We start from the raw sequence: 57,671 nt of genomic DNA, 5'->3' as shown, positions 1-57,671 counted from the left end.
GCTATGACGGCGCAGGTATATATTGGTTCGCAATATGAACACCAATCCATCAAAAATATTATCCAATTGGTCGATCAAGGTACTCGTTATGGTATGCCAACCATGGCGGTGACGGGAGTCGGTAAGGATATGGCACGCGATCAGCGTTATTTCTCCTTAGCAAGCCGTATCGCAGCAGAAATGGGCGCACATATTATCAAAACCTATTATGTCGATACCGGTTTTGAGCGTGTTACTGCAGGCTGTCCGGTGCCAATAGTAATTGCCGGTGGCAAAAAATTGCCGGAGCAAGAGGCTTTGGATATGTGTTATAAAGCCATTGACCAAGGCGCATCCGGCGTGGATATGGGACGTAATATCTTCCAATCCGAAGCACCGATTGCCATGTTAAAAGCGGTTCATGCCATTGTTCATGGCGGAGAAAATACAGAAAAGGCCTATCAGCTGTATCTGCACGAAAAAAACGCATAGTTTAATCAGATTCCTCCCTATTCGGAGGGAGGACATCTTTTACTTTTCATTCTTTTGCAATTAAGGAGTTTATTATGTTTGCAATGTTGGTGGAAATTAATATTAAGGAAGGAAAAGAACAGGAGTTTTTAGAAGTATTTAAACGAAATCATCTGGGAACGCGACAAGAACCAGGGAATTTGCGTTTTGACGTATTGCGTGATCCCGATGTAAGAACCCGTTTTTACGCTTATGAAGTGTATATGAACGAAGCAGCATTGGAAGAACACCGCAAAACAGTTCATTATCATCGTTGTGTTACCGAACTTGAACCGTTGATGACCGCTAATCGAAGTAAAAAAATCTTTGAATGGGTCTTTCCGGAAACCGTTAATGGGGAATAATGTCAAAGTGCAGTCATTTTATCAAATGTTTTTTAATACAAAAAAGGCTTAGAATATTCTAAGCCTTTTATTATTTCTTCTTGATCGTACTTATTCAACAACAAGAACGCGGCATGTATTGGAAGTGCCTTGAACGGATTCGGCACCTTGGGTGAGCAATACAACATCGCCAGCTATTAAGAAGCCTTTATCTTTCAATAAAGCGATAGCTTTTTGGGCTCCTTCCATTGTACGGCTGACATCATTGTAGAACACTGGTGTTACGCCACGATATAACGCACAAAGATTTAATGTATTTGGGTTACGGGATAGAGCGAAAATTGGTAAACCGGAACTAATACGGGACATTAATAGAGGAGTGCGACCACTGCTAGTCATAGCAATAATGGCGCTTACGCCTTTCATGTGGTTGGCAGCAAACATCGTTGACATCGCGATAGTTTCTTCGATGTTGTCAAATTCAATGTCCATGCGGTGGTGAGATACGCTTGCTCCCGGCATTTTTTCTGCGCCCAAGCACACTTTTGCCATGGAAGCTACGGTTTCAGCTGGGTATTGACCGGCAGCAGTTTCAGCAGAAAGCATAACTGCGTCGGTACCGTCTAATACCGCGTTAGCTACGTCCATTACTTCTGCACGGGTTGGCATTGGGTTGCTGATCATGGATTCCATCATTTGGGTTGCAGTGATAACAACACGGTTCAATTTACGGGAGCGACGGATTAATTTCTTTTGTACCGCTACTAATTCTGGATCACCGATTTCAACACCCAAGTCACCACGGGCAACCATGATAACGTCAGAGGCTAAAATGATATCGTCCATCGCTTCATCAGTAGCAACTGCTTCAGCACGTTCGACTTTTGCAACGATTTTCGCGTTTAAACCGGCTTCTTTAGCTAATCGACGGGCATAGTTTAAGTCTTCACCGGAACGAGGGAAAGACACGGCTAAATAATCAACGCCGATACGAGCCGCAGTAATAATGTCCGCTTTATCTTTATCAGTCAACGCGTCAGCAGATAAACCACCACCTAACTTATTGATACCTTTATTGTTGGATAATGGACCGCCAACAGTCACTTCAGTGAATACTTTTGCGCCTTCGGTAGATAACACTTTTAATTGCACACGGCCATCATCTAATAACAAGATATCGCCGGGTACCACGTCTTGAGGGAGAGTTTTATAGTCTAAGCCAACAGCTTCTTGCGTACCTTCACCTTTTGGTAACTCAGCATCTAAAACAAATTTATCACCGACGTTTAAGAAAATTTTGCCATCTTTAAATGTGGATACGCGAATTTTAGGACCTTGTAAGTCACCTAAGATTGCTACGGTTTTGCCTAATTTTTTAGCAATTTCACGTACTTTTTCTGCGCGTCCGATATGGTCTTCCGGTGTACCGTGTGAGAAGTTCATCCGTACAACATTAGCACCTGCAGCGATGATTTTTTCTAAATTGTTACCACGGTCAGTTGACGGACCCATAGTACATACAATCTTTGTTCTTCTTAGTCTTCTAGACATTAAAAATTCTCCGTAAATGGTTGTATTGTAGAAACTTTCTATTAACGAGCAATTTTTCATCAATTACCCATAAAAAACTGGGCGGTATTATACGCTGAAAATAAAATTAGATCGAGATCACATTTTAGAAAAAACACCTTGCAAAAAGGAAAAGAGATTTGTTATTGCACATATTCAATAGAATGGTATGAAGCAAAAAGTGCGGTTAAAAATTCATTTATTTTTTTGACCGCACTTTTCGTTTACTTTAGAACAAATCCTCCGCTGTGATTTGTTTCATTTTTTTGCTGTAATCGGTGGAGCGTTTATTGAAAAAGTCGGTTTCTTTGGTAGACAGAATTTCGATATCAAACCATTCCGTTTCTTTTAATTGTTCCGGATTAATGTTGTAAGCCGGTTCCAACCCTAACGCCTGTAAAGAATTGTTATATCGGTTAGCAATATAATTTTTCACGGTGGCTTTGCTTAGAAAATCCAATTCACCGTCTTCAAAAATCCAGTTCAAAATTTCTTTTTCGGCCATAAAAGCTTGGTCGGCAAGTTCTTTGAGCTCGGTGAAGAAAGCATCGGTGAATAATTCAGGTTGCTCTTCACGCAAGATGCCATAAAGGGTAATACCGAAACGACCGTGGATTTCCTCTTCTTTAGAGGTAGCCTCTACGGCGTTGGAAATGCCTTTGAATAGATTTTTATGTTTATTGAAACTCATCATGATGACAAATTGGCTGAATAATGAAATGTGTTCCACAAATAGGGAGAACATGATTAACGACAAAACGAAGTCTTGTTGGCTAACGTCTTTTCTACGCATAAAGGCTTCCATATATTCAATACGCGCCATGATAGCTTTGTATTGGCGCACATTAAGGAACATTTCATTAAGACCTAATTTTTCTAACAAGAACGAGTAAGCGTCTTTATGACGAATTTCTGATTCAAGAAAACTGCCGCCCACATCTTCAATTTCCGGCTTTGGGAAGTAGTTATATAAATTGCCCCAGAAACGTTTGACGCTCACTTCAATTTGTGAAATCGCCAACATGGTTTTGGTGATAACGGCGCGTTCCACATCGCTGATATGTGTACGGAAATCCTGAATATCTCCGGTGAAATTAAATTCCGTGTGTAACCAATAAGAGTGGCGAATGGCGTCTTTAAATTCTAAAAGTTCCGGATATTCGTAAGGTTTAATTTCAAAGCGTGGAATAAACAAGCTGCGTTTTTGGGTGGCATTCATTTTGTAATCCTCGTGATTTATATATTATTAACGGCAGGCTACCAATCTGTTTTATAAAATTTGGCACGAACCAGAAAGTCGCGCCATCGTTGTTTTAATAGGATGAAAAGTGCGGTGAAATTTTTCAGCGTTTTTTAACCTTCACAGCTACTGCAATTCAATAGGTTTCGATTGAACACTTGCGCCGCACTCATGCTGTATTGATAATAAATGGATTTTAAACCCAGTTCTTCAGCAGTGAGGTAAAGCTGATTTAGGTCTTTTGCCGGCGTTGCGGGATGCACCATAATATTCACGCTTTGCCCTTGGTCGATATATTTCTGACGTTGCGCAGCTTGTTGAATCACGGAAAGCTGGCTGATTTCCGAGAAAGTTTTGAAGACTTCTTTCTCATTTTCCGTTAATTCCGTTAAATGTTGCACCGAGCCATCGTTAAGCAAAATACTTTCCCAAATGTCATCGCGATCCAGCCCTTTACGTTTAAGCAAGGCTTCCAAGAAGGGATTTTTATAAACCACTTTAATTTTGGACAAATCTTTCACGTAATAATTGGATTTAAATGGCTCAATGGATGGCGAAACGCTGCCTAAAATAAAGCTACTGGATTTTGTCGGTGCCACGCTCATAAGTGTGGTGTTGCGGCGTCCGTAACCTTTCAGAATTTCGGGCTCACCGAAACGCTGCGCCAGTTCCTTAGAGGCTTTTAAGGTTTTTTCTTGTAACAATTTAAAAATCATATTGTTGTGCTGCATGGCTTCAAAACTGTCAAAAGCCATGTTTTTTGATTGCAAATAACTATGCCAACCCAACACCCCCAAGCCCAAAGCGCGGTGACGACGGGCGAATTTATTGGCTCTGTCCATAAATTGAATATTGGCGCTTTGCGCGATAAATTCACTCATGACTATGTCCAAGAAATAAGTCAGCACTTCCGGTGCATCGGTGTCTTTCCATTCGTCAAAATAGAGTAGATTCATGGAAGACAAACAGCACACGAAACTTTCATCTTCGCTGGATGGCAGAGCGATTTCGCTACATAAATTAGATGCGTGAATCATCATATTGCGATCTTTATACACGTCCGGGCGTCCCGCATTGGCGTTGTCTTTAAAGAAAATATATGGAATGCCCGTTTCTGTCTTACGTTGTAACAATTTTGCCCAAATTTGGCGTTTGTACGGATCGCCGGCTTTCATGCTTTCCAACCATTCATGACTGACACAGACGCCGTAATACATGAGTTGGATCGGGTTGCCCTCGGTGTGAATATCTAACCATTCTTCAATATCACCATGATCGATATCGATATAACCGGCGAACATGCCTTTACGGCTGGTGCCTTGGCTGATGGTGTCGATGGTCGCCTCAAACAGTTTGGTGAAAGCAAAGGAACCATTGGATTTACCGTTATTGGTAATGTTGGAGCCGCGCGGACGAATGTCACCAAAATAGCCTGATGTGCCCCCGCCGAGCTTACTCATCACGCCGATTTCTGCCACGGTAGACATAATGGCATTAATAGAATCGCCGATGTAAGAACCGAAGCAGCTAATACTTAGCCCGCGATCCAAACCGAAATTCGACCAAATTGGTGAAGAAAGCGAGTAATAGCCGCGCGCCATGTAGTGATAAAATTTTTCTGCATAACCTTCAATGCCCAATTTTTGTTCGGCATACTCGGCAATAAAGCGAATACGCTCTAGAGCAGAAGTGCCTTCCAATAGATAACCACGCTGCAAAAACAGTTTGCTGTCTTCATTAAGCCAAGCAAAATCCGGTCGGTTAGGATCGGTGATTGGCAAAATAACCTGAGTTTCGTTCATAAAAATCCCTTAATTTTTATAATGTTATCGATAATGATAATAAATCCTATTTATAATAACATCTAAAAATAGAATTCTCACGATCAAAAAAGGTGAAAAAATTGAACCGCACTTGTTTTATGAATAAGCTCAATGAGTTAATAAATTGTAAAGAAAAAGGCTGAATTGACATCAGCCTTTGGTAAGGGAAAGGAAAAGTACGGTGACTTTTTACGTTATTTTGTTGCCGCTTTCATATTGCGAACAAACTCGCCAAGTTCGCTCAGACACTGAGCATGATTATCTAAGTTTCGCTCAATAATTTTTACTGTCGCCGAACCGGAAATCGCGCCGGCTGCACCGAGTTGAAGCGCTTCTTTTACTTGCAACGGTTGGGCAATGCCGAAACCTTGTAGGATAGGCGGGGCATGGTGAGCTTTGAGTTGCTCTACAAGGGTATCTAAGTTAGTCGCATGACTTTGATTTTCTGCGCTGGTAACGCCCGCACGAGAAACCAAATAAGTATAGCCCTCGCTATTTTCAGCCACACCTTGCACCGTTTTGGCATCCGCATTCGGCGGGCAAATAAAGACAGGTTGAACACCGTGTTTTTTGGCTGCTTGGACATAGTCTTCTTTTGCCAATAATGGAATGTCCGCCACTAAAACGGCATCCACACCGACCTCCGCACAACGTTGATAAAAATTATCCAAGCCTTTGGCAAAAATTAAATTAGCGCAAAGCAACAGACTAATTGGAATCTCCGGGTATTTTGACCGCACTTTGGCAAGCAATTTAAAGCTGTCTTCCGTGCTATGGCCCGCATTGAGCGCACGATTATTGGCTGCCTGAATAACAGGACCGTCTAATAACGGATCAGAAAACGGAAAGCCCAATTCCAATGCGTCCGCGCCGTTATCGACGAGGGTACAAATAATTTCAAAAGAACGATCAAAGGTCGGGTCGCATAAGGTAACGAAAGGAACGAATGCGCCTTCATTTTTCGCGCTTAATTGGGCAAATGTGGTTTCAAAACGGCTCATAATTGCATTCCTTTTTCGTTTAAAATTTTATCTACGGTGAAAATGTCTTTATCGCCACGACCGGATAAATTCACCACCAAAATTTGTTCTTTATTCGGCTCCTGATGAATCATTTTTAACGCCTGCGCCAACGCGTGAGAGCTTTCTAATGCAGGAATAATGCCTTCATGTTTTGCCAGTGCTTGGAACGCATTTAGGGCTTCGTTATCGGTAATGCTTGGGTATTCCGCGCGCCCAATGCTTTGCAAATAGGCGTGTTGCGGGCCGACAGAAGGGAAGTCCAATCCCGCAGAAATCGAGTAGGATTCTTCCACTTGGCCGTCTTCCGTTTGCATTAACGGCGATTTCATGCCGAAATAAATCCCCACTTTCGCATGGCCTAACGGCGCGCCGTGTTCACCGCTTTCAATGCCGTGACCGCCAGGTTCTACGCCAATTAGACGCACATTCGGTTCATCAATGAAATCCGTAAACATACCGATAGCGTTTGAGCCGCCACCTACCGCAGCAATCACGGCATCCGGTAAACGACCTTCTTTTTCTAAAATTTGACGTTTGGTTTCTTCGCCAATCATTTTTTGGAATTCACGCACAATGGTTGGGAATGGGTGAGGGCCTGCCGCCGTACCTAGCAGATAATGAGTGTTTTCATAATTTGCCGACCAATCACGCATAGCTTCACAGCAGGCATCTTTTAAGGAACAAGAGCCTTTTTGTACCGGAACCACTTCAGCGCCCATTAAACGCATACGGAATACGTTTGGAGATTGACGTTCTACGTCTTTCGCGCCCATATAAATACGACAAGGCATCCCCAACATCGCACAGGCAAGGGCTGTCGCCACACCGTGTTGACCGGCACCGGTTTCTGCAATAATACGCGTTTTTCCCATGCGTTTAGCAAGCAGAATTTGACCTAATACTTGGTTGGTTTTATGGGCGCCACCGTGAAGCAAATCTTCACGTTTTAAATAAATTTTCGCTTTTGTGCCTTTGGTTAAATTACGGCAAAGGGTAAGTGCGGTCGGTCTGCCGGCATAATTTTTCAATAAATCCTGAAATTCACGTTGGAATTCCGGATCATCTTTAGCTTCAACAAACGCTTTTTCTAATTCTTGTAGCACCGGTACGAGAATCTCCGGCACATACATACCGCCAAACTCACCGAAATAAGGGTTTAAAATTGTCTCTGACATTCTGTTTCCTTTATTTATCTATTAATTTCTTGCAACATTTAGTGGTGCGAAAGTTTGTGCCGTTGGCATCACTTCAATGCGGTTAATGTTAACGTGTTCCGGCTGTTGGTTGAGCCACAACACAATATTAGCGATGTCTTGTGGCGTCACATATTGCACGTTTTCATACAACTTATCTGCACGGGCGTCATCGCCTTTAAAGCGCACATTGGAAAATTCTGTACCGCCGCAAAGCCCAGGTTCTACATTCGAAACACGAATATTGGTACCGGCCAAATCAGCGCGTAGGTTTAAACTGAATTGTTTAACAAAAGCTTTAGTGCCGCCATAAACGTTGCCGCCGGGATAAGCATAACTTCCTGCGATAGAGCCTAAATTGATGATGTGGCCTTGGTTACGCGCTACCATTTGCGGCAATACTAAACGTGTCATGGTCACTAAGCCTTTCACGTTGGTGTTAATCATTTTTTCCCAATCGTCTAAGTTTACTTTGTCGGCAGATTCCATTCCAAGAGCAAGCCCTGCATTATTCACTAATAAATCGATGGCTTGCCATTCTGGAGGAAGCGATTTCAGGGCTGCTTCTGTGGCGTTACGATCAGAAATGTCAAAAGCGAGGGGAAGGAAATGCTGGCCGTATTCCTGTTTCAGTTGTGCTAAGCGTTCGTGTCTTCTTCCGGTACCGATGACCAAATAACCGGCGTTTAATAAGGTACGACAAATAGCGTTGCCAAACCCGGCTGTCGCTCCGGTAACCAATGCAATTCTTGTCATTATTATCTCTCCTTATTCTATTAAATCCGTGCGTTGTGAAATTCAGTTAGAAAAACAACCGCACTTTTGCATGAATGTGAAATATACTACTACACTAGTACAAAAAAAATATAGAACTTTTATCAAGAAATTTGCAAGAGGAGAGCCGATCAAAGTGCGGTTGTTTTTTGAGATGGATGTTAACTGAAATAAAAAGGCACTCGTTGGGAAATTAAACTATGACGAAAGCATCAGCACACTTGTGCCGATATTCAGCATGCTTAGCAAATAAAAAAGGCACAAGCGAAATACGCTTGCGCCATGATTTGATTTAAAAAGTGCGGTGGGTTTTCGCAACATTTTTTAACGTTACATCAACGTACCGACATATTTTAACATGACACCTGCAGCAATTGCCGAGCCGATAACGCCGGCCACGTTCGGCCCCATGGCGTGCATGAGCAGGAAGTTTTGGTGATCCGCTTCCAAACCGACTTTATTGGATACGCGCGCCGCCATTGGCACGGCAGACACTCCGGCAGAACCAATGAGCGGATTGATTTTGTTCTTACTGAACTTGTTCATCAATTTCGCCATTAATACGCCGCTGCCGGTACCGATTCCGAAAGCAATCACGCCAAGAATTAAAATTCCCAGAGTTTGCGGTTGCAAGAATTTATCGGCAATCAGTTTGGAGCCTACAGACAAGCCAAGCACGATGGTCACAATGTTAATCAAGGCGTTTTGTGTAGTGTCGCTTAAACGTTCTACTACGCCACTGACGCGCATGAGATTACCGAAACAGAACATCCCGAGCAATGGTGCGGCATCCGGTAAGAGTAAGCCGACAAGTAAGAGCAAAATAACAGGGAATAAGATTTTTTCCCGATTGCTCACATGGCGCAATTGCGTCATACGAATTTTGCGTTCTTCTTCTGTGGTTAAGGCTTTCATGATCGGTGGCTGAATTAACGGCACTAATGCCATGTAGGAATAGGCTGCAACGGCAATCGCACCGAGCAATTCAGGCGCAAGTTTACTGGTGAGGTAAATCGCCGTCGGACCATCCGCACCACCGATAATACCGATGGAAGCGGCTTGTGGTAGCGTAAATTCGATAATACCGAAATAATTCAATGTTAATGCGCCGAGCACCGTAGCGAAAATACCAAATTGCGCGGCAGCACCGAGCAACAAGGTTTTCGGATTTGCCAATAACGGGCCAAAATCCGTCATAGCACCTACACCCATAAAAATGACCAATGGGGCGATGCCGTAGCCGATGGCGACGTTATAGAACAATGCCAAAATACCTGCGCTATAGCCCATGTCCATAGACAAGGCTTCCAGTTGATGCACGGTGGAACCGGACGCTGTGGCAAGAGCGGTTTTGATAAGTGTCGGATCAGAGGCTACGCCTAATTTCCCGGCAATCACCGCAATTTGCTCAGGCGAACCGAGATGAAGCAAATTCTCCAAAGCCGTCATAGCAAGGCCGGCTTCGGGAATATTTGACAATAATCCGCCGAAACCGATTGGTAGCAACAACAATGGTTCAAATTTGCGCGAAATGGCAAGCCATAGCAACAGCAGGCTCACGGCGATCATCACCGCTTGCCCCCATTGCAGATGGAATATGCCCATCCCTTTAATTAACGCAATAATACTCTCCATAGGCCATTCCTTACGCTAAGGTCATCACAGTGTCGCCCACCGCTACGGCGTCACCGGCTTTGACGCAAATGCCACGCACGGTGCCGGCCTGTGCGGCTTTCACTTCGGTTTCCATTTTCATGGCTTCCAAAATAAACAACACATCGCCCGCAGCCACGGTTTGACCTTCAGTGGCGACGACTTTCCAAATATTACCCGCCATCGGCGCAGTCACCGGTGTGCCACCACTGGTTGGCCCTGGTGCCGGGGCGGCTTGCGGCGCAGCTTGAGGATCTGTAGTCGCCACATGAGAAATATCGCCGCCTTCGCTTACTTTCACCACAAAGGCTTTGCCTTCCAATTCCACGGTATAAACAGCAGAGCCAGAAACAGTTGGTGCAGCTTTAGAAACTGGTTTATTTTCCACCGCACTTTCATTGCCGGTTGGGGCTGGTTCAAAGGCGGCAGGGTTGTTGCGGTTTTCTAAGAATTTCCATGCAATTTGAGGGAAGAGCGCCACGATTAAAGCACCATCTACGGCGTTGTCTGCCAATTTCACGCCTTTCGCTTTAGCTTGTTCTGCAACTTCAGCTTCAATTTTCGCCATTTCAGGTGCAATGTGATCGGCAGGACGGTCAGTTACTGGTGCAGCCCCTTCTAATACGTGAGCTTGTAACGCACTATCTACCGGTGCAGGTGTTTTACCGTATTCACCTTTTAAAATACCGGCGGTTTCTTTGGCGATGGTTTTGTAACGTTCGCCTGTGAGCACGTTAATTACCGCTTGAGTACCAACGATTTGTGATGTCGGAGTCACTAATGGAATGTAACCCAAATCTTTGCGCACACGTGGAATTTCGTCCAATACCAAGTCTAATTTATCGGAGGCGTTTTGTTGTTTTAGTTGGTTTTCCAAGTTTGTGAGCATACCGCCCGGCACTTGTGCCACTAAAATACGGCTATCTACGCCACGTAGTTGACCTTCAAATTTGGCATATTTTTTACGTACATTACGGAAATAGGCGGCGATTTTTTCCAAACGCGGAATATCCAAACCGGTGTCATATTCGGTGCCTTGTAAGGTCGCTACCATGGATTCGGTTGCCGGGTGGCTGTAAGTGCCGGACATAGAAGAAATCGCTGTATCCACACCGTCCACGCCCGCTTCAATGGCTTTTAATAGCGCCATTTCCGCCATACCGGTGGTAGAGTGGCAGTGCAAATGCAATTCCACGTCGAAACGTTTTTTAATTTCGCGCACTAACTCTGCTGCTGCCATCGGGTTCAAAATACCTGACATGTCTTTGATGACCAAGCTGTCGATACCGATTTCAAGGAGTTGTTCGGTGGTATCGAGCCAGGTTTGCATGGTGTGTACCGGGCTTGTGGTGTAACTTAATGTCCCTTGTGCATGACCGCCGAATTTACGCACGGCTTGCAACGCCGCTTTCATATTACGCGGGTCATTGAGCGCATCAAACACGCGGAACACGTCCATGCCGTTTGCTACGCAACGTTCTACGAAACGTTCCACTACGTCATCGGCATAATGGCGATAACCTAGCAGGTTTTGACCGCGCAATAACATTTGCAACGGGGTTTTCGGGCAGGCTTTTTTCAACTCACGTAAACGCACCCACGGATCTTCACCCAAAAAACGAATACAACTATCAAAGGTCGCACCGCCCCAAGCTTCCAGTGACCAATAGCCGATGTCGTCTAATTCATGGGCAATTGGCAGCATATCATCAAGACGCAAGCGGGTTGCGAAAAGTGATTGGTGGGCATCACGAAGCACCAGTTCGGTCATTTTAATTTTTTTAGTCATAGTAAAATCCTTATTTTATTTGAACTGTTGGGTACGGCGATGGTGCGCGATAGCCGCTGCAATCACAGGGAGCAAACGCTCAAAATCGTCGGTAGGTGCCGCAGAAAGTGCGGTGGAATTTTGGGAAGTTTTTAGTGCGGGTTGAGGTTCGGGAAAAAATCGGTTGATAAGTTTAGACATCAGCCCAATTGCCCAAATTAAAATGAGCAAAAAGACCAACACAAAACCCATCCCTGAAAACATCAGATTAATTCCTTCACCCATAAGTTCTGTGGGACTCATCATTTGCTTCCTTATTTGTTTGAAAAAAGAGAAGATTTTATTTTAATGGATTCGTTTTAGTAAAACCGTGATAAAGATCATAATTTGGGTAGATGGAAGCGTGAGAGAAAGGAAAGTGCGGTGGATTTTTAAGATGTTTTTTGTGTGGGTTAAATATTATCAAGAGTGCATTGATGGCGCGCATCTCCTGACGCGTGCCTCCGTACGATAGCGCAATCGTCCACGCTTGGGCTGAAAATATATATTGGTGGAAATCAAAAAGGCACAAGCGAAGGACGCTTGCGCCAGCAGGAGGCAAACGTTCCCACGCTTGGGCTAGCAGAGTATTATTATCTATGTGAGGATAGTTTTCTGTTTTTTCTATATTTTTTTATCTTTTGGAATATCATTTTTCTGCATTTAAAATTGTTATCTAGTTTACTCATCTCTTTATACGAGAATGAAATTATTAGCAATAAAAAAGTAGTGAGAAATATAGAACTATATTTTTGACTTTTTATTGATTTTGATATGTATCTTATATCATCTTGATCAGTAAATGCGTTACAGATAATTTTTTGGTATTCTTGAGATAATATATCTTCACTTATAACAATATTTTTTTGACAGGTCTCAGGTGTGATTACCCAAATATTTTTTTCTTGATCCAGAAATTTATATTGTTTAGCTTCATATTGGTTTATCCAAAACCAACTGCTATTTTCAAATTTAAGAAGCACAGAATCCTTATTGATAAATGAAATTAAAATCGGTAAAGAAGCTAATGTTATCAATGAAAATAATAAGAATGCTATAATTGATAAAGCATATTTCTTTTTATGACTTTTTAGTTTTAGTGACTCCATATCCAGTAGTTTACCTACTTTTGTGATTAGCCTAAAATCTAGGGAGTATTTTCTTATCCAATTCTCAAATTTATTCTTTTGTTCTAAGGAAATTGCATTTTTGTTATATAAGAAGTTGAATCTTTCAATATCTAATATTTCATTAATAAAATCATCAATTTTAGTTTTTTTGAAGTTTTTTAATATTAGAAATGATATCTTATGCAGCAGCGAAAAGGATGAGCCTGTTCTCTTGATAAAACAACATGGCACAAAAAGTACTATTACTAATCCTATTATTTTATTAAAAATATTTAGATATTCATTAATGGATGATAGTAAGTCAACTTGCTGAACTCCCATTGTATACTCCTATAGAATTTATGGTAATTAAAAAAATCTGAGTCTTAGTTAAGTGCGGTCAAATTCCCAATCATTTTTCTAAAAAACACTCAAATTTCCGACCGCACTTTCCTTTAAATCACCCCTGATTCAACCCTAAAAAATCGCCCACTTCATGTTCTAACTGGCTCATGGCAAGTAGGGCTTCTTGGGTTTGTTTGGCTTCTTCTTCGTCGATAATGCTCATGGCGAAGCCAACGTGGACGAGAACCCATTTACCGAGAAGGGACTGCGGGTCGCTATCGCAGATAAGGGAAATGTTGACTTGGCGTTGTACGCCGCAGACATCCACGGTGGCGAGTTGTAGGGCGCTGTCACCGATTTGGACGATTTGCCCGGGAACTCCTAAACACATAATTCTTTCACTCCATTTGAAAATTGCGTCTATTTTATCATGGCCTTAAACAGGTTTCGGCGATCTGGATCAAATGTCGGCTGTTTTGTCGGCATGGATAAAACCATACGCAAACAATCTTGCGTGAGTTGAACGGCTTGTTCGTTAGTCAGATTCGGGTCAAGAGGTGAGTGCAAAGAACAGCTTAAATATTGCGGGACGTTTTCAACGCCACTGACGGTGAAGGTTAGCGCTTTGTAGGGCAGTTGTACGGTGAGTTTATCGCCTAATTCACGCGGTTCCCATTGTTGTTGAGGGCCGGGCAGAATGACAACGCTAATCATCCATGGTGTTAATACCGTGCCGATCCATTGTTCTTCAAATAAAACAAACTTAGGGCAGAAGCATTCAATACCTTTGTGGTAGAACGGCAGATCTTGCATTTCAGGCACAATGTTTTGCATTTCGGTAAGAAAAATATCCGTCGGATTTTCTTCAAAACCGTCAATTTGAGTTAAAAGTGCGGTGGAATTTTTACTTGCTCCTTCGGAGCCCTTGGCAAAGCCAACGTTCAAAAAGTCTTGCTTTTTGTCAGGTGTTTTTTCGTGTCGGTACATGGTTCATTTTTCACAGAGTGTCGGTGGCATCTCCCGATGCCTACCGAAAATATTCATAAATAAGCACGCGTCAGAGACGCGCTATCAGGGGATTAAAGAATAACAGGCGAAACCTTAAATAAAGTTCCCCTCTTTTGTAAAGAGGGGTTAGGGGAGATTTAACTCTTGTCTCTATTAATTACCCTCTTTTCTAAAGAGGGGCGTCTAGATTCAAACCATATTCAGCAATCACTTGATTCAAGGTTGTAAAAACATTCGGTAATGCTTTTTGTATTGTTTCCGTCAAGCCAATTCCAGATTCTAGCGATTCCGGTTGGATGCCGATAAGGCAAAGGTGTTTGGGGAATTCGTCCGTTAATTTCATGGCGGAAAGCACATCACAAATGCCGAGTTGGTGCGGCGAAATTTTGCGGGAGAAAAAGGTTGGCACTTGATCGTCATGCAACACGATAATTTCTCCCGGTTGTTTATTAGCAAGCACGGCATCGACAATAATCAAATACTCGCGATTGGCCATCGCATCCAGTAATTCCATGCCACAAGTGCCGCCGTCGATGACATCAAAGTGCGGTTGAATTTCAGGGCGTTTTTCAAGCTCCTGTACAACACGCACCCCCACGCCTTCATCACTTAACAAAATATTGCCGACACCAAGAATTAACGGCTTCATTACAACACCTTCACTTCAGTCACTTCGCCGTTTTCTGTGTTAACAACGTGCACGGCGCAGGACATACAAGGGTCGAAAGAGTGAATAGTTCTAACCACTTCTAACGGCTTAGTCGGATCCGCCACCGGTGTACCGATAATGGAAAGCTCATAAGGGCCCATTTGGTCTTGTTCGTTACGTGGACCTGCATTCCATGTAGATGGTACAACCGCTTGGTAGTTTTCAATACGGCCGTCTTTAATAACAACCCAGTGAGAAAGCATACCGCGTGGTACTTCACCGAAGCCAACACCACGGAATTCGCCGCTTGCCGGAATGTCAGTTTTGATATAAGCGGTAGTGTCGCCTTTGGCGATGTTATCAATGAGCATTTGCCATTGTGTACCTAGAATGTCATTTAGTGCACAGCAATGGACTGTACGACCGATAATGCGTCCAAGGGTGGAGTGTAATTGGTCGGTGGTTAAGGTATTACCGGTCAATTTTTCATAAATGCCTTTTAATTCGTTGAAATGGGTAACGGTTGGTTTGTCATTCGCCGCCAAGCCGCAAATTAAATAGGCGAGCGGACCGACTTCTACCACTTTGCCGTAGAAGGTCGGCGCTTTTACCCAAGAATATTTGCCGTCATCTTGCCAACCGGTGTATTTCGGACGGGTTAAACCCACCCAAGGTTCGAGCGGTTCGTCGTCTTCATACCAAGCGTGTTTACCGCTTTCTTTAATGCCTTTTACGACGAACTCGTCTTTTTGGTTGTCAATGGCGCGGAAAGTGGATAAATCGCTGTTTTCAACATAACCGCCTTTCAACACGAATTTAGAATTATCCGCATCAATTGGATATTCCGGCACGGCTAAGTAGTTACCGGACGTTTTGCCAAGACTCAGCCATTCCGGATAGAAAGCCGCAAATACGGCAGCATCGATTTTATAAACTTGGTTGATAAAATCGCCTAAGCGATCAATGCAAGCTTTCACGAACATTAGACGTTCATGATTAAGCACGGCTTGGGAATCCAAATTAATCGGGTTCGCCACGCCACCGATAGCCAAGTTTTGGATGTGCGGTGTTTTACTGCCGAGCAATGCTACGACACGGTTTGCATCACGTTGGCATTCAAGGGCTTGTAAATAGTGCGCTACGGCAATGAGGTTTACTTCCGGCGACAATTTCATTGCAGCATGACCGAAATAACCGTTAGCGAAAATACCGAGCTGTCCGCTATCTACCAACGCCTGAACTTTTTTCTGTACATTGCGGAATTCATTGGCGCTATTTAACGACCATGTGGAAACGCCTTTTAGCATATCTGCCGCTTTTTCCGGATCCGCTTTCAGGGCGGCGGTGATATCCACCCAGTCCATGGCGGAGAGTTGATAGAAATGTACAATATGGTCGTGAATACTGTGTGCTGCAAGAATCATGTTACGAATATATTGTGCATTGACTGGTACTTTAGCACCAATAGCATCTTCTACGGCACGCACGCTGATAATCGCGTGTACAGTGGTACATACGCCACAGATACGTTGCATAATCATCCATGCATCACGCGGATCGGCACCTTTTACAATATTTTCCATACCACGCCACATGGTACCGGAAGACCAAGCATTGGTAACAACACCGTTTTCAATTTCGCAATCAATACGTAAATGCCCCTCAATACGGGTAATCGGGTCAATTGAGATACGTTTTTTTTCTGACATTATTCTGCTCCGCTAAGTTTTTTACTGAATGCCGCTTTTTCGGCAATGATTTTTTCTGATTCTTCTGTGTGTTTTTCTTTAAAGACCGGCAAGACCGGGAACAGACGAATGATTAAAATATAGGCACAAACCTCAATGGACACGAAACCGATTGAGATCAACAATTCTTCCGCTGATGGGAAATATTTATAGCCGTTGCCCGGGTTATACATGATAAGCGAGTAGTTCATCCGCCATAATGCGGCGCCGAGTAACATGCTGAGTGCCGAAATAAACAACCAACGGGAGTCGGATTTTTTCTCACCAAGGAAGAGGGTTAACAATGGTAAAACCATTAGCCAAACTTCCATCCAGAACATCCACGCTTCAAATTTGGTTAGTTTGTCAAAACCGAACACCAGTTGTAGTTTGTCGTGATAAATCAATTCGCCGAAACGTACCACAAGGAAACAGAAGATCAAGCCTGCGGTAACTCGTGCCAATTGAGTGAATAAATGACGTTCGTCAGGTGTTTTTCCTGCAAGACCGGCTTTCACTAAGGAACCTTCAAAGATGACGATAGAGAAGCCCATAATGAAAGCAGTGAGCAAGGAGAGAATCGGTAAGACTTCATAACTTTGCCATACCGGATGCACTTTATGGCCAGCCACAATCATTAAAGACCCCATGGAAGATTGGTGCATCATCGGCAACAAGGCACCCAAGGCAATAATGAAAAACATGATTTTATTGAGTTTATTAAACCATTTTTTCAAGCCGAGGAAACCGAGCCATACTGGGGCAAACTCCAAGGTCACCACAATGATATACACGGTCATACAAAATGCCGTTTCAAACAACACGGAATTGGTGTTGAACTGTCCCGGAACGTAGAAATACGGCAAGTGCCAATAACGCCCCATATCAATGGTGATAGATAAACCGCCGAGGGAATAGCCGAATAAACTGGCAAGCAGGGCAGGACGCACGAGAGCGTGATATTTCCCGTTATTGAAAATATACACCGCCCAAGCCAAAGCCCAACCACCACAGGCAAATCCTGTACCGACGAGCAAGTCAAAGGCAATCCATAACCCCCAAGGATAACCGCCGTTAAGAGCAGTTACGGAACCAATCCCGAAGACCAACCGTTTTACAATCAATAAAATACAAAGTACGGCAAGGGGGGCAAAAAAGAGAATAGCGGCGGAAATTAAACGACCGCCCACCGGACGTGGATTACTCATGATCATCATCCTCCGCTTCTTCGATTTCTTTACGTGCCTGACGCATCGCTTCTTTTTGAGCCGCAATACGCTCGGCAATCTTATCACCATGCATATTTTTGTAAGTCATAAAGGTTAAACCTGCAAGTGCCACTAATGGCAATGCCAAACCGCGATAGAGAAAATGTTGTAAATGTGCTGCTCGGGTTCCCGTGGCAACTTCATCTAGTGGCGGTAAGCCGAGATTTTCGAAAGGTACGCCGCTTAAGGCTAACACTTGTGTACCACCGCCTTCCGTTTCGCCGTAAATGTGATATTGATACGCCGGCACAGTAGCGCGATATTTATCGGTACTGTTAACGTGTTGGCGCGGATAGTCATATTCCGTGCCGCGAATTAAATGCAAACGACGTTTGGCTTCCGCCAATAACTCTTCACGGGTACCAAAAATAATGGCGCCGGTCGGGCAAACATGACAGCAACCCGGCAGTTCGCCTTTGTCAATGCGTTCCAAACCTTTTTGATTGCACAGTTCACATTTGCTGATTTCGCCGAATGGGTTGTCGTAATCGTATTTCGGTACGTCAAAAGGGCAACCTACCATGCAATAACGACAGCCCGTGCAAATGTCGGGGTCGTATTTCACAATGCCGGTCTTCGGATCTTTCGTTAAGGCTTGAACAGGGCAAACGGCAACACAGTTCGGGTCAACGCAGTGCATACATTGTTTTTTAATGTAAGCATAGCCGTTGTCTGTTTGGTCTTTATTTTTGCCGTCGCCATCCGACCAAACTTGAATGATATTGCGGGTGAACGGCGTAAGTTTGTCGTTGTTTGACCAGGTTTGTTCGCCTTTGGGATTCACTGCGGTTTTATTGACTTGCTGACATTCCGCCACACAAGCTTGGCAACCCACACAAAGAGTGGAGTCGTACAACATGCCAAGTGCGGTCGGAATGGGCGGTAAATTTTCGCTTGCCTGCGTTTTACTGACAGGCAAACCTACCGCAACGCCACCAAGCAAACCTGCTTTTAAAAAATTGCGTCTATCCATTTGATTTACCTGTTTGTTGTTTTTTCTCTGCTTTTTCTGCGGCTTTGACGGCTGCACGGGCTTTGTGTTGAATACTAAGTTCCCGTAAGGTGACAACACTGACCCCGGCCAAAATTGCGGCCGCACCGCCTAATAAACCGATTGCCGTCATGCTGGCACTTGAACCTTCCGCATTATTGACATCCGGTTTTTCCACCCGAGGAGTTGGATTTTCCACGCTGGATAATTGGAAAATGCTTTTGGTAAAGCCTACGCCTTTTTCATTACAGCCATAGCAAGGGTGCCCGATACCTACCGGCCAGTTATTGCCGCCGACATCACAAAATTCTAAGGTAGAGCAGTTGCCGTAAGTTTCCGGCCCTTTACAACCGAGATGATATAAACACCAGCCGTGACGATGACCGTAATCGCCGTATTCTTTAGCAAAACGTCCGGCATCAAAATGTGGACGGCGATAGCAGTTTTCATGAATTAAGCGATCGTAAGCGAATAACGGACGATTAAGTTTGTCCATTGCCGGCAATTTCTTATAAGTCAGAATGTAAGCGACTGTCGCAAGGAAGTTATGTGGATTTGGTGGACAGCCCGGAATATTAATAACCGGTGTGCCTTTTGGTAATACTTCAGATAAGCTGCTTGCACCGGTTGGGTTACCACCGCTGGAAGGTACGCCGCCCCACGCGGCACAAGAACCAATGGCGATGATGGCAGCAGCGCCTTTGGCGGCCTCGCGAATGTGTTCCACAATCGGTTTGCCTGCTACCATGCAATAAACGCCACCGTCTTTCATCGGAATAGAACCGTCAACCACCAAGACATATTTGCCGTAATATTGTTTAATGGCATTGTGTTTATTGTCTTCGGCTTGCTCACCAAAGGCGGCGGAAAGGGTTTCATGGTATTCCAAAGAAATCATTTCCAATACCAAATTTTCTACCGTTGGGTGGGTAGCGCGTAGTAAGGATTCGGTACACCCCGTACATTCTTGCGCGCCAATCCATAACACCGGCGGACGTTTCGGTTCGGTTAAAGCGGCGGTCATCTCCGCACCGGCTTTTGAGCTTAATCCCATGGTTGCCGCAAGTGCGGTACATAATTTCATGAAATCCCGACGGGAAACTTCTGCTAAGGCAGAAAATAATCCATCACTTTTTTGCATATTATCACTCCAATTGGCATATTATTCGTATGGTTATCTTGCGTATGATATTCCCGTGAAATGGAAATTTAATTGATCATTGTCAAAAACATCCTTACTTTTTGTAAGAAAATGCGATTTAACTTGTTGTTTTTATTACCTAATTGAGATTTATTCTCATTTGTTAACGAATTGTAACTGGAAATGGGTATAATAATTCTATTTCGAGCAAAGAAGAAAAATTAGAGTAGAGGAGAGAAATGTTTTTTGTAATTTGATAGCGCGTTTCTTGATGCACTTGTTATCATAGAAAATGCTTTTTGGAATTAAGAGAAAGGTCACGCGTCGGGAGACGCGCGCCATCATTTAGTACCATCATTCGTGTTGTGATTTCCTGACATTACAAAATCTTTGCAAAAACCGACCGCACTTTTTCGGCATCTTTCACACCTGGAGCACTTTCCACGCCGGAATTCAGATCCACACCGACACAATGTTGTGCCAATGCCGCATCAATATTGTTTGGATTGATGCCTCCGGCTAAAAGGATTTTATGTTTCAGATGGGCAGGAATTAGCGACCAATCGAAAACTTCGCCTGTACCGCCTCGTTGTGCGCCTGACTTGCTATCGAAAACAAAACGATCAATCTCAGAAACGTCGTCAAAAACCACCGCACTTTGATGGGTTACATCCACGGAAATGGCTTTCCAAATGCGAATGCTTTCAGGCAATTCGGTGCGAAGTGCGGTGATAAATGCCGACGTTTCATCGCCGTGTAACTGAACGGCATAGAGCTGTAATTGCTGCGCGATTTTCACGATAAAATCAATGTCTTGATTTTGAAACACGCCCACAAAGCGAAGTGGGGCTGCTGTCACCAATTCTTGGGCTTGGCGTAAACTGACACAACGTTTGGAGTTTTCGACAAAAATCAGCCCGCCGTACAATGCGCCGCTTTCGTAAACGGTTTTTACGTCTTGCGCACGGGTTAAACCGCACACTTTGTTTTCGCCAAAAATCACTTCACGCACGGCGTTGTTTAAGTCGGGACTGCCCATTAAACTGCTGCCAATTAAGAAGCCGTGGGCAACGTGTTGCAATTCGCGTACTTGTTGATGATCGTAAATGCCTGATTCACTGATAATTCGTACGTCGGAAGGAATGCGGTCGGCATATCGGTTGGTTAATGCCACCACGCGGTTTAAATCCACGCTTAAATCATGCAAATTACGATTATTCACACCGATAATTTTCGCCCCTAACGCCAAGGCGCGTTCAAATTCTTCTTCGTTGCTGGTTTCGGTCAACACGCCCATGCCAAGAGAATGTGCCAAATCTGCCAAGATGCGATAAGTCTCGTCGTTCACCACCGAAAGCATGAGTAAAATCGCGTCGGCTTGGTAAAAACGCGCCAAATAAACTTGATATTCGCTGATCATAAAGTCTTTGCACAACACCGGTTGTGTGACAACGTCGCAAACTTGTTTGATATAGGCAAAATCGCCCTGGAAGTATTTTTCATCTGTCAGTACAGAAATCGCATTGGCATAGTGTTTATAGATCTGCGCAATTTCTGTCGGTTTAAATTCACTGCGAATCAACCCCTTGGAAGGCGAGGCTTTTTTACATTCCAAAATGTACGCCGGTTTTTGGTGCGTGCCTTTTGCCAACGCATCATAAAAAGAGCGGTCGGATTTTTGAATGTTTTTTTCAAATTCACTTAACGGAAATTCCGCTTCTTTGTTTTTTACCCATTCGGCTTTGTCGAGCACGATTTTTTGTAACACCGTAGCGGTTTCAAGTGGTTTGGAAAAGTCTTGTGTGATCATGTTTATGTCTTATTTTTAAAACGGGTCTTTAAATTAATAGGTCGTCAATTTCTGTAAAGTTTCAAACGGCTTGCCTTGCGCAATCACATCCAATACCCATTGTGCATTTTGTTTAATGTCTTCTTGTCCGAACAGTTTTAATAATAGTGCAGTGTTCATGGCAACGGCTTGGTTGTGTTCCGTTTTGCCTTTGCCTTGTAAAAGTGCGGTAATCATTTGCGCATTTTCTGTTGGTTCGCCACCGCGCAAACTTTCCAACGGTTTGACTTGGAAGCCAAAATCCTGCGGAGTTAGGGTATAACGTTCAATCTCGCCGTTACGCACTTCCGCTACTTCTGTAGTGCCATGAATTGCCACTTCGTCTAAACCACTGCCGTGCACGATAATCGTGTGTTCGTGACCTAATTGGGCAACGGTTTGGGCGTAAATATCAATCAGTTCAGGAGAATAAACGCCGAGCAATTGACGTTTCGGACGAGCCGGATTAGTAAGCGGACCAAGAATATTAAAGAGCGTACGGGTTTTTAAGGCTTGGCGTACAGGCACCACATATTTAAAACCGGGGTGATATTGCTGTGCAAACAAGAAGCTGATACCAATGTCGTCCAATGCTTTGCGGGCTTGTTCTGTTGACATAGCGATATTGACACCCAATGCGGTTAATAAATCGCTTGAACCGGTTTTACTGGAAACGCTACGGTTGCCGTGTTTTGCTACTTTGGCACCACAAGCGGCTGCGACGATAGCGGATGCCGTAGAAATATTGATAGTATTGGAGCCGTCACCATCGGTGCCAACGATGTCGGCAAAGGGGTAGTCGGGTGTCGGAAACGGTTTGGCATTTTTAACGGCGGCTAATACGGCACCGTTGACTTCATCGATGGTTTCGCCACGCACTTTTAGTGCCACTAACATGGCGGAGATTTGTTCATTGCTTAATTCACCCAACATGATGGCATTAAATAAGGCTTCGCTTTCCGCGGCGGTTAAGGTTTGTGCGCCATAAAGTTTTTCTAATAGAGCTTGGTTTTCCATCATCCTTGTCCTTATTTATGAATATCGTAATCCAAATCGCGCGCTTCATCGCCGGTCATGCCACGGAAGCCCCAACAATGCGCCGGTTGCTCTTTGATGGTGATTTCCACGTCAAACGGACTAATGCCTAATTTGTATTCAAATTCACTGAACAACATTTTAATCAAACGTTTTTTGGTTTGTTCCAAACGACCTTGCATTAAATTGATTTCAATCACCATGTAATTGTCGGTGCGGTTTGTCGTATGCGGATAGTAAAAATCGTCGTCTTCCAAACAAATAAAACGAAGCGCGTGCTTGCCTTTGGCAACATCTAAGCCAAGTTCCAGGCAGTTATAAATCACCTCTGCTACAGCGGATTTGCGAGGGGAGAGGGTGCGTTTTAAGCCATATACTGTGATCATTGTATTTCCTATTTATCTCATTTATTGATGGCGCGCGTCTCCTGACGCGTGCCTTAAATTTTTAAGTTCAAGTTATGAAACGAGGCTACGTGCTTATGAATTCCGTTTCAACAACCATTCCACCGATTGCGCCAATAACTGTGCCCCTTGTACCGTTAAAATAGATTCGGGGTGGAATTGGAAGCTACAAATCGGCAAAGTGCGGTGGCGAATTGCCATATTAATGCCATTATAAGAGGCGTTCGGAATCAATTCATCGGGTAAATTAATTCCCATGAGGGAATGATAGCGCGCTACCGGCATCGGGTTGGTCAAACCTTTGAACATGGCTTCATTGTCGTGTTCAATTCTGGATACTCTGCCGTGCAAAATTTCACCCGCGTGAACGACTTTACCACCGAAGGCTTCGATTAACGCTTGATGCCCCAAACAAATACCCAACATCGGTACTTTGCCGATTAATCGCTTAATCAACGGAATCATATTTCCCGCTTCATCCGGTGTGCCCGGCCCAGGGGAGAGGGCAAGAATCGTATCCGGTTGCGCCAAGGCGTTTTTTTCTAAAATCGCTAAATCGCAATCATTGCGGTAAATGTGAACCTGATGTCCCAATCCGCGAAATTGATCCACCAAATTGTAAGTAAAGGAATCAAAGTTATCTAAAAATAAAATGGTTGCCATGATGTCACTCCTATTGATTCGCTTTCTTATTGGTTTGTACGATGGCGTTGATGACCGCACGGGCTTTGTGACGGGTTTCATCGGCTTCCATTTGCAGGTCGGAATCCAACACCGTGCCACAACCGGCTTGCACATGGGCAATGCCGTTTTGCACGAAGGCGGAGCGAATCACAATGCAGGTGTCAAAATTGCCATCAGATTGTAAATAGCCTACGGCACCACCGTAACTGTGGCGTTTTTGTTGTTCAAATTGATAAATTAACTGCATGGCTTTGATTTTCGGTGCACCGGTTAGCGTACCCATGTTCATACAAGCCTGGTAGGCGTGTAGCGCATCCAGTTCAGGGCGAAGTTTACCTACAACGCGAGAAACAAGGTGCATAATGTGCGAATAACGATCCACCTGCATTAAATCTTTCACATGGCGGGTTTTACTTTCGCAAACACGGGCGATGTCGTTACGGGCTAAATCCACCAACATCAAATGTTCCGCCTGTTCTTTATGATCCAAACGCAATTCCAGTTCCAAACGGGAATCTAATTCGGGATCGATATTGCCGTCAGCATCAAAACCGCGCGGACGAGAACCGGCAATCGGGTAGATCTCCAACTGACGGGTAGTTTGCGAATATTTCAAGGCACTTTCCGGTGAGGCACCGAATAGAGTGAAATCCTCGTCCTGAATAAAAAACATATACGGGCTTGGGTTGTTTTGTTTTAACTGACGATAAGTCGCCAACGTATTCGGGCATTCAAGGGAGAAACGATGGGACGGCACGATTTGGAACACGTCGCCGCAATAAATATGTTGCTTCAGGCGTTCAATAATTTTCTTGAATTTATCATCATCTAAATTAATGGCAACCTCGGTAGAAGCCGATTTGAGGCTTAAGTGCGGTCGAATTTCCAAGAGTTTTTTGGCAATCTCTTGGGCGTTCTGTTGCAACGTAGCCAACGCATTTTGTGCAAAACAAAAGGTTTGTAATTCCGCTTGTTGCAATTGATGGTCGATCACCAGTAATTGTTCCGCTAAATAAAAGCAATAATCCGGACAGGTAATGCCATCATCTTGCAAAGTGATGTTTTCCATCGGAATGAAATTTGCCACCAAGTCATAGGCGAATAACCCGCCTAAAAAAATCGGCAACGAGCTTGCCTGATAAAGTTCGGTGAAACAACGCAACCCGTCGAAAATGCCGTGTGCCAATAATTTGCTGTCTTCGTCCGCATTATTGTCGGCAGGTTTGAATTCCACTTGCAGTTCGGTGCTTGTTTGGGATTTTACGTTTACCTGTGCCGAGAACTTTTGCGCAATTAACGGTAACACTGCAGCACCGTTGTCGGTCAACGCATGAAAAGTCACGCGTTGTCCCAAACAGGAAATTTTTATGGCCGCGTTAACGAGTAATAAACTTTTCAGACTGTTTTTGCTGGAGATCTCAGCAGATTCTAAAAGTAGCGTATTCGGTTTGTTTTCACATAATGTGGCGAAAATGGCGGTAGGGTCGCTGTGATAAGGTACGTTTTGCGTAAAAGTTTGAATAAAAGCGGAAAACATTCTCATTTCCTTAAAAGCATGAAATAAATTTTGCACTATTAAACTAGTACAAGAGTTGAAAGTCAAGAAAAATAAAAATTTTGTTTAAGAATGGTGGAAATGGATGAATAGCGAAGTAGGGCGGATTTAATATCCGCCCACGATATGAATCAAAAAGTGCGGTCGTTTTCCACGGCGTTTTTACTGCGCCATCTTTTTCGCCGTCTTCAAAAATCCTTGAGCTGAATTGTAAATTTCAGCTTTGCCTTGGGCGTTTAGAATCATATCGGACATTTCACGGAAGGCGCCTTTGCCACCGCCTAAACCTAAGGTGTAATCGGCACAGTTTTTGACATATTCCGGCGCGTCGGCAACCGCGAAGGAAAGTCCACAAATAGCGAAAGCGGGGAGATCAACGCTGTCATCGCCAATGTAAGCCGTTTGCTCCGGCTCAACACCGGCTTGGCGGCATAATTCAAAACAGGCGCTTTCTTTTTCCAGCTTGCCTAAAAAAGCGAGTTTAATGCCTAAATCGGCAATGCGTTTGCGCAAAATTGCCGAATCACGTCCGGATAACACAGCGACCTGAATGCCGGCTTCCATCAACATCCGAATACCTAAACCATCGCGCACATGAAAACTTTTGAGCGCTTCGCCGTTAGCATCGTAGTGCAGCAAACCGTCCGTTAATACGCCATCCACATCGGTGATAACGAATTTCACCTGTTTTAATTTTTCTTGTAATTCTGTTGTCATCAGCTTGAGAACTCCACTAATCCTACGACATTTTGCGCATCGTCCACCACAACCAAAGAATGAATTTTGTGCGCTTTCATATAATTTTCTGCTTCAGATAAATAGGTATCCTGATGAATGGTTTTCGGATGAGAGGTCATCAATTCCTGTGCGGTTTTGGTAAGCGTATTGGCACCGTTGGCCGTTAATGCACGACGAATATCGCCATCGGTGATAATGCCGCGTAATTGCTGTTGCTCCATGACTAACGCCACGCCCATACGCCCTTCGTTCATAATGGTTAAGCAATCGGTGAAGGAGGTCGTTAAGGCGGCAACCGGTAAACGGGTTTGCATTTGATCTTTCACACGGCATAACAAACGGCGGCCTAAGCTTCCGCCCGGATGGAATTTCGCAAAATCTTCCGGTTGGAAATCACGGGCGCGCATTAAGCAAACTGCCAATGCATCGCCTAATGCCATGGTCACAACCACGGAAGTGGTCGGTGCAAGATTGTTCGGGCAGACTTCCCGTTCTACGCTAATGTCCAACACATAATCCGCATGGCGCGCTAAAGTGGAATTTTTATTGGAAGTGAGTGCAATGATTTTGTTGCCGAAGTTTTTTAGGCTTGGAATGAGTTTGTTGACATCATCGGTTTCTCCGCTGTAGGAAATGAGCATGACCACATCAATGGGTTTCAGCATGCCTAAATCGCCGTGAAAGGCTTCCGTAGGATGTAGGAAAAAACTCGGTGTACCGGTGGAAGCAAAGGTGGCGACCATTTTTTTCCCCACCAAGCCGGATTTACCGATGCCACCGATTACTAAACGGCCTTCACAGGCAAGGATTAATTCTACGACATCGGCAAAAGTGCGATCTAATTTCTGGTTTAATTGCCCGAGGGCTTTTTCTTCAACGCTCAAGGTTTCACGAGCGATTTGTAAATAATCCATTGGGATTCCTTTTGTCGGAAAGGGAAAAAGTGCGGTCACTTTTTCATGTATTTTAAATGGCGCTCATTCTAGCCTAACTTTCTATTTAACACTATATTTCTTGTAAGCTGTATTCTTCACATCTTTATTCATACGAATCATAGCGTTAGCATATAACCCAAGCGCCATATTCACAGAATCTATTAAATCGGGATGCAGATAGCTGGCGACCCTGTCCAGATTTTTTTGAATATCTAAATGCGGGTTGATTTTGATCGCTAAGGTGTAAGAACGAAAAGCACGGTAATAATCTTTTTGGTATTCACAAATTTCGCCCTTTAATTTAAGCGCTTCACTGATTTTGGTGAGTGCATGCAGATGACGCTGATGGCTATAAATATAACTATCCAGCTCGCATTGATACCAAAGCAGGGCATCATACGATTGATCGATGTTTTCAAATAACTCTCGAAGCGGCGGGATAATATCGATGCTGCCGGTCTTCACCCAAGCGCGCAAAAAAGCACTTCTGTCCGCCAGTTTACCTTCTTCGTTAATGGCAAATTCACCATAAGGGAAAACCACAAAGAGTTGATTATTACGCCATTTGAAGTTTTTTTGTCGGCCGAATTCCGGATTAACGGAAAAGCGGGTTTGCCCGGTTAACATATTAATAAACACCAGCTTTCCGCCATCTTCACTGCCTTTACGGTGACAAAATTGAATCAGCAAGTTGCCATCAAAATTTTTGTACATATATTCAAAGGCATCAAAAGTTCTGTGAAAGATGACATTGCTGCCCTGTTGGTAAGTGACATCGGTTGTTTGTTGCGGATAGCGGGTTTTCACCGTTAAAGCGGCATTGCGCGTTGTATCAAATGTCATAGCTTATAAAATGTTCAAGTGAAAGTTCCGCTGTAGGTTATACGCCTTAGCAGGGCGTAATTCAATGCTTATAAGTCAAAAGTACGGTTGTTTTTCACAAAATTTTTTTATGCGAAAAAACGTGTTTAAAATCGACCGCACTTTTACTGCTACATAGTTAAAGGCGATTTTATCCCTATATTTCAGCCTAAATTTAGGCTATACTGCGCGTCGAGTTGGTCAGGCAATCGCCGGTCTATTGAAGCCCTCAAATTTGCGCAAGCGTAACCTAGGGGACAAGTAGACGGGAGGAAAGTCCGGGCTACACAGGGCAGAGTGCCGGATAACGTCCGGGAGGCGAGAGCCTACGACAAGTGCAACAGAGAGCAAACCGCCGATGGCCCGTAAGGGATCAGGTAAGGGTGAAAGGGTGCGGTAAGAGCGCACCGTGCCGCCGGTAACGGTTGGTAGCAGGGTAAACTCCACTCGTAGCAAGACCAAATAGGAATCCAATGAATGGCCCGTTCAGGATTCGGGTAGGTTGCTTGAGCGTATGTGTAAATATGCGCCTAGATGAATGATTGTCCACGACAGAACCCGGCTTATCGACCAACTCCATTTTCTTTTCAAAAACATTGTCAAAATTCACCGCACTTTTTCTCACAATGTCTAACAAACATTGTCATTTTTTTTATAAAGTTCATTGGCATACTTGATTTTCCGTTTTTTATCGCCATTATAGCCGAGCGTGTTTTCATTATTATTTTATTTAGGGAGTTTTTATCTATGATGCGCATTTTACTTTTCTTAGCCACCAACATGGCGGTATTGTTGGTATTTAATATCATCTTATCGTTGACCGGCATTCAAGCCCGTGATGCCTCCGGCTTAATGATTTTTGCTGCATTATTCGGTTTTGCGGGATCCATTATTTCTTTATTAATGTCCAAAAGCATGGCGATTCGTGCGGTGGGCGCAGAAGTGATTCAACAACCACGCAATGAAATGGAACGTTGGTTGGTTGAAACCGTGTATTCGCAAGCGGATCGAGCCGGTTTGCCACACCCTGAAGTGGCGATTTATCATTCTGCCGATGTAAATGCCTTTGCCACAGGCGCGAGTCAAAAAAATTCCTTGGTGGCGGTGAGTACCGGGTTATTAAATAAAATGACCCGTGCCGAAGCTGAAGCTGTGTTGGCGCACGAAGTTAGTCACATTAAAAATGGCGACATGGTGACCATGGCGTTGTTACAAGGCGTACTTAACACCTTCGTGATTTTCTTGTCCCGCTTAATTGCCAACGTAGTTGCGAATTCCCGCAATCAAGGCAATGAAAGCTCAAGCAATTCCGGTATCTATTTCTTAGTATCTATGGTGCTTGAAGTGGTATTCGGTTTCTTAGCCAGCATGATCGCCATGTGGTTCTCCCGTCAACGCGAATTCAGAGCAGACGCGGGATCGGCGGATTTAGTTGGCAAACAAAAAATGATTGATGCGTTAAAACGCCTACAAAGTTTGCATGAACCACAAGAATTGGAAGGTTCTACATTGGCGGCATTTGCTATTAACGGTAAACACGGCGGTGGGTTAAAAGAGTTATTTTTAAGTCACCCACCGTTAGAAAAACGCATTGAAGCGTTACAAAATCGCTAAGATTTTTACTATTCAATCATAGAGGTTTTTTAAGCCTCTATTTTTTTGCATGAAAGAAAGTAGCTAAAAAGTTTCAGCATAAACGCCTGTACTGATTTTAAAGTGTGGTTGTTTTTTTGAATATTTTTTCTCACGTGATATTTAGATTTGTGAATAATTTGCATCGATATGGATAAATCGCGTGATTTTCTAAGCAGTTAGTATTATTATTGGAACCATTTTTTAGACTAAAGACATCATCACAGAGGATATTTATGCAGCATCTTAAAGATCTTGTGGATAAAGCAAGAAATGCTATAGACAAAATTGAAGATAAAAGCCTTGCGGCACTTGATGAAATTCGCGTGGAATATTTTGGTAAAAAAGGTCACTTTACCCAATTAATGCAAGAATTGCGTAATGTAGCGGCGGAAGAGCGTCCGGCCATGGGCGCGAAAATTAACGAAGCCAAACAAGCGGCATTAGATTTTTTAAATGCAAAAAAAGCAGAGTGGGAGCAGGCCTTACTTAATGCGCAATTGGAAAACGAACGTATTGATGTGAGTTTACCGGGACGTAAAGTGGAAATGGGTTGTTTACATCCGGTTTCCATTACCATTGAGCGCGTAACTAAATTCTTCTCCGAATTGGGTTTTTCTGTTGAGTCCGGTCCTGAAATCGAAAGCGATTATTACAATTTTGATGCCTTAAATATTCCTAAACATCACCCTGCGCGTGCCGATCACGATACGTTCTGGTTTAATCCCGAATTATTATTGAGAACGCAAACTTCCGGCGTACAAATTCGTACCATGCAAAAACAACAACCACCAATTCGCATTATGGCGCCGGGACGCGTGTATCGTAACGATTACGACCAAACCCACACACCGATGTTCCATCAAATCGAATTGTTGTATGTGGATAAACATGCGAATTTCACCGAATTAAAAGGTTTGTTGCACGATTTCTTACGCGCTTTCTTCGAAGAAGACTTGCAAGTGCGTTTCCGTCCGTCTTACTTCCCGTTCACCGAGCCTTCTGCCGAAGTGGATGTGATGGGTAAAAACGGAAAATGGCTAGAAGTGTTGGGCTGCGGTATGGTGCATCCTAACGTTTTACGTAATGTCGGCATTGACCCGAACGAATACTCCGGCTTTGCAGTGGGCATGGGGGTAGAGCGTTTAACTATGTTACGCTACAACGTCACAGATTTACGTTCATTCTTCGAGAATGATTTGCGCTTTTTGAAACAGTTTAAATAATTTTGAGTGAGAGATAAGTATGAAATTTAGTGAACAATGGGTACGCGAATGGGTTAATCCGGCGATATCTACGGAGCAACTTTGCGATCAAATTACCATGTTAGGTTTGGAAGTTGACGGTGTAGAAAAGATTGCCGGTGATTTCAGCGGCGTTGTTGTAGGTGAAGTGGTGGAGTGTGCGCAACATCCCGATGCAGATAAATTACGCGTGACCAAAGTGAATGTCGGCGGCGAGCGTTTATTAGATATCGTATGTGGTGCGCCGAATTGCCGTCAAGGCTTAAAAGTCGCTTGTGCGGTAGAGGGTGCTGAATTACCGGGCGATTTCAAAATTAAGAAAACCAAATTACGCGGACAACCTTCCGAAGGCATGCTTTGCTCATTCAGCGAACTCGGCATTGAATCTGATGCGAATGGTATTATCGAGTTGCCACAAGATGCACCTATCGGCACCAATTTACGTGATTATTTAAAATTAGATGATAACGCCATTGAGATTAGCTTAACACCAAACCGTGCGGATTGCTTAAGCATTGCCGGTGTGGCGCGTGAATTAGCCGTGGTGAATAAACTCCACGAAAATCCACCGCACTTTGAGGTAGTTAAACCGACCATTAGCGATAAAGTACAAATTGATGTTCAAGCTGCCGAAGCCTGCCCTCGTTATTTATTACGCGTGGTGAAAAACGTGAATGTTAAAGCGCAATCACCAATGTGGATGCAGGAAAAATTACGCCGTTGTGGTATCCGTTCTATTGACCCGATCGTGGACGTGACTAACTACATTTTGCTTGAACTTGGCCAACCGATGCATGCCTTTGATATGGCAAAAGTTGTCCAGCCGGTACAAGTCAGAATGGCAAAAGAAAACGAAGAACTTGTGCTATTAGATGGTACAACAGCGAAATTACAACCAAATACATTGGTTATCGCAGACCAAAGTGGCGCATTGGCGATGGCCGGGATTTTCGGTGGTAAAGCAAGCGGTGTGAATGTGGAAGCTACAAAAGATGTGATCTTAGAGGCCGCTTTCTTTGCTCCGTTGGCGATTACCGGTCGTGCCCGTCAGTATGGTTTACATACGGATTCTTCTCACCGTTTTGAACGCGGTGTAGATTTTGAGCTTCCGCGCAAAGCGATGGAAAGAGCAACCGCACTTTTACTTGAAATTTGTGGTGGGGAAGCCGGTGAGATTTGTGAGGCGATGAGCGAACAGCATTTACCGAAACGCCAAGCAGTTACATTACAACGTCACAAATTAGATGCGTTACTCGGTCATCATATTGAAACCGAGACAGTGACGGATATTTTACAACGTCTTGGTTTACAGGTTTCTTACGCTAACGACAGTTGGACGGTTGTTGCGCCATCTTGGCGTTTTGATATTGAAATCGAAGAAGATTTAATTGAAGAAGTCGCCCGTATTTATGGTTATAACAATATTCCGAATAATGCACCGTTAGCACATTTACGTATGCGCGAACACAAAGAAGCAGATGTTGAATTATCGCGTATTAAAGCGGCGTTAATTAGCTGTGATTTCTATGAAGCGATTACTTATAGTTTTGTTGATCCGAAAATTCAAAGTTTACTTCATCCTGAAGTTAAATCCTTGGTGTTACCAAATCCGATTTCTGTGGAAATGTCCGCAATGCGGGTTTCTTTGTTAACCGGTTTACTTGGCGCAGTGATTTATAACCAAAATCGTCAACAAAATCGTGTCCGTTTATTTGAATTTGGATTACGTTTTGTACCGGATGAAAAAGCCGAATTTGGTGTGCGTCAAGAACCTGTGTTTGCGGCAGTAATGACGGGCTCCAAAGCTAACGAGCAATGGAGTGAAAAAACAGCACCGGCAGATTTTTATGACTTAAAAGGCTATATTGAAAACTTACTTTCGTTAAGTTCTGCTGGAAATCGAGCAAAATTTGTAGCAAAATCATATACAGCGTTACATCCGGGTCAATCTGCAGCAATTATGTTGGATGGTGAAGAAATTGGTTTTATCGGACAACTTCACCCAACTATTGCGCAAAAAATTGGTCTTACCGGAAAAGCATTTGTTTGCGAAATTTCCGTTGAGCATATTTCTCGCAGAGATGTGTCTCGTGCAAAAGAAATTTCCCGTTTCCCGGCTAACCGTCGCGACTTAGCGGTGGTGGTTGCGGATAATGTGCCGGCAAATGATGTGTTGGGAGCGTGTCGTGCAGCGGGTGGAGATAAAGTTACCCAAGTCAATTTATTTGATGTTTACCAAGGAAATGGTGTTGCCACAGGACATAAGAGCTTAGCGATAAGCTTAGTGATTCAAGACAATGAAAAAACCCTTGAAGAAGATGAAATTAACACAGTAATTTCAGCGGTATTATCTGAGTTAAAACAACGTTTTAATGCTTACTTGAGAGATTAAACTATGACATTAACTAAAGTAGAACTCGCCGAGAATCTTATTGAGAAATTCCATCTCAGTAAACGTGAAGCCAAAGACTTAGTGGAAAGCTTCTTTGAAGAAATCCGTGTGGCTTTGGAAACAGGAAATGATGTGAAGTTATCCGGTTTCGGTAATTTCGAATTACGCGATAAAGCCTCCCGTCCGGGTCGGAATCCTAAGACCGGAGAAAGTGTCCCTGTCTCTGCCCGTCGTGTCGTGGTATTTAAACCGGGGCAAAAATTACGCAGTCGGGTAGAAAAAGTTAAGCCAAAAGCCTAATTAACTAAGCTATCAATAGTCTCTTATTGATAGCTTTTTACTTTAGAGACTCCCATAGATGAAGATGTTTTTTAAATCTTTGTTGGTTTGTTGCAGTGTGGCAACATTAGTGGCGTGTTCCACTAGTGGTACTAAAAACTCACGCATTAATTATAAAGGTCAAATTAATGATCCGATTATGGCTATTGCGTTGTTGAGTGAACAGCAATATGAATGGGCCGGCACGCCCTACGTTTTAGGTGGTTCTGGCCGTAAAGGTGTTGATTGTTCAGGGTTTGTACAGACTACCTTTTTTGATCGCTTTGGCATAAAATTGCCACGCCAAACCAAAGATCAAGCCAATTATGGCCAATATATTGATAAAGCAGATATCCAAACCGGCGATTTAGTTTTCTTTAAGACAGGGCGTGGACCTAACGGTTATCATGTAGGTATTTATGTGAAAGAAGATAAATTTCTCCATGCTTCAACGAAGGGAGGGGTGATTTATTCCTCCTTAAATAGTGACTATTGGCGAAAAGCCTATTGGCAGGCAAGACGGATCTAAATTTCACATTCCAATAAAAAAATCGTAGTGTAAAAGCTACGATTTTTTGTTTTTTAATCTAAAAAGTGCGGTCAGAAATAGTAGCATTTTTTAACGATATTTTTAGTTCACTTCTTTAAACGTAATCATTTCTTGCCCACTAAAATCCGCCTGATCTTCATCATCAAACTGCATAGGTGTGATTTTTTCTTCATCAAACGCAGTGTCGCCTTCTACACCTTCGATTAACTGCCCGTGTTTTATACCTTTAAAATCGAAGAGTTTTGGGTCACATAAATGAGAAAGGGTAATATTTTGCATTGCGCTAAACATGGTTTCCAAACGGCCTGGGTATTGGCGATCCCAAGTATTTAACATCTCTTTGACAACTTGACGTTGTAAATTGGGTTGAGAACCACACAGATTGCAAGGGATAATCGGGAAAGCTTTGGCCACAGCATATTTTTCAATATCTTTTTCTTTGCAGTAAGCCAACGGGCGAATAACGATTTGTTTGCCATCATCAGAAATCAATTTCGGGGGCATGGATTTTAACTTTCCACCATAGAACATGTTCAAGAAAAGGGTAGCTAACATATCGTCACGATGATGCCCCAAAGCGATTTTAGTCACGCCTAATTCTGTTGCGGTGCGATATAAAATACCACGGCGTAAGCGGGAGCAGAGTGAGCAGGTGGTTTTGCCTTCAGGAATTTTCTCTTTCACAATGCCATAGGTATTTTCTTCTATAATTTTGTAATCCACACTGATACTTTGTAAGTAATTGGGTAGAACATGTTCCGGAAAGCCAGGTTGTTTTTGGTCTAGATTCACTGCCACAATATCAAACTTGATCGGTGCATTTTGTTGCAAGTTCAGCAAAATATCTAACAAAGTATAACTGTCTTTGCCACCGGAAAGGCACACCATCACTTTGTCTCCGTCTTCAATCATGTTGAAATCGGCAATGGCGTTGCCCACATTACGACGTAGGCGTTTTTGTAATTTATTAAGATTGTAAGTTTGTTTTTTCTCGGTTTGCATAACAGTGTTCACCACATCAATATTGTTAAGGGGTAGAAAACCATTCATTATATATTAATGCCTGAGTTCTTGTATAAACAAATTATTGAATATATGTAAAAAGTGCTTTTCCTGTGTCAAGATTGATGTTAATGACATGGTTTGTTAGCATAGACTAGATTTTTTTGTGTTTATTGAGGAGAGTGTTATGACAATTTTAATAAAATTCAATCAAGTCGTAGATATGCCGGAGCTTGCAAAATTTATCCTGCGAGTAGGGTTTGCCGTTTTGTTTTTATTACATGGCTTACATAAAATGCAAACTGGAGTTGATTTTGTCGGTAGTAAATTTGTTGAATTCGGCTTATCTGCATCATTTGCTTATTTAGCTTATATTGCAGAAGTAGTCGCCCCAATTTTGATGATTTTAGGTATTTTTACCCGTTTGGCAGCTTTTTTTGCCGCAAGTGGTGCAGTGGTAATCATGATTTTAATGCATTCTAATGATTTTTTTAGTTTAACTAATGTTGGTGCTTGGTCTGTAGAAAGTATTGCAACGTTTTTCTTTGGTTTTGTTGTCGTGATGTTATTAGGCTCTGGAAAATATGCTTTAAAAGCAGATTAAAAAATAACCATGCTTTAATTTTATGAATCAAAGTATGGTCTCATTATTTTAATAAAATAAATAACTTCCTTTAAGATTTTTAGAGGATAGGACTTTTCTTATGTAAAAGAAACAAAAATGAATTATAAGTTTGATCTTTTATATTTTTAGTAGGATAATTTCCATGCGTTAAGTTATCATTTAAGGACAAATGTGCTTATCGCTAAATAAAAATAAGTCAAGTAAATATGCTATTAAACACTGAGGATGTTGTGTTCATTATTCGTTAATAGCTGACATGATTATTAAAATATAAAAACGACTAAATAATGAGAGGATTATTTAAGATGAAAAAAACTACGATCGCATTAGCTGTTGCCGGTTTAGTTGTTGCTGTGGCTACTGTGGCGCAAGCCGCACCGCAAGCAAATACTTTTTATGCCGGCGCAAAAGCAGGTTGGGCTTCCGTTCGTCACGGTTTGAATCAATATCAATATAGAGATGAAAGCGATGGCGCTGTAATTGGTAAAGCCAAAATTAACTCGGAGGCGTATGGTGTTTTTGGTGGTTATCAAATTACCGATAATTTTGCCGTTGAAGCAGGTTATGAATTTTTTGGTCGCGGAAAAGTAAAAGAATTTGCCGGCGGTGAAAAAAGAATTACAGCTCACGGTTCTAGTTTATCTCTTAAAGCAAGTTATCCGGCATTAGATAATTTAGATCTTTATGCGCGCGCTGGGGCTGCTTTAATTCGTGTTGACTATAAAGATACCACCGAAAGCAAAACATATAAGTTTCATGATTTAAAAGTTTCTCCAGTATTTGCCGGAGGTCTTGAATATGCTATTTTGCCTGAATTAGCATTACGCCTTGAATATCAATGGGTGGCTCGTGTAGGTAATTTTGGTAAAGCAGAAAGAAAGAGATCAAATGCATATTATGGCCCAAATAACTATAACGAATCTGATGTACGTTATTCTCCAGACATTGGCTCTGTAAGTTTAGGTTTATCTTACCGTTTCGGGCAAGGGGCGGCGCCTGTTGTTGCACCTGAAGTAGCAACAAAAGTGTTTACACTAAAATCTGATGTAACATTTGCATTCAATAAAGCAAATTTAAGACCAAATGCACAAGCGACCTTAGATGGTATTTACAGTGAAATCGCAAAAGTAAACAAGCCTAATGTGGCCGTATCCGGTTACACAGACCGCATCGGTTCTGACGCTTACAATCAAAAATTATCTCAAAAACGTGCTGAAACCGTAGCTAACTACCTTGTATCTAAAGGTGTTGCACAAGACACAATTTCTGCTACAGGTTATGGTAAAGCAAATCCGGTTACCGGCAATCAATGTGATGCAGTTAAAGGTCGTAAAGCCCTTATTGCTTGCTTAGCCGATGACCGTCGTGTAGAAATTGCAGTAAATGGCAATCAATAATTTTTTGTCTGATTAGTAACAAAAAAGACCTAAATTTATTTAGGTCTTTTTTATTTCTTAAATACTACTCCTGCCAACCACCGCCTAATGCTTTATATAGATTGATTAAATTTTTTGCTCCCGCTAAACGGCTTTGCACCAACCGATTTTGATAATCCAATGCAGTTAATCGAGCAGTTAAGGCATTATCTAAGGTTTTTTCACCATATTGAAATAATTTCTCTGCATTACCTGCTTGTTTTTGTACTTGATGATAAGCGGTTTGTAGTAGGTGAGTTTGACGATTCAATGCAGCTTGTGCCTGATAACTGTTATCCACATCAGCAAGAGCTTGCAATAAGGTTTTATCATATTGCAAAAGTGCTGCTTTTAAGCGGACATCAGCGGCATCAATATTGGCTTGAATACGTCCGTTAGTAAAAATCGGAATGTTAATATTTACATTCAATAAATTCGCCCAACTCTTTAAATCGGGAATATCCGTATTGATATCAATGCGCCCCATTTGACCTAAAAATTGAATATCAAAGTGTGGATAAAGATCGGCCTTAGCTGAGGCTAGTTTGGCAGCATGGGCTTGCACTTGTGCTTTATAAGCACGTAAATCAGGGCGACGTTCTAATATATCACCGGGTAACACACCCTGTGGAGCTGACGGTAAAACACCGAGAAAATCGACCGCACTTTTAGTGATATGGAAGCCTTGCGGTGGTTTACCGATTAGCACAGCAATAGCTCGTTCATTTCCGGAGATTTGTGCATCGAATGTCGCCAACTGCGCTTGTACTGCACTAATTTGACTTTCTATTTGCAGCACATTATTAGAATTAACTTGTCCGGCACCAAAACGCCCTTGGACATAACGTTTTAACTGAAGTAAGTGTTTTTCCTGTTGTTTTAATAAATCTTTTTGCTGACGAAGTGCGGCAATATTAGCGTAGCTTTCGGCAATTTGTCCGGTAACCAACATTTGGGTGGCATAAACCTGCTGTTGAACACCCAGTGCTGCAGCTTGCGCAGCATCACGGTCGCTACGTTTTTTACCGAAAAAATCCAATTCCCAACTTGCAGATATTCCTGCTAATTGGATATTACCTTCCCGATCATAAGAACGGTGAGTTAGGGGATTTTCCACATGAGTGTGCATGAGACCCGCTGTTCCTTGCGCTCCTACTTTCGGGCCGAGATCGGCTTGCGTATATTGACCCATTGCTTGAGCTTCTAATAAACGGGCTTTCGCGATTTCAATATCAAGGTTATTTTTTAATCCCTGTTCGATGAGTTGAGTCAGTTGTGGATCATGCCAATTTTGCCACCAACGGGAAATTTCCATGGTATTTTTGGAGGTTGCTGCATTTTGAGTTTGTTCAAATTGGACGGGAACCTCTACCTTTGACGATAAATCAACGTTTGTCGTACAACCTGTTAATGCAATAAACATCGCTATCAGAGTAAGCTTCGGAGTAATATCTTTCATAAGCTTTTCCTTCTTTAACCTTGGCGTGACAACATGGATTTGAACTGTGCTAATGCCACACCTAAAAATAATGCACCTAATGCTGCAATTTTGACTAATTTATCCCACACCAAGTCGATGCTGACACCACGAAATAACACATCTTGTGCGTAAGCCCCGAAAATAGTAGTGGGTGAAAGCTGAGTAATTTTTTGTACGATCTCCGGCATATTATCTACTGGTGACATGGTACCGGAAAGCATGTACATCACGATATAAACGGGCAGAACCAATAAACCGAATTGCGGCATAGTTGGCGCAAAAATTGCCAACATAATGCCAAGTGAAGCGATGGCAAAAATAAATACGGCAGCCCCCAATAAATACAAAGAAAATGCCTTTTGAGACAGTGGAGTACCGATAATTTTATGTACCACAAAATAGAGTGAAAATGCCACCACAGTCAGTAATACCAATTCATTTGCCAGAATTTTGGCGATGGCAATTTCGCTAGATCGCACGGGCATCACTAAAATATGTTCCAATGTGCCGCGTTCCCGTTCACGAATCACCGCCGCGCCAACCAGTAACACAGTCAGCAAGTTCAAATAACCGACAATATTCATGCCGCCCATAAACCAACTACTCGAAAAATTGGGATTATAAAGTACATTAATAGTAGGCTTAATAAGAATGTCGTTATTGTCACTCATGTGCAGAAAGTCGTTCATTTCACCGCGAAAAATTTGTGAAATATAATAAGCACCAATGGCCGCTTGGGTCATTGCCGTGGCATCGGATAATAATTGAATTGACGGATTATTCCCTGCCAAAACATCTCGTTCGTAATTGGGCGGAATATCTAGAATGAACGTATATTCGCCCGTATCCATTAAGCGATCCGCCTGATTAGCGTTAATCGTATGTACTTTACGAAAATTCGGCGCAATGAGGCTTTGTTGCAATCGATAAGACAGTGTGGAATGATCATTATCGACGATAGCTGCAGAGGCATTTTTTACTTCTAATGTAATGGAATTAGCGACAGTGTAAATCGCAATAGTAAACATATAAATGATTAACACGACCAACACAGGATCGGAGAATAAGCTACGCAACTCTTTGCCCGATAAATAAATCACATTTTTTATCCATCTGAACATATTATTTCTCCTGTTTTTTCAGCAATGCCACCGCGCCACAGAAATACACAGCATAAATTGTCAACAATGCACCATAGCTACTGAGAAAATCCGTGAATCCTAAGCCTTTGGTAAAGCCGCCTAAACAGATAATGAGGAACCAATAGCCGGGAAATAATTGTGCAATCACATAAATATGAGAGGGCAGAGTTGAGGTCGGATAGATCATGCCGGAAAAGTTTAAGGTAGGGATTATTACGACGATTGCCGTAGCAAAAATCGCTGCGATTTGTGATTTCACAAAGCTGGATACCAACAAACCAAATGCTGTGGAAGCTGTGATGATAAAAATAGCTCCCAAGGTCATCGCCCACATGGAGCCTTTGACCGGAACACCAAACACCACCACTGAAATCCATATCATAATTAGATAACTGATAAATGCCAGTACAATATAGGGCAGTTGCTTACCGAGCAAAAATTGCAGGGTGTCAGCAGGGCAACCATATAAATTCATAATAGAACCGATTTCTTTTTCCCTCACCACACCTAGTGCCGTCATCATGGACGGAATTAACATCATGGCAAGCATAATAATGCCCGGAGTCATGGCAAAAATACTTTTGAAATCTTGGTTATACACAAAACGAGGAGTTAATAACGTTGAGTTTGGTAAAGTAATGCCTTGCTGTTTCAAGCTTTCTTGAACATATTGTGTAAGCACACCAACCACTGAACCTCGCAGATTTTCTGCAGTAGAAGGAAATGCGCCATCAATGAAAAAACCGACTTCCGGCGTTTGTTGGCGTAATACTTTTTTGCCAAAATCCGGTGGAATTTCAATCACCAATTTGACTTTAGCCGCTTGTAAAACTGCATTGATTTCTTGTTCTGAATGAATATCGGGTTTACGTACAAAATAACCGGAACCGGTAAAATATTCCGTAAAACGGCGACTTTCCGAACTGTTGTCATAATCTAGCACAGTGAAATTGGACGGGTGCACGTCAAAGGAAATACTTGATGCCATGGTAAAAAGCATAATGACTGGGCCGAGCAATGCGAAAAATAAACGGATTCTATCACGCAAAAGTTCCTTACCCTCTCGCACCGCAAATGTCCACACCAACGACCACCAAGCGAGTAATCCTGCTTTCGCTGATGCCTTAGAAACATCTGTAAAACCGACCGCACTTTTTTCTGTCTTCCCTGATGGTGGTGCAGTAATATCATCCGCTTGTTCTTCTAAATAACGAATGAAGGCTTCCTCTAATGTCGGTGCATTTTTCTGCAAGCGTAATGCTTCCGGTGTATCTACGGCCAATACGCGTCCACGGTGCATAAAGGAAATACGATCACAACGTGCCGCTTCATTCATAAAATGGGTTGTCACAAAAATGGTAATTTTGTCTTCACGGGAAAGTTTAATTAGGTATGTCCAAAACATATCCCGCGCAGCAGGATCAACACCCGAAGTTGGTTCGTCCAGTATCAACACTTCCGGTTTATGCAAACAGGCGGCGGCAAGTTGTAAACGTTGACGAATGCCAAGGGCGAGGGCAGAAGGATATTCATCGGCAAGATGAACCAAGTCGAATTGCTGTATAACGGCTTGCACATATTGTTGCCATTGAGATCGCGGAATTTGATATAGCTTGGCGTGCAGCATGAGATTTTGTGAAACGGTAAGCTCTTCATAAAGAGAAAATGCTTGTGACATATAGCCCACTCGTTTTCGGGTATCAATGTTACTTGCATCAATCGGCTGACCGAGCAATGTCGCCGTGCCTTCTGTAGGCTCCAGCAAGCCGGTGAGCATTTTCATGGTAGTCGATTTTCCGCAACCATTAGATCCTAAGAAACCGAAAATTTCGCCTTTCGGGATAGTAAAACTGACGTTATCGACGGAGATAAAATCACCAAATTTTTTGGTAAGTCCGTTTGCTGTAATTACTGCTGGTTGATTGGGTTCAGGTTTAAAGGGCGGAATATGAAACCCATTTAACCCACTACGTTTTTCCGGTGGAAGCAGTTTGATATAGCTTTCCTCCAAATTATGACTTTGGGTTTCCGCAATAAGTTGTTTGGTCGGCGCATTGGCGATAAGTTTGCCGTCATCCATGGCCAAAATATGTTCAAAACGTTCTGCTTCGTCGATATATGCTGTTGACACAATGACAGTCATGCCGTCTTCTTCTTGGCGTAAATCGTCCACCAATTGCCAAAATTGACGACGAGAAAGGGGATCCACGCCGGTGGTTGGTTCATCCAAAATTAACAAATCGGGGCTATGTACCAAAGCACAACACAGACTCAGTTTTTGTTTCATGCCGCCCGATAGTTTACCGGCAGCGCGATTGGCAAATGGTGAAAGCCCTGTGGCGTTAAGTAAGCGCTGAATACGCTCATGACGTTGCAGTTTGTTTAAGCCGAACAAGCGCGCGTGAAAATCGATGTTTTCATAAATGGACAGGGTGAGATAGAGGTTTTTTCCCAACCCTTGCGGCATAAACGCAATTTTGTGGGAAAGAGTGTCACGGGCCTTTTTCTCGGCGACGTTTAAGTTAAATACTTTCACAGAGCCTGTTTGAATGATTTTTACACCGGCAACTAAGGACAGTAGTGTAGATTTCCCCACACCGTCCGGGCCGATTAAGCCGACGGTTGCCCCGCGGGGAATTTGAAGGCTGACATCCGAAAGTGCGGTGGTTTTTCCGTATGAATGTGACAGATGCTCAACTGATACAGCAAAAGGAGAAGCGTTCATGCTATTCACCCTGTGGTAGTTTTACATCCAACTGTTCCACCCATTGTGCCTGCGGATCATATTTAACATAGCCTATTGCTGTCATACCACCTTTTAATAGGCCTTTATATTTCAAGGCAATATCCACAGGAATTTGTAATTTCACTTTAAACATCAATTTGGCACGTTCTTCTGTAGTTTCTACGGATTTAGGCGTGAATTGCGCATTATTAGCAACAAAGGTAATTTTGGCGGGAAATACAGCATTTATACCGTCAATGACAATACGTGCATCATCACCTAATTTAATCTGATTCATTTGCTGAGCGGTAAGAAACACATTGATATAGGTATCTGTCGGGTCAAGCACACTGACTACTTTACCGCCGGCTCCCAACACATTACCTACTTCGGCAATTTGATATTCAAGCCGACCGTCTTTCGGTGCCTTAATGATCATATCTTCATATTGCGATTGGGCTTTTTCTAACTGTGCCTTCGCTTGTGCCACAGCAGCTTCTGCTTCGGCTTTGGCGGCTTGAGTGGTATTTACAGCGGCAAGAGAGGCGTTGTACGCGGATTGACGACGTTCTAATTCAGTACTTGAAATGAGATTATCACGACGTAATTTGAAGGCATTATCCAATTCTAATTTGGCGACTTTGGCTTGTTGTTGACGGGCATCTATTTCTGCTAAGGCACGCGACACCGTTTCTTCTGCGCGTTTTTTTTGCGCCAATGCGCCGGAAACCTGTGTTTGCGAGATAGTAGAAGAAAGACGTGCGAGCGGTTGATTGATTTTTACCTCATCACCTTCTTGCACTAAGATTTCTTCTACTCGTCCCGGATAAAGGGTAGCGACATCTAATCGTTTTAACTCCAAACGTCCGTTAACTGCAGCAATTCCGACCAATTCCTCGGCTTGTAATTGCTGATTTTTCCAAACCGCAAAACTTACGGCGCCAATAACGACTAAACCTAAAATGACATATTTTATTTTCATATCCATATCCTTTTTATTTATAGGCTTATGTTTTGATTATAGTGAACGAACAAAAAGCGCTCAACCACCAAAAAGCAACAATTTGTTGCTTAAGTGGCTAAAAAGCAGTAATTTATAGCTTATTTCTTATAATTAGGAAGGCATTTTATGAATAATCAAGATGTGAGAGTTATTAAAACCAACAATTTAATTCGCACTGCATTTTTAGCGTTATTGGCAGAAAAAGGCTTTCACGCCATGACAGTGCAGGATATTTTGGATAGAGCACAGATTAATCGTTCTACTTTTTATAAGCATTTTTCCAACAAAAATGAAGTGGCGAAAGTCTTGGTAGAAGAACTTATGGCCTTAGTGAAAGAGCGATTAAAACAACGTTTTTCTATACCGACCAAAGAATTTATCGATAGCAATCGACCGATTTTTGAGCAGTACCATCAACTGATTTACCTCATCGGCCAAATCGAAACACCCAAAATTCATTTATATAATGACATTCATAAAATAGTGAAAGAAAAATATATTGAACATTTGAAAATAGAAAATGTGCCCGCTGAAGAGGATTTAGATTTCCAAGGTCACCTGTTCGCAACCATTACACTAGGCATGATGAGATACATTATTGAAAAAGGCGAAATGCCACAGGGAGATGCATTAATACACAACGTGAACGTGGTGTTTGACCAGTTTGTTATTAGGACGGCGTAAAAACGTTGAGAAAAAAGACCGCACTTTTATGGAAGAAAATATATAAAAAAACAACCGCACTTTTTAAGTACGGTTGTTTCGTTATTTAAATAAATAAGCGATAAATTATTCTACGCCAACCATAACGGAAGTTGCTTTGATAATTGCATAAGCTTCTTTACCTACAACTAAGCCTAATTCTTTAACAGCTTCAATTGAGATGGTAGAAGAAATAACATTACCACCACCGATATCTAAATGAACGATAGCGTTCACAGAACCGGTTTCGATTGAAACAACTTTGCCTTTTAATTGATTTCTTGCGCTGATTTTCATACACATTTCCTTATGAGAATGCCTACAATATGTAGGCGGATTGAAAAGAGCCTGCATTGTATATGAAATATTTAAAAAAAAAACAATACTACTTAAGTGGTGGAAGTCCTTTTAATATTTGTTGGGCATTTTCTTTGCTCAAATTATAGTTGTAATATTTTCGGTAGAAATCCTGTGTTTTGGTTATCATATCCACATCGGCAAAGCGTTCCGGGTGGAATAATTGTGCCGCCCACAAAATTTGTAACGCTTCTTCTGCGCTGTAACGATCCCATGGGAAAGTACCGGTCGGGTTGGCATAAATGCGATTATTTTTGACCGCACTTATGGATTGCCAACTCGGATCCGCTTTGATTTTCTCAATGGCAACTTGGGATTTATTGCCGCTGCTGCCGATGATAATCACATCAGGATTGGCTTGCACAATGGATTCCATCGTGACGGTGACCATATTGGCTTCGTCCGGTAACACGCTTTTTCCGCCTGCTAAACGAATCCATTCACCAATCATAGACTTGCCGCCGTCAATCTTAAGTAAATCAGAGCCGTTAGTGATGTGCAAGACGGTCGGACGTTGTTTTTCCTTCACGTCCTTAATACGTGATTCGACGAATTGAATGTTGTCTTCTAATTCTTTGATGTAGCCTTCTGCCACTGCTGGTGCTTTGTCTCCTAAAACCTCGGCAGTTATACGCACGGTTTTCTTTAACCCGTCGAAATCTTGAAAGCTCACACGTACGCCTTTTAAGCCGGCTTGGTTCACTTCATTTAACATGGATTTTTTAGACAACAACATGGCATCCGGCTTTTGCGATAACAATTCTTCCACTTGAATAGTTTCGCCGTTAGTTAGCACCGGAACGTTTTTAATGTTTGGATACACTTCAGCGAACCAAGGATTCGCCGCAATAGCGGTGGTCGTTGCAACTAATTTGTCGGCCCCACCTAATAACAACACGATTTGGTTATTGGCGTGCCAAAGATCGGCGACGCGTTCCACGCGATCGGGAATGTTCACTTGGTTGCCGTCCACGTCGGTGGCGATTTTTGCCTGTGCAGAAAATGCCAACAGGGTAGCGGCAAAAAGTGCGGTTACAAAAAACACTGTTTTTTGAACATTGGCTTTGCCAACGGCGCCGATAAGGGTGAACAAGTTTGCATGCAAACTTGTGAATAATTTTAGAGATGTTTTTTTCAGGGGCATAAGCACGTCCTCTTAAATATGCGTAATGGCACAGATTTTGCGCCCTAATTCAGGTACCTCAATTAAACGCAAATCCGTTTGATAAAGTTCTCGCAGATTATCTTCCGTGAGAATGTCTTGGGTTAAACCACAGTGCAATTTTCCTTGGGTATTCAAAATGGCCACTTTGCTGTTCGGGATCACATCATGCAAAAGCACCGGGTGATCGGGATTATGAGTGGTCATAATGATGGAAAATTGCTGATGGGATAAATTCTTAATCAGGCTCAAGGTTTTAAATACATTGCCGTAATCCAGGGCAGACGTCGGCTCATCAAACAAAATCAGTTGTGGCTGTTGCACTAGAATTTTGGCTAAATTCACTAATTGCTTTTCGCCGCCGCTCATTTGCATATAAATTTTGTCGGCAAAATGACTAATACCCAGTTGCGCTAACGCTTGTTCTGCCAAGTGATAATCTTCTTCGCTCGGTTTGCCGAATAAGCCTAGATGCGCGGCACGCCCCAATACCACATAATCCAACACCTTGTATTGATAAGTTTGCGGTGAATGTTGCGATACATAAGCTACTTGGCGGGCGATTTGCTTACCGGAAAGCGTTTTGATTTCCGCATTATTTAAATAAATTTCGCCCCGTTGTGGTGTAAGCAACCCCGCAATGCAGTTCAGTAACGTTGATTTTCCGCGTCCGTTGGCACCAAGAATAGTCATCAATTCGCCTTTTTGGAGGGTTAAATCAATACCGTTCAAAAGTGGAATATGACGTTGATGTTGAAAATAAAGTTGGTTGATTTTTAACATATCGGCTCCTTATTCCGCGACTTTTTGTTTTACTAATACCCAAGCAAAGAACGGCGCGCCGATAAAGCCTGTGAGAATGCCAAGCGGAATTTCTTGGGTATATAAGTTGCGGGCCAAGGTGTCGATAACCAATAAGAAAATGGCGCCGATCAGCGCGGAAAGCGGTAGGGTGCGAAGGTTATTGTCGCCAATAAACATACGCGCCAAATGCGGAATAATGAGACCAATCCAACCAATCGTACCACTTAAACAGACCGCAGAGGCGGTAAGCAAGGTGGCAAACACCACCATAACGTTGCGTTCCAAACGAATGTTAGCACCGATCAATTTCGCCTCCCTATCACCTAATGACAACACGTTAATGCGCCAGCGCATCATTAATAACGCGCCGGTAGTCAGCAAAATCATCGGTGAAAGCAGGCTCAGGTTTTTATAATCCACTTTCGTCAAGCTCCCCATTTGCCAATACACGATATCGGCAAGTTGGGTTTCCGGGTCGGCAAGATATTTAATTAAGCCAAGGCAAGCCATCATAAACCCAGCAATGATAATGCCCGACAACACAAGAACAATCGTAGAATCACGGCGTACTAATTTAGGCAAACTCATGGTCATTAGCACCGCAATCAATCCACCTGTAAATGCCAAACCTTGAATAGCAAGTAATCCCAAACCTAATAAAATGGCAACAGCCGCACCAACACAAGCACCGCCGGAAACCCCCAGTAAATCTGGTGACACCAACGGATTACGGAAAATTCCTTGAAAAGTTGCGCCCGCCACCGCAAGCGCAGAGCCCACTAAAATAGCAGCAAGAATGCGCGGTAATCGGAGGTTGAAAATGATGTTGTTTTGCACATCATTGCTATTATTGCCTAGTAACGTTTGAATCACATTTTCAACAGGAATGGCAAAGCGCCCCCAAGACAAAGAAAACAAAGCAAGCCAGAAAAGCAATAAAATAAGTAAGATAAAAATCAGTGTTTTTTTATTCATTGGGAAAGTGCGGTTAGTTTTGAATATGCATCATTATATATGAAACTACATACATCTTTGTGATTTATTTTATATAGCGAAAATAAGTAGGGAAGTCAAAAATGCTTGGAAAACTGACCGCACTTTTGTTTTTAATAGATAAAAAGTGCGGTCAGTTTTAACATTGTTTTTTAGAAAACAAAAACGGCATCTATTTCGATGCCGTTTTCTTTTTAAGTGCGGTCAAAAATTACAACACTTTAACAATGCTTTCGCAGAGATAACGAATGTTGTCTTCAGTGATGCCGGCAACATTGATACGGCCTGAGCGTACCGCATAAATCGCAAATTCTTCTTTCAAGCGATCCACTTGTTCTGCAGTTAAACCGCTAAAAGAGAACATGCCGTTTTGGTTAATGATAAAGCCAAAATCTTGTTGTGCGCCGTATTCTTTAAGCAACTCGACAAAACGGTGACGCATTTTTTTGATGCGGTCGCGCATTTCGGCTAACTCATTTTCCCATTCTTGACGTAATTTCGCGTCATTCAATACCAATGCCACTGTACTTGCGCCGTGAGAAGACGGGTTAGAGTAGAGGGTACGAATAATGACTTTCACTTGGGTTAATGCAGTCGCGGCAATATCGGAATTTTCTGCCACCACCGTGAATGCACCAACGCGTTCGTTGTATAAACCGAAGTTTTTAGAGAAGGAACTTGCCACTAAAAGTTCTTTATGGTTTTTGGCAAAGGCGCGTAAACCGTAAGCATCTTCTTCTAAACCGTGGGCAAAGCCTTGGTAAGCGAAGTCGAATAATGGCAACCAGCCTTTCTGTGCAGACATTTCAGCCAGTTTGTCCCATTGCTCAGGTGTCGGGTCGATACCGGTCGGGTTGTGGCAGCAACCGTGAAGTAAAACCACATCGCCTTCACCGGCTTGGCTTAAATCTGCAATGAGGTTGTCCCAGTCTAAGGCTTTGCGTTCGGCATCGTAGTAACGGTATTCGCGGATGTTGATGCCTACCGCTTTGAAAATTGCATTGTGGTTTGGCCAGGTTGGCGTGCTGATCCACACATTTTGGCTGTTAGTTTGGCGTTTAACGAACTCTGCGGCAATGCGGAGCGCACCGGTTCCCCCCAAACTTTGTACGGTTCTTGCACGATTGTTTTTCACAATGTCAGAATTGGCGCCGAACAATAATTCTTTGGTGCGTGCGTTGAAATCGACAACGCCGTCAATCGGCAAGTAATTTTTGGTATTTTCTTGTTCTAATAGGCGTCTTTCCGCTTCTTTTACCGCTTTAACAATCGGGGTATTGCCTTTGGCGTCTTTATATACGCCGATGCCTAAATTAATCTTGTTACTACGGGTTTCGGATTTAAAAGCTTCCCCTAAACCTAAAATCGGGTCGGCCGGTGCGGCGACAATATTTTCAAACATAGAATAATCCTCATGATGTTGTTGTGATGTTGTGTAAAAATCTGTTTATTTATACTGCCATGATGGACGTTTGACAAGCTGTCGTCCACCATTTAGCGCAATTTATTTTTTGCCCATTGCAAACCGGATTGATAATCTTCCGGCAACTCCGCTGCCAATTTGTCTAATTGAGCGATAATCACCTGTTTATCCGGATGCGAAAGGTTAATATGTCCCACTTTGCGCCCCGGTCGAACTTCTTTGCCATACCAGTGCAATTGCGCAAAAGGCGTATTTAGCCATTGTGGGTTATGCGCGGTGCCGATCAAATTCAGCATCACGCTTGGCGCAGAGACCTTTAATTGCGGCGTCGGTAAATCCAACAATGCACGCAAATGCAATTCAAATTGACTCACAGCGCAGCCAAGTTGCGTCCAGTGGCCACTATTATGTACGCGTGGCGCAAGCTCATTAATTAAAAGCTGATCGCCAACCACAAAACATTCCATCGCCATCACGCCCACATAATTCAGTTCATTCATGATTTTACCTAACATCATTTCTGCCAGTTGTTGCTGTGCGGCTTGTTGTGGAAAAGTGACGTCCATGACACTGTAACGTAAAATACCATTTTGCTGTAAATTGTGGGTAACCGGATAAAAACGGGTGTCACCATTACAGAAACGGGCGCCAACTAAAGAGACTTCGTAATCAAACGGAATGAATTTTTCCGCAATGGTTTCCCCAAATAACTCGTTGGTAATTTGGTCTTTGCTTTCATTTGTGGCAATCCATTGTCCACGGCCGTCATAACCGCCCATGCGACGTTTAACAACAACTTTCTCACCAATATGCTGAAATACCTCTGCCCATTGTGATGGTTCTTTTAGCAGACACCAAGGCGAAGTCGGAAGGTGTAATTTATCTAACAAGGATTTTTGGCTTAAGCGATCGGCTAATTGTGCAAACACTTTTTGATTAACAAAGTTGGCGTGATTGCCAAGAAGCGTGGTAAGTGGGGTTTGTTCCCAACGTTCAATTTCAGCAGTAATAATGTCATTGGGTGACAATTCAAATACCGGTGCATCGAAAGGCAACGGTTGAACCTGAATATCTAAAGGCGCACCGGCATAGCGTAACATTCTGCCGAGCTGTCCGTTGCCAAGGACGTAAATAGTCGGGTAGAGGGCGGATTTTTGCATAGTATTCTCATTGATTTTTATAGATGCACAAACGTTCACGCTTGCGCTACCTTCAGTGATTCATTAAAAAACACGGGAAAAAATGACCGCACTTTTTATATCTGTTGTTTAAAGTGCGGTGGAAAGTTTAGCTGTTTTTAAATTCGAGGATCAGGATTGTCCAATACGCTTTGTGTTTGTGTCTGTCTGAACTGATGCAAGCGTTGTGCTAATTCTGCATTATTCATCGCCAAAATTTGTGCAGCTAATAAGCCCGCGTTTGCTGCACCGGCAGGCCCGATGGCTAAGGTGCCGACAGGAATCCCTTTGGGCATTTGCACGATAGAATAGAGGCTATCGACACCACTTAAAATTGAGCTTTTCACCGGTACGCCAAGCACGGGTACGATGGTTTTGGACGCAATCATCCCGGGTAAATGAGCTGCACCGCCTGCACCGGCAATAATCACTTGATAACCTTGTTGTTGAGCAGTTTCGGCAAATTGGAAGAGTTTATCCGGCGTACGGTGGGCAGAAACGATTTCAACATGGTAAGAAACATGTAATTGATCTAGGATTTGCGTGGCTTCCTGCATAGTTGCCCAGTCACTTTTAGACCCCATGACAATAGCGATTTTGGGAGAAGTTGAAGGCATGATTTCCTCATTATTTAGATAGAAAAACTGGCGCTAGAATAGCATAATGCGCAATCGTTTGCGATAATTTTGCAGAAGAAAATCTATTTGCAACTTAGGGCAGAAAATCATATCCTTAACGGCAATTTTTAGCCCTTAGAATTAGGTCGTTTTATGTACGCTAAAGCCAAATACAGAAAAGATTATCAAAGCCCCGATTTCACCGTCACCGATATTCACCTTGATTTCCAATTAGAGCCGGAAAAGACCATTGTAGTCGCCAAAAGTCAATATCGACGTCTTAACCAAAACAGCACGACATTACGTTTAGATGGACGCGATTTCCAATTTTCCGCTATTAAATTAAACGGAAAACCCTTTACTCAATATCAACAAGATCATGAAAGTTTGACGTTAGATTTAGCTCAGATCGATGCAAATCAGTTTGAATTGGAAGTAACGACAATCTTAAATCCGGCCGCGAATACGTCATTGCAAGGGGTGTATCAATCGGGAGAAGCCTTTTGTACGCAATGCGAAGCAGAAGGTTTTCGTCAAATTACCTATATGTTAGACCGCCCGGATGTATTAGCGCGTTACACCACGAAAATTACCGCCGATAAAGCCAAATATCCGCTTTTGCTTTCTAACGGCAATCGCATTAATAGTGGCGATTTGGAGGATGGACGTCATTGGGTAGAGTGGAATGATCCATTTCCAAAACCAAGCTATTTGTTTGCCTTAGTGGCGGGTGACTTTGATGTTCTGAAAGATAAATTTATTACCAAAAGCGGCCGTGAAGTCGCATTGGAATTGTATGTTAATCGTGGCAATTTAAATCGTGCCGACTGGGCGATGCAAAGTCTGAAAAATGCCATGAAATGGGACGAAGAGCGCTTTGATTTGGAATACGACCTGGACATCTACATGATTGTCGCCGTGGATTTCTTCAACATGGGCGCGATGGAAAATAAAGGGCTGAATATTTTTAACGATAAATATGTTTTAGCGAATCCACAAACAGCGACCGATGATGATTATTTGGCTATTGAAAGCGTCATTGCCCACGAATATTTCCATAACTGGACAGGCAACCGTGTAACTTGTCGTGATTGGTTCCAATTAAGTTTAAAAGAAGGATTAACGGTTTTCCGCGATCAGGAATTTTCTTCTGATACGGGTTCTCGCGCAGTAAATCGCATTAATAATGTGAAGTTCTTGCGTACCGTACAATTTGCTGAAGATTCTGGCCCAATGTCGCACCCGATTCGCCCGGAAAAAGTTATTGAAATGAATAATTTCTACACGGTTACTGTGTATGAAAAAGGCGCTGAAGTCATTCGTATGTTGCATACGTTATTAGGCGAAAAAGGCTTCCAAAAAGGTATGAAATTATACATTTCGGAAAACGATGGCAAAGCGGCCACCTGTGAAGATTTCGTTTCTGCCATGGAACGTGCTAATGATTTAGATTTAGCACAATTCCGCCGTTGGTATAGTCAATCCGGTACGCCTGAACTGACCATTGGCGATCGTTATGACGAAAAAAATCATGTCTATCAATTGCACATTTCACAATTAACACCGCCTACCGCCGATCAAATGGATAAAGTAAATTTACATATTCCGTTGAAAATCGCGTTATATGATGAAAAAGGGGTAGCACAAACCCTATACGATTCAGAAGGTGTCGTGGACAATGTGTTGAATATTACACAAAAAGACCAAACTTTTGAGTTCCATAATATTTATAGTAAACCTGTACCGGCATTGTTATGTGATTTTTCTGCACCGGTTAAATTGGATTATGATTACACCACTAACCAATTGATTACGTTGTTGAAATTTGCCGAAAATGGCTTTATTCGTTGGGATGCGGCACAAATGTTACTGGCCGCTGAATTACGCCGTAACGTAACCAACTATCAACAAGGACAACCGTTGGATTTATCGGCTGAAACCGCAGCAGCACTATATCAATTATTAGATAACTATCAAAAAGATACAGAGCTCACCAGTTTAATTCTTACATTGCCGAAAGCGACGGAGTTCGCAGAGTTATTTAAAACTATCGATCCTGATGCAATCAGTGCTGTGCGTGAATTTATGGCAGATGCCATCGCCGACAGTTTGCAAGAATTATTGTTAAAAACCTATAACGCCATTCGCTTGGATGAATATAAAATCAATCGGGAAGACATTGCCTTACGCAAGCTGCGTAATGTATGTTTAAGCTATTTGGCTTATACCAATATTGGCAATAACTTGGTGAATAAACATTACACCTATTCTAACAATATGACGGATACCCTTGCCGCCTTAACTTCTGCGACACAAGCCAAATTGGCTTGCCAGGATAATTTGTTGGCAGATTTTGAACAAAAATGGCAACATGACGGCTTGGTGATGGATAAATGGTTTGCATTACAAGCTACCCGTCCGGAAGAAAACGTATTGCAAAACGTGATTCAGCTTATGGATCACCCAAGTTTTAACTTTAATAATCCGAACCGCTTACGTGCTTTGGTGGGAACATTCGCCGGTCAGAACTTGAAAGCCTTCCATGCCATTGACGGTTCCGGCTACCGTTTCCTAACGGATATTTTGATTAAACTGAACAAGAGCAACCCACAAGTGGCCTCCCGTTTAATTGAACCGTTAATCCGTTTTGCCCGCTATGATAATCAACGTCAAACACTCATGAAACGGGCGTTAGAGCGCATTAGTGAAACGGAAGATTTATCTCGTGATTTGTTTGAGAAAATCGAGAAAGCGTTACAGTAGCAAAAAAGTGCGGTCAAATTTAACCGCACTTTTTCTATTCATTTACAGTTAACTATCCGGAGAGATAAACGAGTATGTATTCTTTCATTCGTAAAGGGATTTTTTCCCTTGAACCCGAAACCGCTCATGATTTGGCTATTAAAACCCTTGGGCTGGCCAAATTCGCACCGATACGCACATTGTTAAAACAATTATTCGCTTGCCCACAAGGCACACCTAAAACAGTAATGGGCATTGAATTTAAAAATCCTATCGGGTTAGCAGCCGGCGCAGACAAAAACGGAGAGGCTATCGACGGTTTCGGCGCTATGGGATTTGGCTTTATTGAAGTAGGAACAGTGACACCACTAGCACAAGATGGCAACGCCAAACCACGCCAGTTCCGTTTGGTTGAAGCTGAAGGCATCATTAATCGCAACGGTTTTAATAATTATGGCATTGATCATCTCATTGAAAATGTCAAAAATGCCCGCTATGACGGCGTGATTGGAATTAATATCGGTAAAAATAAAGTCACCCCATTAGAAAAAGGTAAGGATGATTATCTTTTCTGTCTTAATAAAGCCTATAACTATGCAGACTATATTACCGTCAATATCTCTTCGCCAAATACGCCTGACTTACGCCAATTACAATACGGCGATTATTTTGACGATTTATTGCAAAGCATCAAAGCCCGTCAAGCCGTATTGGCCGAACAATATAATAAGTATGTGCCGATTGCAGTGAAAATCGCACCGGATTTAACGGAAGCTGAGTTGGTGCAAATTGCCGATACTTTAGTTCGTCACAAAATGGATGGTGTCATTGCCACTAATACAACGATTTCTCGCGACAACGTCACACATTTAAAAAATGCCGAACAGCAGGGCGGATTAAGCGGAAAACCGTTACAACATAAAAGTACGGAAATCATTAAACGATTATACCTAGAACTAAAAGGACAAATCCCAATCATTGGTAGCGGCGGTATTGACGGCATACAAAATGCACAAGAAAAAATCCAAGCCGGCGCAGAGCTTTTACAAGTGTATTCGGGCTTAATTTATCATGGGCCGAGATTAGTTAAAGAATTGGTTCAAGGAATTAAATAAGAGAGTAACTAGATGAAAACCTTATTTTTAACTTCTTATTTTGCAGGTGTGGAAAATCTGTTTAGAAATTTTATACAAGAACAAACATTAGCCAAGCAGGTATTATTTATCCCAACTGCCGGCAATGTAGAGCATTATGTAGACTATATTGATGAAGCGAAATATTTATTTCAGACATTAGGATTCTCCGTAGATATTTTAGATATTGCCAATACGTCTGAAGTGGTTGTCAAGGAAAAAATAAAACAAACGCCATGTCTCTATATTTCAGGTGGTAATACGTTTTATCTGTTACAAGAGTTAAAGAAAAAGAATTTACTTGAGCTAATTAACTTACGAATTTCAGAAGGAATGGTGTATATCGGTGAATCTGCAGGAGCAATGATTACTGCTGGTGATATTAAATACAGTCAAATTATGGATGATAAGATGGTTGCTTCAGAATTGACTGATTATTCTTCATTCAATCTCGTTAATTTTGCCATTGTGCCACATTATGGTGAATTTCCTTTTGAAGAAAGTGCAATGGAAACCATTCGTGCTTATCAATCCACATACAATTTATTTCCAATCAATAATCATCAAGCGGTTATTGTTAAAGAAAATAATCATGAAATTAGAACAGAATCGCAGGTTAACACATGACAAAATACGATTTACATTGCCACAGCACGGCTTCTGACGGTGTGTTATCACCAACGGAGGTAGTGCTACGCGCTTATGAAAAAGGCGTAAATGTGTTGGCGTTAACGGATCATGATACGGTAGCAGGTGTGTCTGAAGCGCGTAAACAAGCTGATTTGTTAGGCATTCAGCTTATTAATGGTGTGGAGTTATCTACCCTTTGGGAAAATCGTTCCATTCATATTGTGGGATTGGGTTTTGATATTTCACATGAAAAAATGACCGCACTTTTGGCAGAACAAGCGCGTTTGCGGGATATTCGTGCGCAGGAAATAGGGGCTAAATTAGCGAAGGCTGGTGTGGTAAATGCCTATTTGGAAGCTAAACAATTAGCCGGTGATGGCGAAGTGACACGTGCCCATTATGCCCGCCATTTGGTTCAAATTGGTAAAGTATCTAGTGATAATCAAGCCTTTAAGCGTTATTTGGGACAAGGCAAATCTGCATACGTCAAACCGCAGTGGATTGATATTCCAAATGCTATCGAGATTATTCATGCGGCAGGCGGCATTGCCGTGTTGGCTCATCCCTTGCGTTATACCATGACTACTAAGTGGGTACGTAAGTTAACAGAGAGTTTTAAAGCGTGGGGTGGTGATGCCATGGAAATTTCAAGTTGTGGACAAAGCAGAGATCAGTTCCAATTATTAGTGAAAATTGCTGAAGACAATCAATTGGCCGGCTCCGTAGGGTCAGACTTTCATTTTCCATCTACTTGGTTGGAATTGGGTAAATTAGCACCATTACCACCCCATATCCCGTTTGTGTTAGATCTAAAAAAATAACCTTGTCTAATAAAGTTAAACAAGGTTATTTAAAAATGTTATTTTTTTAGACTGCACTTGAAGGCGGCGTCTGACATAAATTCAATTGATGAATAAAATCAATAAATGCTGTGACTTTGGCCGCGAGATGGCGACGGTTCGGGTAAATCACATGGAGATCTAAACTTTGCTGACGATAATCTGCAAGAACTTCAACCAATTTGCCTGACGCTAGTTCTTCTTCTATAAAAAAGCGGGGGGAATTGATAATACCTAAGCCTTCCGTACATAAGGTAGCTAACGTTAATCCATTGTTACACATCAATTTGGAGCGCATTTTAACTCGTTGAGTTTTATTATGCTTATCAGACTCCCAATAAATTTGGTTGCCGGTGGATTTATACAATAAACAATCATGGTGTTCTAAATCTTCCGGTGTTTGCGGAGTGCCATGCTTAGCAAGATACTCGGGAGATGCCACAAAGTGCATAGAAGAGGTTGCCACTTTTCTAGCAACCAGAGAGCTATCTTGTAAATAACCAATACGCAAGGCTAAATCAAATCCTTCACTTACTAGATCGATAATGCGGTCATTAAACTCAATATCTATGTGTAAATTCGGGTAGGCTTTAATAAAAGCGGCAAGATTTGGAGTAATAAAACGTAAACCAAAATCCCGTGGCACGGACACCGTTAAATGACCTTGTAAGGATGTAGAAAGGTTGCTGATACTGGAATCAGCGTCTTCTAATTCGAATAAAACAGGTTGGCAACGTTGGTAATAGATACTACCGGCCTCTGTAGGAACGATTTTACGAGTAGTACGATGTAATAATCTAGTTTTTAGGTGTTCTTCAAGTTGTGATACCAGCTTACTTGCCATAGCAACAGAGATATTTTGTAACGCAGCCGCTTGAGTAAAGCTTTGTGTTTCGATCACTTTACAAAAAATTGAAATTGCATTGAGTTTGTCCATTTATTGAGCCTTTTGGAAAAAAGTAGTTGACCTGATTAAAGATAGTTAGCAATATAGCGGGCAATTTTACACAAATTAAATAGAATTAGGTAATAATAATGAGTAAATCCTTAGTTATTGTGGAGTCGCCGGCAAAAGCGAAAACCATTAATAAATATTTAGGAAGCAATTATGTGGTGAAATCCAGCGTCGGACATATTCGTGACTTGCCTACGATTGGTTCCGCGAGCGGTGAAAAAGCTAAGCCAATCTCAACGAAAGGATTAAGCTTAGAAGAAAAACAGGCGCTTAAACAAAAGAAAGAGCAAGACGCCTTAGTCAAACGTATGGGCATTGACCCTTATCATGGCTGGAAAGCCAATTATCAAATCTTACCTGGCAAAGAAAAAGTTGTTGCCGAATTAAAATCCCTTGCTAAAAAAGCTGATCATATT

53 protein-coding genes and 1 other RNA gene (2 of these 54 running past the window's edge) are annotated in these 57,671 nt (G+C 42.5%); 16 read left to right on the top strand and 38 right to left on the bottom strand.

All coding sequences use genetic code 11. The annotated features are described in order from the left end of the window. Positions 1 to 471, top strand: partial view of a 3-hydroxy-5-phosphonooxypentane-2,4-dione thiolase gene (gene lsrF / locus EL144_RS08105; RefSeq protein WP_005703219.1) — the 3' portion only. The gene continues 408 nt to the left of window position 1, outside the view; the window shows 471 of its 879 coding nt (coding positions 409-879); its start codon lies off the left edge, out of view; it ends in the stop codon at positions 469 to 471. Positions 472 to 545: 74 nt separating this feature from the next. Beyond that, complete coding sequence (lsrG, locus tag EL144_RS08100; RefSeq protein WP_005703218.1) at positions 546 to 854, top strand: (4S)-4-hydroxy-5-phosphonooxypentane-2,3-dione isomerase; 309 nt, start codon at positions 546 to 548, stop codon at positions 852 to 854. Between the two features lie 90 nt (positions 855 to 944). Here the strand turns inward: lsrG and pyk are convergent, their stop codons facing one another. The 25 genes from pyk to EL144_RS07970 form a co-directional block, all read right to left on the bottom strand. After that, positions 945 to 2,384: a pyruvate kinase gene (gene pyk, locus EL144_RS08095; protein WP_080987855.1), complete on the bottom strand. Its 1,440-nt coding sequence runs from the start codon at positions 2,382 to 2,384 to the stop codon at positions 945 to 947. A gap of 247 nt (positions 2,385 to 2,631) precedes the next feature. Next, positions 2,632 to 3,621 carry a ribonucleotide-diphosphate reductase subunit beta gene (locus EL144_RS08090; RefSeq protein WP_005703216.1) on the bottom strand — a complete coding sequence of 330 codons (990 nt, stop codon included), beginning with the start codon at positions 3,619 to 3,621 and terminating at the stop codon, positions 2,632 to 2,634. A gap of 134 nt (positions 3,622 to 3,755) precedes the next feature. Then, a complete protein-coding gene (locus EL144_RS08085) occupies positions 3,756 to 5,444 on the bottom strand; it encodes a ribonucleoside-diphosphate reductase subunit alpha (RefSeq protein WP_065295056.1) in 1,689 nt (562 codons plus the stop codon). Positions 5,445 to 5,659: 215 nt separating this feature from the next. Beyond that, complete coding sequence (trpA, locus tag EL144_RS08080) at positions 5,660 to 6,466, bottom strand: tryptophan synthase subunit alpha (RefSeq protein ID WP_005703213.1); 807 nt, start codon at positions 6,464 to 6,466, stop codon at positions 5,660 to 5,662. Continuing rightward, the gene (trpB, locus tag EL144_RS08075) at positions 6,463 to 7,662 is read right to left on the bottom strand and encodes a tryptophan synthase subunit beta (RefSeq protein WP_005703212.1); all 1,200 of its coding nucleotides are present in this window, start codon (positions 7,660 to 7,662) and stop codon (positions 6,463 to 6,465) included. The genes trpA and trpB overlap by 4 nt, the downstream gene beginning before the upstream one ends. A 21-nt stretch (positions 7,663 to 7,683) precedes the next feature. Further along, entirely contained in the window at positions 7,684 to 8,436 is a 753-nt protein-coding gene (locus EL144_RS08070) for an SDR family oxidoreductase (protein ID WP_005703211.1), read from the bottom strand. A 348-nt stretch (positions 8,437 to 8,784) separates the two neighbouring features. Then, positions 8,785 to 10,089 carry a sodium ion-translocating decarboxylase subunit beta gene (locus tag EL144_RS08060; protein ID WP_005703209.1) on the bottom strand — a complete coding sequence of 435 codons (1,305 nt, stop codon included), beginning with the start codon at positions 10,087 to 10,089 and terminating at the stop codon, positions 8,785 to 8,787. A gap of 10 nt (positions 10,090 to 10,099) precedes the next feature. Next, complete coding sequence (gene oadA, locus EL144_RS08055) at positions 10,100 to 11,896, bottom strand: sodium-extruding oxaloacetate decarboxylase subunit alpha (protein ID WP_005703207.1); 1,797 nt, start codon at positions 11,894 to 11,896, stop codon at positions 10,100 to 10,102. Positions 11,897 to 11,911: 15 nt separating this feature from the next. Beyond that, entirely contained in the window at positions 11,912 to 12,178 is a 267-nt protein-coding gene (locus tag EL144_RS08050; protein ID WP_032994837.1) for an oxaloacetate decarboxylase subunit gamma, read from the bottom strand. 329 nt (positions 12,179 to 12,507) lie between these two features. Next, positions 12,508 to 13,365: a DUF6216 family protein gene (locus EL144_RS08045; RefSeq protein ID WP_005703204.1), complete on the bottom strand. Its 858-nt coding sequence runs from the start codon at positions 13,363 to 13,365 to the stop codon at positions 12,508 to 12,510. Positions 13,366 to 13,483: 118 nt separating this feature from the next. Next, positions 13,484 to 13,759: a hydrogenase maturation factor HybG gene (gene hybG / locus EL144_RS08040; protein ID WP_005703203.1), complete on the bottom strand. Its 276-nt coding sequence runs from the start codon at positions 13,757 to 13,759 to the stop codon at positions 13,484 to 13,486. Positions 13,760 to 13,788: 29 nt separating this feature from the next. Beyond that, a complete protein-coding gene (gene hybE / locus EL144_RS08035; protein WP_005703202.1) occupies positions 13,789 to 14,355 on the bottom strand; it encodes a hydrogenase-2 assembly chaperone in 567 nt (188 codons plus the stop codon). A gap of 190 nt (positions 14,356 to 14,545) precedes the next feature. Then, positions 14,546 to 15,025, bottom strand: a complete 480-nt coding sequence (locus EL144_RS08030; RefSeq protein WP_005703201.1) for a HyaD/HybD family hydrogenase maturation endopeptidase — start codon at positions 15,023 to 15,025, stop codon at positions 14,546 to 14,548. Then, entirely contained in the window at positions 15,025 to 16,734 is a 1,710-nt protein-coding gene (gene hybC, locus EL144_RS08025; protein WP_005703200.1) for a hydrogenase 2 large subunit, read from the bottom strand. The genes EL144_RS08030 and hybC overlap by 1 nt, the downstream gene beginning before the upstream one ends. Further along, positions 16,734 to 17,960 (bottom strand): Ni/Fe-hydrogenase cytochrome b subunit, encoded by a 1,227-nt coding sequence (gene hybB, locus EL144_RS08020; RefSeq protein ID WP_065336495.1) that lies wholly within the window; start codon positions 17,958 to 17,960, stop codon positions 16,734 to 16,736. The genes hybC and hybB overlap by 1 nt, the downstream gene beginning before the upstream one ends. After that, a complete protein-coding gene (gene hybA / locus EL144_RS08015; protein WP_005700514.1) occupies positions 17,953 to 18,993 on the bottom strand; it encodes a hydrogenase 2 operon protein HybA in 1,041 nt (346 codons plus the stop codon). The genes hybB and hybA overlap by 8 nt, the downstream gene beginning before the upstream one ends. Further along, positions 18,986 to 20,152, bottom strand: a complete 1,167-nt coding sequence (gene hybO, locus EL144_RS08010) for a hydrogenase 2 small subunit (RefSeq protein ID WP_005703197.1) — start codon at positions 20,150 to 20,152, stop codon at positions 18,986 to 18,988. Before hybO ends, hybA begins: the two co-directional genes overlap by 8 nt. Positions 20,153 to 20,531: 379 nt before the next feature. Continuing rightward, positions 20,532 to 21,962, bottom strand: a complete 1,431-nt coding sequence (trpCF, locus tag EL144_RS08005) for a bifunctional indole-3-glycerol-phosphate synthase TrpC/phosphoribosylanthranilate isomerase TrpF (RefSeq protein WP_050332688.1) — start codon at positions 21,960 to 21,962, stop codon at positions 20,532 to 20,534. 33 nt (positions 21,963 to 21,995) lie between these two features. Then, complete coding sequence (gene trpD / locus EL144_RS08000; RefSeq protein ID WP_032994893.1) at positions 21,996 to 22,997, bottom strand: anthranilate phosphoribosyltransferase; 1,002 nt, start codon at positions 22,995 to 22,997, stop codon at positions 21,996 to 21,998. Positions 22,998 to 23,008: 11 nt separating this feature from the next. Continuing rightward, positions 23,009 to 23,401, bottom strand: a complete 393-nt coding sequence (locus EL144_RS07995) for a tautomerase family protein (RefSeq protein WP_005703192.1) — start codon at positions 23,399 to 23,401, stop codon at positions 23,009 to 23,011. A gap of 93 nt (positions 23,402 to 23,494) precedes the next feature. Continuing rightward, the gene (locus tag EL144_RS07990) at positions 23,495 to 24,082 is read right to left on the bottom strand and encodes an aminodeoxychorismate/anthranilate synthase component II (RefSeq protein ID WP_050332686.1); all 588 of its coding nucleotides are present in this window, start codon (positions 24,080 to 24,082) and stop codon (positions 23,495 to 23,497) included. A 10-nt stretch (positions 24,083 to 24,092) separates the two neighbouring features. Next, on the bottom strand, positions 24,093 to 25,640 hold the full coding sequence (gene trpE, locus EL144_RS07985; RefSeq protein WP_032994833.1) for an anthranilate synthase component I: 1,548 nt from the start codon (positions 25,638 to 25,640) through the stop codon (positions 24,093 to 24,095). Between the two features lie 180 nt (positions 25,641 to 25,820). Next, positions 25,821 to 26,375 carry a KdsC family phosphatase gene (locus EL144_RS07980; protein WP_005703189.1) on the bottom strand — a complete coding sequence of 185 codons (555 nt, stop codon included), beginning with the start codon at positions 26,373 to 26,375 and terminating at the stop codon, positions 25,821 to 25,823. Continuing rightward, positions 26,375 to 27,310, bottom strand: a complete 936-nt coding sequence (locus EL144_RS07975) for a KpsF/GutQ family sugar isomerase (protein WP_032994831.1) — start codon at positions 27,308 to 27,310, stop codon at positions 26,375 to 26,377. The genes EL144_RS07980 and EL144_RS07975 overlap by 1 nt, the downstream gene beginning before the upstream one ends. 81 nt (positions 27,311 to 27,391) lie before the next feature. Continuing rightward, positions 27,392 to 28,174, bottom strand: coding sequence for a hypothetical protein (locus EL144_RS07970; protein WP_005703187.1), 783 nt, complete (start codon positions 28,172 to 28,174; stop codon positions 27,392 to 27,394). A gap of 211 nt (positions 28,175 to 28,385) precedes the next feature. Between EL144_RS07970 and rnpB the strand changes: the two genes are divergently transcribed. The 6 genes from rnpB (at position 28,386) to EL144_RS07940 (ending at position 34,307) form a co-directional block, all read left to right on the top strand. Next, positions 28,386 to 28,774: RNase P RNA component class A (rnpB, locus tag EL144_RS07965), an RNA gene on the top strand. Positions 28,775 to 28,939: 165 nt separating this feature from the next. Continuing rightward, positions 28,940 to 29,806: a protease HtpX gene (gene htpX, locus EL144_RS07960; RefSeq protein ID WP_005703186.1), complete on the top strand. Its 867-nt coding sequence runs from the start codon at positions 28,940 to 28,942 to the stop codon at positions 29,804 to 29,806. Between the two features lie 254 nt (positions 29,807 to 30,060). Then, positions 30,061 to 31,050 carry a phenylalanine--tRNA ligase subunit alpha gene (pheS, locus tag EL144_RS07955; protein ID WP_005703185.1) on the top strand — a complete coding sequence of 330 codons (990 nt, stop codon included), beginning with the start codon at positions 30,061 to 30,063 and terminating at the stop codon, positions 31,048 to 31,050. A 19-nt stretch (positions 31,051 to 31,069) separates the two neighbouring features. Then, complete coding sequence (gene pheT / locus EL144_RS07950) at positions 31,070 to 33,460, top strand: phenylalanine--tRNA ligase subunit beta (RefSeq protein ID WP_005703184.1); 2,391 nt, start codon at positions 31,070 to 31,072, stop codon at positions 33,458 to 33,460. 3 nt (positions 33,461 to 33,463) lie between these two features. Continuing rightward, positions 33,464 to 33,760, top strand: coding sequence for an integration host factor subunit alpha (locus EL144_RS07945; protein ID WP_005700494.1), 297 nt, complete (start codon positions 33,464 to 33,466; stop codon positions 33,758 to 33,760). Between the two features lie 58 nt (positions 33,761 to 33,818). Next, positions 33,819 to 34,307, top strand: coding sequence for a C40 family peptidase (locus EL144_RS07940; protein ID WP_005700493.1), 489 nt, complete (start codon positions 33,819 to 33,821; stop codon positions 34,305 to 34,307). Positions 34,308 to 34,409: 102 nt separating this feature from the next. Here the strand turns inward: EL144_RS07940 and ttcA are convergent, their stop codons facing one another. After that, complete coding sequence (ttcA, locus tag EL144_RS07935) at positions 34,410 to 35,378, bottom strand: tRNA 2-thiocytidine(32) synthetase TtcA (protein ID WP_005703182.1); 969 nt, start codon at positions 35,376 to 35,378, stop codon at positions 34,410 to 34,412. Between the two features lie 139 nt (positions 35,379 to 35,517). On the opposite strand from ttcA, the gene EL144_RS07930 reads away from it, so the two are divergent. Together EL144_RS07930 and ompA are read left to right on the top strand one after the other, a co-directional pair. Next, on the top strand, positions 35,518 to 35,934 hold the full coding sequence (locus tag EL144_RS07930; RefSeq protein WP_005700491.1) for a DoxX family protein: 417 nt from the start codon (positions 35,518 to 35,520) through the stop codon (positions 35,932 to 35,934). A 326-nt stretch (positions 35,935 to 36,260) separates the two neighbouring features. Then, positions 36,261 to 37,352 (top strand): porin OmpA, encoded by a 1,092-nt coding sequence (ompA, locus tag EL144_RS07925; protein ID WP_005703180.1) that lies wholly within the window; start codon positions 36,261 to 36,263, stop codon positions 37,350 to 37,352. A 64-nt stretch (positions 37,353 to 37,416) separates the two neighbouring features. Here the strand turns inward: ompA and EL144_RS07920 are convergent, their stop codons facing one another. From EL144_RS07920 to EL144_RS07905, 4 genes are read right to left on the bottom strand one after another with little or no spacing between them, the layout of a single operon-like run. Beyond that, positions 37,417 to 38,829: an efflux transporter outer membrane subunit gene (locus EL144_RS07920; RefSeq protein ID WP_032994829.1), complete on the bottom strand. Its 1,413-nt coding sequence runs from the start codon at positions 38,827 to 38,829 to the stop codon at positions 37,417 to 37,419. A gap of 14 nt (positions 38,830 to 38,843) precedes the next feature. Beyond that, entirely contained in the window at positions 38,844 to 39,971 is a 1,128-nt protein-coding gene (locus EL144_RS07915) for an ABC transporter permease (RefSeq protein WP_032994827.1), read from the bottom strand. Position 39,972: 1 nt separating this feature from the next. Further along, complete coding sequence (gene rbbA / locus EL144_RS07910) at positions 39,973 to 42,717, bottom strand: ribosome-associated ATPase/putative transporter RbbA (protein ID WP_005703177.1); 2,745 nt, start codon at positions 42,715 to 42,717, stop codon at positions 39,973 to 39,975. Between the two features lies 1 nt (position 42,718). Beyond that, positions 42,719 to 43,699: an HlyD family secretion protein gene (locus EL144_RS07905; protein ID WP_065336494.1), complete on the bottom strand. Its 981-nt coding sequence runs from the start codon at positions 43,697 to 43,699 to the stop codon at positions 42,719 to 42,721. Between the two features lie 147 nt (positions 43,700 to 43,846). Between EL144_RS07905 and EL144_RS07900 the strand changes: the two genes are divergently transcribed. After that, on the top strand, positions 43,847 to 44,404 hold the full coding sequence (locus EL144_RS07900) for a TetR/AcrR family transcriptional regulator (RefSeq protein ID WP_005703173.1): 558 nt from the start codon (positions 43,847 to 43,849) through the stop codon (positions 44,402 to 44,404). Between the two features lie 105 nt (positions 44,405 to 44,509). On the opposite strand, the gene EL144_RS07895 is transcribed toward EL144_RS07900, so the two are convergent. From EL144_RS07895 to purE, 7 genes are all read right to left on the bottom strand, one after another. Beyond that, positions 44,510 to 44,719 (bottom strand): TOBE domain-containing protein, encoded by a 210-nt coding sequence (locus EL144_RS07895; RefSeq protein WP_005703172.1) that lies wholly within the window; start codon positions 44,717 to 44,719, stop codon positions 44,510 to 44,512. 88 nt (positions 44,720 to 44,807) lie between these two features. Further along, entirely contained in the window at positions 44,808 to 45,824 is a 1,017-nt protein-coding gene (locus tag EL144_RS07890; protein ID WP_032994887.1) for an ABC transporter substrate-binding protein, read from the bottom strand. Between the two features lie 111 nt (positions 45,825 to 45,935). Then, positions 45,936 to 46,724 (bottom strand): ABC transporter ATP-binding protein, encoded by a 789-nt coding sequence (locus EL144_RS07885; protein WP_005703170.1) that lies wholly within the window; start codon positions 46,722 to 46,724, stop codon positions 45,936 to 45,938. Positions 46,725 to 46,733: 9 nt separating this feature from the next. Further along, positions 46,734 to 47,720, bottom strand: coding sequence for a FecCD family ABC transporter permease (locus tag EL144_RS07880; protein WP_005703169.1), 987 nt, complete (start codon positions 47,718 to 47,720; stop codon positions 46,734 to 46,736). A gap of 229 nt (positions 47,721 to 47,949) precedes the next feature. Next, positions 47,950 to 49,140 carry an amino acid aminotransferase gene (locus EL144_RS07875; protein ID WP_005703168.1) on the bottom strand — a complete coding sequence of 397 codons (1,191 nt, stop codon included), beginning with the start codon at positions 49,138 to 49,140 and terminating at the stop codon, positions 47,950 to 47,952. A gap of 92 nt (positions 49,141 to 49,232) precedes the next feature. Continuing rightward, positions 49,233 to 50,321 carry a 5-(carboxyamino)imidazole ribonucleotide synthase gene (gene purK / locus EL144_RS07870; protein ID WP_005703167.1) on the bottom strand — a complete coding sequence of 363 codons (1,089 nt, stop codon included), beginning with the start codon at positions 50,319 to 50,321 and terminating at the stop codon, positions 49,233 to 49,235. Between the two features lie 137 nt (positions 50,322 to 50,458). Next, positions 50,459 to 50,956 carry a 5-(carboxyamino)imidazole ribonucleotide mutase gene (gene purE, locus EL144_RS07865; RefSeq protein WP_005703165.1) on the bottom strand — a complete coding sequence of 166 codons (498 nt, stop codon included), beginning with the start codon at positions 50,954 to 50,956 and terminating at the stop codon, positions 50,459 to 50,461. Between the two features lie 153 nt (positions 50,957 to 51,109). Here purE and pepN point away from each other — a divergent pair, with 153 nt between their 5' ends. The 4 genes from pepN (at position 51,110) to EL144_RS07845 (ending at position 56,282) form a co-directional block, all read left to right on the top strand. Beyond that, entirely contained in the window at positions 51,110 to 53,719 is a 2,610-nt protein-coding gene (pepN, locus tag EL144_RS07860) for an aminopeptidase N (RefSeq protein WP_005703164.1), read from the top strand. A 74-nt stretch (positions 53,720 to 53,793) separates the two neighbouring features. Further along, positions 53,794 to 54,813 carry a quinone-dependent dihydroorotate dehydrogenase gene (gene pyrD, locus EL144_RS07855; protein ID WP_005703163.1) on the top strand — a complete coding sequence of 340 codons (1,020 nt, stop codon included), beginning with the start codon at positions 53,794 to 53,796 and terminating at the stop codon, positions 54,811 to 54,813. A 12-nt stretch (positions 54,814 to 54,825) separates the two neighbouring features. Further along, complete coding sequence (locus EL144_RS07850) at positions 54,826 to 55,458, top strand: Type 1 glutamine amidotransferase-like domain-containing protein (RefSeq protein ID WP_005703162.1); 633 nt, start codon at positions 54,826 to 54,828, stop codon at positions 55,456 to 55,458. Further along, positions 55,455 to 56,282 (top strand): PHP domain-containing protein, encoded by an 828-nt coding sequence (locus EL144_RS07845; protein ID WP_005703161.1) that lies wholly within the window; start codon positions 55,455 to 55,457, stop codon positions 56,280 to 56,282. Before EL144_RS07850 ends, EL144_RS07845 begins: the two co-directional genes overlap by 4 nt. Before the next feature lie 46 nt (positions 56,283 to 56,328). On the opposite strand, the gene EL144_RS07840 is transcribed toward EL144_RS07845, so the two are convergent. Beyond that, a complete protein-coding gene (locus EL144_RS07840) occupies positions 56,329 to 57,237 on the bottom strand; it encodes a LysR family transcriptional regulator (RefSeq protein ID WP_005703160.1) in 909 nt (302 codons plus the stop codon). A 98-nt stretch (positions 57,238 to 57,335) separates the two neighbouring features. Here EL144_RS07840 and topA point away from each other — a divergent pair, with 98 nt between their 5' ends. Continuing rightward, a protein-coding gene (gene topA / locus EL144_RS07835; RefSeq protein WP_005703159.1) for a type I DNA topoisomerase crosses the window boundary here: on the top strand, positions 57,336 to 57,671 show its beginning. The gene runs 2,271 nt beyond the window's last position; only the first 336 of its 2,607 coding nucleotides appear in the window; its start codon is at positions 57,336 to 57,338; its stop codon lies off the right edge, out of view.

The organism is Aggregatibacter aphrophilus ATCC 33389 (assembly GCF_900636915.1).
In the GTDB taxonomy this organism is placed as follows: Bacteria; Pseudomonadota; Gammaproteobacteria; order Enterobacterales; family Pasteurellaceae; genus Aggregatibacter; species Aggregatibacter aphrophilus.
Note: the sequence above shows the minus strand (reverse complement) of the source record. Positions and strands in the feature narration are given on the sequence as shown.

Coding starts and splice junctions, on each gene's coding strand:
- EL144_RS07990 (WP_050332686.1), bottom strand. CDS start 24,082: ATGGCAACCATTTTATTTTTAGATAACTTTGATTCCTTTACTTACAAT.
- EL144_RS07915 (WP_032994827.1), bottom strand. CDS start 39,971: ATGTTCAGATGGATAAAAAATGTGATTTATTTATCGGGCAAAGAGTTG.
- EL144_RS08060 (WP_005703209.1), bottom strand. CDS start 10,089: ATGGAGAGTATTATTGCGTTAATTAAAGGGATGGGCATATTCCATCTG.
- EL144_RS07905 (WP_065336494.1), bottom strand. CDS start 43,699: ATGAAAATAAAATATGTCATTTTAGGTTTAGTCGTTATTGGCGCCGTA.
- EL144_RS07945 (WP_005700494.1), top strand. CDS start 33,464: ATGACATTAACTAAAGTAGAACTCGCCGAGAATCTTATTGAGAAATTC.
- hybB (WP_065336495.1), bottom strand. CDS start 17,960: ATGAGTAATCCACGTCCGGTGGGCGGTCGTTTAATTTCCGCCGCTATT.
- EL144_RS08045 (WP_005703204.1), bottom strand. CDS start 13,365: ATGGGAGTTCAGCAAGTTGACTTACTATCATCCATTAATGAATATCTA.
- trpCF (WP_050332688.1), bottom strand. CDS start 21,962: ATGATCACACAAGACTTTTCCAAACCACTTGAAACCGCTACGGTGTTA.
- ttcA (WP_005703182.1), bottom strand. CDS start 35,378: ATGAATGGTTTTCTACCCCTTAACAATATTGATGTGGTGAACACTGTT.
- hybG (WP_005703203.1), bottom strand. CDS start 13,759: ATGTGTTTAGGAGTTCCCGGGCAAATCGTCCAAATCGGTGACAGCGCC.
- hybO (WP_005703197.1), bottom strand. CDS start 20,152: ATGCAAAAAAGTGATGGATTATTTTCTGCCTTAGCAGAAGTTTCCCGT.
- EL144_RS08090 (WP_005703216.1), bottom strand. CDS start 3,621: ATGAATGCCACCCAAAAACGCAGCTTGTTTATTCCACGCTTTGAAATT.
- EL144_RS08070 (WP_005703211.1), bottom strand. CDS start 8,436: ATGACAAGAATTGCATTGGTTACCGGAGCGACAGCCGGGTTTGGCAAC.
- EL144_RS07845 (WP_005703161.1), top strand. CDS start 55,455: ATGACAAAATACGATTTACATTGCCACAGCACGGCTTCTGACGGTGTG.
- EL144_RS07900 (WP_005703173.1), top strand. CDS start 43,847: ATGAATAATCAAGATGTGAGAGTTATTAAAACCAACAATTTAATTCGC.
- EL144_RS07930 (WP_005700491.1), top strand. CDS start 35,518: ATGACAATTTTAATAAAATTCAATCAAGTCGTAGATATGCCGGAGCTT.
- oadA (WP_005703207.1), bottom strand. CDS start 11,896: ATGACTAAAAAAATTAAAATGACCGAACTGGTGCTTCGTGATGCCCAC.
- EL144_RS07880 (WP_005703169.1), bottom strand. CDS start 47,720: ATGAATAAAAAAACACTGATTTTTATCTTACTTATTTTATTGCTTTTC.
- trpA (WP_005703213.1), bottom strand. CDS start 6,466: ATGAGCCGTTTTGAAACCACATTTGCCCAATTAAGCGCGAAAAATGAA.
- htpX (WP_005703186.1), top strand. CDS start 28,940: ATGATGCGCATTTTACTTTTCTTAGCCACCAACATGGCGGTATTGTTG.
- pepN (WP_005703164.1), top strand. CDS start 51,110: ATGTACGCTAAAGCCAAATACAGAAAAGATTATCAAAGCCCCGATTTC.
- EL144_RS07975 (WP_032994831.1), bottom strand. CDS start 27,310: ATGGATTATTTACAAATCGCTCGTGAAACCTTGAGCGTTGAAGAAAAA.
- EL144_RS07875 (WP_005703168.1), bottom strand. CDS start 49,140: ATGTTTGAAAATATTGTCGCCGCACCGGCCGACCCGATTTTAGGTTTA.
- EL144_RS07895 (WP_005703172.1), bottom strand. CDS start 44,719: ATGAAAATCAGCGCAAGAAATCAATTAAAAGGCAAAGTTGTTTCAATC.
- purE (WP_005703165.1), bottom strand. CDS start 50,956: ATGCCTTCAACTTCTCCCAAAATCGCTATTGTCATGGGGTCTAAAAGT.
- hybA (WP_005700514.1), bottom strand. CDS start 18,993: ATGGATAGACGCAATTTTTTAAAAGCAGGTTTGCTTGGTGGCGTTGCG.
- lsrG (WP_005703218.1), top strand. CDS start 546: ATGTTTGCAATGTTGGTGGAAATTAATATTAAGGAAGGAAAAGAACAG.
- pyrD (WP_005703163.1), top strand. CDS start 53,794: ATGTATTCTTTCATTCGTAAAGGGATTTTTTCCCTTGAACCCGAAACC.
- hybE (WP_005703202.1), bottom strand. CDS start 14,355: ATGTACCGACACGAAAAAACACCTGACAAAAAGCAAGACTTTTTGAAC.
- pheT (WP_005703184.1), top strand. CDS start 31,070: ATGAAATTTAGTGAACAATGGGTACGCGAATGGGTTAATCCGGCGATA.
- EL144_RS08030 (WP_005703201.1), bottom strand. CDS start 15,025: ATGAAGCCGTTAATTCTTGGTGTCGGCAATATTTTGTTAAGTGATGAA.
- EL144_RS08085 (WP_065295056.1), bottom strand. CDS start 5,444: ATGAACGAAACTCAGGTTATTTTGCCAATCACCGATCCTAACCGACCG.
- trpE (WP_032994833.1), bottom strand. CDS start 25,640: ATGTTTTCCGCTTTTATTCAAACTTTTACGCAAAACGTACCTTATCAC.
- EL144_RS07980 (WP_005703189.1), bottom strand. CDS start 26,375: ATGACAACAGAATTACAAGAAAAATTAAAACAGGTGAAATTCGTTATC.
- pyk (WP_080987855.1), bottom strand. CDS start 2,384: ATGTCTAGAAGACTAAGAAGAACAAAGATTGTATGTACTATGGGTCCG.
- trpB (WP_005703212.1), bottom strand. CDS start 7,662: ATGTCAGAGACAATTTTAAACCCTTATTTCGGTGAGTTTGGCGGTATG.
- EL144_RS08050 (WP_032994837.1), bottom strand. CDS start 12,178: ATGAGTCCCACAGAACTTATGGGTGAAGGAATTAATCTGATGTTTTCA.
- EL144_RS07840 (WP_005703160.1), bottom strand. CDS start 57,237: ATGGACAAACTCAATGCAATTTCAATTTTTTGTAAAGTGATCGAAACA.
- EL144_RS07995 (WP_005703192.1), bottom strand. CDS start 23,401: ATGATCACAGTATATGGCTTAAAACGCACCCTCTCCCCTCGCAAATCC.
- EL144_RS07850 (WP_005703162.1), top strand. CDS start 54,826: ATGAAAACCTTATTTTTAACTTCTTATTTTGCAGGTGTGGAAAATCTG.
- EL144_RS07970 (WP_005703187.1), bottom strand. CDS start 28,174: ATGACATTTGATACAACGCGCAATGCCGCTTTAACGGTGAAAACCCGC.
- purK (WP_005703167.1), bottom strand. CDS start 50,321: ATGCAAAAATCCGCCCTCTACCCGACTATTTACGTCCTTGGCAACGGA.
- hybC (WP_005703200.1), bottom strand. CDS start 16,734: ATGTCAGAAAAAAAACGTATCTCAATTGACCCGATTACCCGTATTGAG.
- rbbA (WP_005703177.1), bottom strand. CDS start 42,717: ATGAACGCTTCTCCTTTTGCTGTATCAGTTGAGCATCTGTCACATTCA.
- EL144_RS07885 (WP_005703170.1), bottom strand. CDS start 46,724: ATGTTAAAAATCAACCAACTTTATTTTCAACATCAACGTCATATTCCA.
- pheS (WP_005703185.1), top strand. CDS start 30,061: ATGCAGCATCTTAAAGATCTTGTGGATAAAGCAAGAAATGCTATAGAC.
- EL144_RS07940 (WP_005700493.1), top strand. CDS start 33,819: ATGAAGATGTTTTTTAAATCTTTGTTGGTTTGTTGCAGTGTGGCAACA.
- trpD (WP_032994893.1), bottom strand. CDS start 22,997: ATGGAAAACCAAGCTCTATTAGAAAAACTTTATGGCGCACAAACCTTA.
- ompA (WP_005703180.1), top strand. CDS start 36,261: ATGAAAAAAACTACGATCGCATTAGCTGTTGCCGGTTTAGTTGTTGCT.
- EL144_RS07920 (WP_032994829.1), bottom strand. CDS start 38,829: ATGAAAGATATTACTCCGAAGCTTACTCTGATAGCGATGTTTATTGCA.